This is a genomic window from Caulobacter sp. AVps18 (assembly GCF_058681425.1).
The window spans coordinates 2,892,404-2,949,450 of record NZ_CM178737.1; the positions used below are offsets into that span (position 1 = coordinate 2,892,404).

Below are 57,047 nucleotides of genomic sequence, written 5' to 3' on the forward strand. Positions count from 1 at the left end.
TCCACAGCCCTGCCGGCCCTGACCATCATCGTCGGCATTGTGGTGACCTATAATCTGGCGGGCCTGTTCGGTATCGCCATCGCCACGACCACCATGCTGTCCCTGGCCGGCTTCATCGTCGCCCTGGACGCCTTTGGCCCGGTCACCGACAACGCCGGCGGCATCGCGGAAATGGCCGGCCTTCCGCCGGAAGTTCGCGTCACCACAGACGCTCTGGACGCCGTGGGCAACACCACCAAGGCCGTCACCAAGGGCTACGCCATCGGTTCGGCCGGCCTGGGCGCACTGGTGCTGTTCGCCGCCTATACCGAAGACCTGAAGTTCTTCTCGGCCAATGCGGCGCCGGGGAGCTTCTTCGAAGGCATGGGGCCAGTCACCTTCGACCTGTCCAATCCCTATGTGGTGGTCGGCCTGCTGTTTGGGGGGCTGCTGCCCTTCCTGTTCAGCGGCATGTCGATGACGGCCGTGGGGCGCGCCGCCGAGTCGGTGGTAGCCGAGGTGCGTCGCCAGTTCCGTGAGAACCCGGGGATCATGACCTATGAGGTCAAGCCGGAATACGGCAAAGCGGTCGACATCCTGACCAAGGCGGCGATCCGCGAAATGATCGTGCCGAGCCTCTTGCCGGTGGTTTCGCCGATTGTGCTGTTCTTCGTGATCAACGCCATTGCCGGCAAGGTGGATGCCTTCGCTTCGCTGGGCGCCATGCTGATGGGCGTGATCGTCACGGGTCTGTTTGTCGCCATCTCGATGACCAGCGGCGGCGGTGCCTGGGACAACGCCAAGAAGGTGATCGAGGAAGGCTTCACCGACAAGGACGGCGTCCTGCACAAGAAGGGTTCGGAGGCCCACAAGGCCGCTGTCACCGGCGACACCGTCGGGGACCCCTATAAGGACACCTCGGGTCCTGCCGTGAACCCGATGATCAAGATCACCAACATCGTGGCCCTGCTGCTTCTGGCGGTTCTGGCCCACGGCGGCTGATGATCGCCGGACGCTAATGCATGAAGCGCCCCGCAGAGCGATCTGCGGGGCGCTTTTCATTCAGAGCGGCTGGAGCGGATCTGCAAAGACGGCTTGCCCTGATGGCCCGCCTGGGACACCCGGTATGCTTCCGACTTGGATCGTGTTGATCTCGCGCTGCCTACGGCTCCGGTCTGGGCGTTGGCAGGACGGTGAAGGTCAGTAGACGTCTTCCGGATCGAAATCGTCGGATGTTGGAAATTTGCCGCGCCGTTCCAGGCCGGTGAACTCGTGATCGATACGACGACGGCGGCACGGTCCGAAATAGTCACCGACGCGCACGAACGGGCGGGGGTTGTTGATGACTTCGTTGATACGATGCATCACACCGCGCGCCGTAAGCGGTTTGGCCAGGAATTCGGTGACTCCCGCCATTCGGGCCTCGTTCAGCGAGCGCTGAGTTGCGTGGCCGGTGAGCATGATGATGGGCGTGAACGGCGCAGAGCTGGCGGACGACGTGCGGATCCAGCGGATGAACGCCAGTCCATCGACCGGTTGCATCATCAGGTCGGTGAAGATGATATCGATCTCGGTATTGGACATAACCTTCAGCGCGGTCAGTCCGTCTCCGGCCTCGTGAATCTTGCGCATACCGAACGACTTGAGCATCGCGCCAATGATCTTGCGCATGTTGTCGTTGTCATCGACGATGAGTACGGACAGCGCATTGAGATCCATGCCGTTCAAGAGTTGCCCCTAGCCTTGTAACGCGCACGCGGCCGTTGCGCCGGCCACCTTTAGTTGGGGCCAGTCTGCCGGATAGGTGGTTGATTAAGTGTTGCAAACCTTCGGGTCTGCCAAGTGATCAGGTGATCACTAAGCTTGGCTATCAGTGAACTCAGCGCGTCAAAATCATCGTGGGGTGGAGTCGAGCGGGTGCGGCCACGCGGGACGTGAAAAAGGGCCGCATCGATATTTGCGGCCCCTTAGCTTTCTATTACGAAACTTGTAACCGCTAGCGACGGTCGCCCGGGCGGGTGCCGGGCACGCCTTGGTCGTCCTGAGGCAGCATGCCGCCGCGGCCGACATTGCCCAGAAGCTGTTCCAGAATGGTCATCTCGCGGCCGCGCGTCGGCGTTTCGCGGCCGTTATAGGCGATGACCTTGCCGTCCTTCAGTGTGAAGGTGTTGACCGAAGCGACCTTTTCGTCGGCCGGATTGAACTTGATAGCCACGACATCGCGCTTGATCACGCGCGGCTTGTAGAAGGCCACCCGGTCGGTCGTCTGCGAGACATAGTACCAGGTGTTGGGGTCAAAGGTCGAAATAGTCGAGGGCGAGCCGAGCTTTTCCATCAGTGTGGACTTGCTGTCCTCACCAATCTTCATATCGGCCGGCTTGGCCTCAATGGCCTGAAAGCCGGAATAGCTCGTCAACGGCGTGCAGCCGGACACCACGGCGGACAGGCCGAGGGCGGCTGCGACGAAAACGGCAGGACGAAACATGCGGGCTCCGGGACCGGAAAAATGCTGGACTTTGACCTATCGTCCGCGGGGGCTTAGTTCAATGGCCCGCGTCGACCGGTTGCTCATCTACTTCCGGGTCGCGGCGAAATAGAGGCGTTGAATGATACTGGATCGGCTGCTGAAACCCAGGCCTGCCAAGGCGGCGGGAGGCAAGCTCTATGCGGGAGCCGTCGCCCAGGCGCGATCGGCGCCGCTTTACGTGACCATGGGCGTGCGCGACTCGCTTGAGGGGCGCTTCGAGCTCTTCACCTTGCACGTCGTCATCGTGCTCGAGCGTCTGAAGGGGCAGGGCGGCGTGGCCGAGGAAACCTCGCAGGCGGTTTTCGACGCCTATGTGCGCGGTCTGGACGACGCTTTCCGCGAAATCGGCGTCTCGGACAACGCTGTCGGCAAGAAGATGAAGAAGCTGGCCGGCGCCTTCTATGGTCGCTTGAAGGCCTTCGACGAGGCGGTTGCGTCGCTGCCTGATACGGCGGCCTTGTCGGACATGATCGCGCGCACGGCCCTCGAAGAGCGCGGCGAGGGCGACATCGACGGTCTGACGGCCTATGTGGTCGCCGCCCGGGAAAGCTTGGCCAGCCAGTCGCTGGACGCCCTGTTGCAAGGAGAGGCGCAATGGCCGAACCCGTAGAAACACCCTGGCCCTGCCAGGTCAGCCTGGGCCGCGTGGATCGGGGCGGCGTCAGCGTCCGGCTTGAGCCCGATGCGACGCAGCGCAAGGCGCTGGCGCGCCAGCTGGGCCTGGTTGCCATCGAAATGCTCGAAGCTGAGGTCTATCTGACATCTTGGCTGGATGGCGCGGAAGTGTCGGGCCTGATCCGGGCCCGTGTGGTGCAGACCTGCAGCGCGACGGCTGACGACTTCGAAGAGAAGATCGACGCGCGGTTCAAGATCCATGTGATTTCCGCTGACAGTCAGCAGGCTCCACAGGACGATGGCGGCGAATTGGCCCTGGACCCGGAGGCCGATGATCCGCCGGATGTGCTGGAAAGCGACATGATCGACGTGTCGGGTTATGTGGTCGAACACCTGGCGCTTGAGCTGGATCCGTTCCCGCGCAAGCCGGGCGCTGTGTTCGAGCCGCCGCAACCGACCGCCGAGATTTCGCCCTTTGCGGCGTTGAAGGCGTTGAAAACCAAGGGCGACGAGGACTGATCAGGTCCGACTCGCCACGCTAGCGTGATAGACACGCGGATGTATCGTCCGCCGCCTCTCTGGGGCGGTCGGATCGCCCAGGAGCTGACGGCGCCAAAGTGTCCCAATCCATAGTCATTTCCATCGACGCCATGGGCGGCGATCACGGCCCGTCCATCGTGGTTCCGGGCATTGCCCGGGCTGCGGCTGCCCAGCCAGGTGTCAGGTTCCTGCTGCACGGCGACGAGACACGGCTGAATGCAGAACTGGCAAAGGCACCGGCGGCGCGCGCCGTCTGCGAAGTCCGCCATACTGACAAGTTCATCGCCATGGACGAAAAGCCGGCCCAGGCCATGCGCCGGGGCAAGGGCTCAAGTCTGTGGAACGCGGTCGAATCGTTGCGCGCCGGCGAAGCCCAGGCCTGCGTCTCGGCCGGCAACACCGGCGCCCTGATGGCGATCTCCAAGCTGATCCTGCGGATGGGCGCCGATCTTGAGCGCCCCGCCATTGTCGCCAGCTGGCCCACGATGAAGGGCATTACGGCGGTGCTGGACGTCGGGGCCAATGTCGAAAGCGACGCGGCGCAACTGGTCGAGTTTGCGATCATGGGCGCGGCCTTCCACCACGCGGTACATGGCTCCAAGCGCCCCACGGTGGGCCTGCTGAATGTGGGTTCGGAAGACCAGAAGGGCCATGAGGAGGTACGCGAGGCGCACGCGATCCTGAAAGAGACCCAACTGGACTTCGACTATCGCGGATTCGTCGAAGGCACCGACATCGCCTATGGCACTGTCGATGTGGTGGTCACTGACGGCTTCACGGGCAATGTCGCGCTCAAGACGGCCGAGGGCTTGGCACGGTTTTTCTCCAACGAGATCAAGTCCACCCTGACCTCGGGGCCGCTGGCCATGTTGGGTGCCGTGATTGCCTCGGGAGCCCTGAAGAAGATGCGGGCACGGCTGGATCCGGGCCGGGTGAACGGCGGGCCGCTGCTTGGCCTCAATGGCATTGTGGTCAAGAGCCATGGCGGCGCCGACGCGAACGGCTTTGCTTCGGCGATCCGTGTGGCCGCCGACCTGGCGCGCAGCGACTTCACAGCCGAGATCGATCGAAACCTCAACCGCCTGACCGCCACGGCGGCCAGCACGGAAGACGCCGCGTCCGGCGTCGAGAGCCAGGGAGCCAGTGAGTGAGCGTCATCCGTAGCGCGGTCACCGGGGTCGGCGCCTATCTGCCGCCGAGGATCGTCACCAACACCGACCTGGCCGAGTTCGTCGACACCAGCGACGCGTGGATCGTCGAGCGCACCGGCATCCGGCAGCGCCATCAGGCCGCCGAAGACCAGGCAGTTTCCGACCTCGCCTTCGAGGCTGCCAAGTCGGCGCTGGAGGCGGCCGGCAAGACCGCCGCTGACGTTGACCTGATCATCGTGGCTACCACCACGCCTGACCTGACCTTTCCGGCAACCGCCACCATTGTTCAGCGCAAGCTGGGCGCTCCGGTCGGGATCGCCTTCGATATCCAGGCCGTCTGTTCAGGCTTTGTCTATGCGCTGAGCGTCGCTGACGGCTTTGTGGCGCGGGGGCACGCCAAGTGCGCCCTGGTGATCGGCGCGGAGACCATGACGCGCCTGATGGACTGGACTGACCGCGGTACCTGCGTCCTGTTCGGCGACGGTGCCGGCGCCGTGGTGGTCGAACCGCGTGAAGGGCAGGGCACCACCGCCGATCAGGGCCTGCTGAGCTTCGCCCTGCGCGCCGACGGCACCAAGCAGGAGCTGCTGTTCGTCGATGGCGGGCCTTCGACGACCGGTACCGTCGGCAAGCTTCGGATGCTGGGCAACCAGGTCTTCAAGCACGCGGTAATCAACATTTCCGAGGCGATCTGGGCCGCCGCCGCAAACGCCGGTGTCGAAATCGCCGACGTTGACTGGTTCATTCCTCACCAGGCCAACCAGCGGATCCTGCAAGGCGTGGCCAATCGCGTGGGGCTGGATGAGGACAAGGTCATCTCGACGGTGGCGATCCACGCCAATACCTCGGCGGCCTCGATTCCCCTGGCCTTTGCACACGGGGTGGCCGATGGCCGCATAAAGCCGGGACAACTGCTTTTGCTGGAGGCCATGGGGGGCGGACTGACCTGGGGCGCCTGCCTTCTGCGCCTCTAGCGAGCCTTGGCGCCTTGCCGGTGAGCGGGCGTGAAGTCTTGGCCTTGAGTCTTTGACTTCATGCGGTAATCGCGGCATGCAAGCGGGGCTAAACGTGAGCGTTCGCGAGGCGGGGGGCGACGACCTTCGCTTGAGTGAGACGAGTGTGTTCAATCTGGCGCGGTCCCTGGTGGCCCGGCCAAAGCGCGTGGGGGGCGTCATGAAGGGCGCGACATTGACCCGAGCCGACCTCTGCGAGGCGGTTCATGAAGAGGTTGGCCTGACCCGTCAGGACTGCGCAGGCCTTGTCGAGCGCACGCTCGACCTGGTGGCGGAGGCTCTGGAGACCGGCGAGACGGTCAAGCTCTCGGGCTTCGGCGTGTTTCAGGTTCGCGACAAGCGCGCCCGCATGGGGCGCAACCCCAAGACCGGCGAGCCGGCCGAGATCGAGCCCCGTCGCGTGATCGGTTTCCGCGCTTCGCAGGTCATGAAGGCGCGGATTGACCGCGCCCTGGGCGGCTAGGGCTCAAAGCGCGGTGGCGAAGGGACCCAACGCCTTCCGCACGATCTCCGAAGCCGCCGATGCGCTGGGCGTGCCGCAGCATGTGCTGCGCTTCTGGGAAACCAAATTCTCGTTCATTCGTCCGATGAAGCGGGCCGGAGGGCGGCGGTTCTATCGTCCGCAGGACGTCGCCGTGCTGAGCGGCGTCCGCGCCCTGCTGCATGGCGACGGCCTGAGTATCAAGGACGTGCAGCAATTGCATCGCGAGCAGGGCCTGGCCCCAGTGATCGCTGCAGGGGCGCCGGCGAGCGGGCAGGCCTGCGCAGTCCTTTCCAGCGATTCGCTTCCTGCGGCCGATCTGGGCGAGGCGCAGCGCCATCGTCTGGCTGACGCGCTCAATGAACTCCATGCCGTGAAGTCCCGTCTGGACGGGCTTTTGAACCGTCTTTGATGCCTAGTGAAATTCGCCCGGAATTCGGGTTGCGGAGCCCCGGAGCGGCGCCTATAAGAGCGCCTCTTCCGTCGGAGCGTGGCGCAGCCTGGTAGCGCACTTGACTGGGGGTCAAGGGGTCGCAGGTTCAAATCCTGTCGCTCCGACCATTTCCGCGAGGGAATAAACGGAAGAACGGAAAGGCCGCCCTACGGGGCGGCCTTTTTCGATTCTGGCCCGCTTGTCAGCGAATGACCGGCTTGTCGGCCTTGCCCATCCACGACATCAGCGGCATCAGCGGCAAACCCCAGCCCATGCCGACAACGACAAAATAGATCAGGTGGATGGCGCGGTTGTCGGGCAGGAAGTCGAAGAGGCTGGTTCCCGCCCAGATGTAGAGGGCCAGGAACACCATGATGCCGACGCCGCCGATCAGCTTGCGCAGTCTTGCTGGAATCATGGGGCGGGCGGGAATGAGGGGATCGCTCATGCAGGTCTCCGAACAAGGCCGAGCACGGCCAGGAACAGGACGGCGCCGACACTCGACACCAGTAGGCCGCCCCAGAAGCCGCTGAACGGCAATTGCAGGCGTTGGGCGATAAAGGTTCCGATGAACGAGCCGATCACGCCGATCAGCAGCTTGACGAAAAGGGAGTGACGGCGGGCCAGAGCGATATCCGCGATCCAGCCGGCCAGTATGCCGATGATCGCCGCCGCAAATACGCCCACTCCACTCATCAGAACCTCCTTCTGCCAAGGCCGGGCCTTGTCTCCAACCATCGCATGAACCCTTACGTACGTCATGGGGCATGGACGAGAAGCGCTGTCGGGAGTACCGCTTCGCCGCCCAACTTCGGCCCAGAACAGGCGCTCTTTCCGTCGTCATGACGTCATTCCTGCGTTCAGATCGCTCTCGCCCCGTCGCCATCTGGCTGTTTGCCGTGGCGTCGCTGGTTTTCGCCATGGTTGTGGTCGGAGGTGCGACGCGCCTGACCGACTCGGGCCTCTCCATTACCGAGTGGAAGCCGATCATGGGGGCCTTGCCGCCCCTGTCGGAGGCCGCCTGGCAGGCTAATTTCGAGCTCTACAAGCAGATACCGCAGTATCAACTGGTCAATGCCGGCATGACGCTGGAGGCTTACAAGACCATCTTCTGGTGGGAGTGGGGGCATAGGCTGCTAGGCCGCGTGGTCGGCGCAGCCTTCGCGATTCCCTTTGTCTTCTTCCTGATTCGGCGAATGATTCCCCGCCGGCTGATCTGGCGCTGCGCCGTGATGCTGGCCCTCGGCGGCCTACAGGGCGTTATCGGCTGGTGGATGGTGTCCAGCGGTCTCTCAGAGCGCGTGTCGGTCGCGCCTGAACGCCTGATGACCCATCTGGGTCTGGCTCTGGCCCTGTTCGTCGTGCTGATCTGGACCGCGCTGGACGCCTGGGCCGGCTCGCCCCGGATCGAAGAGCGCTCGCCTTGGCGCGGCTGGGCCTTGGGCTTTCTCGCTGCCGTGTTCTTTCAGAGCCTGTTGGGCGCCCTGGTGGCCGGCAACGATGCTGGGCTGGTCTATAACGACTGGCCCCTGATGAACGGAGCCTTTTTACCCGACGCCTATGTCGGCAATGGCTTTTGGGGCACGCTGGCCCACAGCCAGGGGGCTGTGCAACTGCATCACCGTCTGGTGGCCTATGCGCTCTTTGCGGCCGGGATCGCCGTGGGGGTGCTGACCCAGCGCGCGCGCCGCCTGCCGAGCGAGGCGCGGGCCCTGGGCCTGGGTGTGGCGATCGTGGTGACTCTGCAGGCGGCGTCCGGCATCTGGACTCTTATGGCGCACGTGCCGGTGTCGCTGGGCGTGCTGCACCAGGCTGGCGCCGCCGTGTTGCTGGCAGTCGCGACGGCCTTCGCCTGGCGCGTGCGGCGCCCTTAAAGCCTTGCTGTCGCCCACGGCCCCGTGATGGCCAGGGTGATGCCGGGCCACTGCACATTGACGAATAGCGTCTGGCCGTCTGGCGAGAAGCAGGCACCGGCGAACTCGGCGTTCCCCCGGAAGATGTTACGCGCCAGGGTGAAGACCTTGCCCTGTGGGGTGACCACCTTGATGTGGTTGGGCTTGGTCTCCGAATAGCGATCTTCGCACACCACGATATGGCCCAGGGGCGAGACGGTGATGTTGTCGGCATAGTCCAGAACGTTCTCGTTCTTGCTCTCGACGAACAGTTGAAGCCGCCCGGGCGCATCGGCCTCACCGGCCTGGCCCTCTTGGGCACTGGGAACGTAGCGGAAGATCTGGCCGGCACCGGCCGCGCCGCCTGAGGTCGCCGTGAAATAGAGTTCGTTCTGACCCCACCACAGGCCTTCGCCGCGCGCGAAGAAGGCGGCGCCCTTGGCGTGGCCGCGCAGGCGCAGATCGTCATAGGGGTTGTCGACGCCATCGACGTCGATCCAGCGCGCAGTCTTCCAGGTGCCCTGGGCAAACAGCTCAGCGCTTTCCTGATTGCGTGTGTCGGCGTCTGTCTCCTGGCCAACGAAGCCCAGCACCTGGAGCCGCCCGCCGGCCCCCAGGTTGCGACGGTCATTGGGCAGATAGCGGTAGAAGAGGCCGTCCTGGAGGTCTTCGGTCATGTAGACCACGCCCGTGCGTGGATCGATGCACGCCGCCTCATGCTTGAAGCGGCCCATGGCCTTCAGCGGATTGGGATCGACCAGGCCCTTGGCGGCGCTGGGCACTTCGAAGACGTAGCCGTGGTCCTTGCCGATCTCTAGGCCGGCGGTGAGGGTGGTTTCCTCGCAGGTCAGCCAAGAGCCCCAGGGCGTGATTCCGCCGGCGCAGTTCACCGCTGTGCCCACCAGGCTCAGATGCTGGCTGATCGTCTGACCGCTCCTGAGGTCATAGACCATCGTGGTCGTACCGCCGGGCAGGGGGAGACCCGTGTCGCTGAAGTCGTAGGCGCGGTCGCGAGGCAGGCGATCGGCCAGCCGTCCACCCAGGCCGAACGGCCCGTAGTCGAAGGCGCGCGGGCCAAGCTCGTGGTTGCGGACCAGGGCCACGCGGCCTTCGCCGAGATCGAAGCAGCCCATGCCGTCAAAGGCACCCGGAACCAGGAACCCGTCCCCCATGGTCTCGCCGGCCTGGCTGATCACCCGATAGGAAAAGCCTTGCGGCAATTCCAGCATGCCCTTGGGGTCGGGCTGCAGTGCGCCATAGCCCTCGACCTCGTTGAGGTAGGCGTCCACGACGCCGTCGTTGTCTTGGGCACGGGCATGGAGGCCCGTAAAGGCCAGAGTGGTGGCGGCCGAGGCGATGAAAGCGCGGCGTGAGACGGTCATGACGGGCACTCCAGACAATGCTCGCCCTATGCCTGCCTTCCGTGACGCTGCGATGACGATTGCTTTTGGGGTATTATGATACCGCATACCGGAAACCCTTGTACCATAAGGGTTTGTCGAGTTTTGTGCGGGCTCATTGTTGACAGGGGGGCAACCCTCGCGTATCAGCCGCCCCTCACGCGAACGGAGCCGCTTCTTTGGCTCTCGACGCACAAGGAATACGGATCAATCCCATGCAAAAGACCACGGCTTCTTTGAAGCCCGCCGAGGTCGAGAAGAAGTGGATCGTGGTCGACGCTCAAGACGCCGTTGTCGGTCGTCTGGCGACGTTCATCGCCATGCGTCTTCGCGGCAAGCATCGTCCCGACTACACCCCCAACGTTGACTGCGGCGACTTCGTCGTCGTGATCAACGCCGACAAGGTGAAGTTCACCGGCAAGAAGATGGACGACAAGATCTACTATCGCCACACCGGTCACCCGGGCGGCGTGAAGTCGACCACCCCGCGCAAGCTGCTGGAAGGCCGCTTCCCGGAACGCGTCCTCGAAAAGGCCGTCGAGCGCATGCTGCCCAAGGAGAGCCCGCTGGCTCGCAAGCAGCTGACGCATCTGCTCATCTACAACAACGGTGAGCACCCGCACCAAGCGCAGAGCCCGGAAGCGATCGATTTCGCTGCGCGCAACGCCAAAAACACCCGGAGCGCCTAAGTCATGTCCGAAGCTCAAGGCTTTGACGCGCTGGCCAGCCTGTCCAGCAACCCCGAAGCGGCCGCTCCGGCCGTCCAGAAGATCGACGCTCAAGGCCGCGCCTACGCGACCGGCAAGCGCAAGAACGCGATCGCTCGCGTCTGGATCAAGCCCGGCAAGGGCACCATCACCATCAACGGCCGCGACCAGGCGATCTACTTCGCTCGCCCGGTTCTGCGCATGATGATTGCTCAGCCTCTGCAGGTCACCGACCGCGAAGGCCAGTTCGACATCGTCGTCACCGTTGAAGGTTCGGGCCTGTCGGGCCAGGCCGGCGCCGTGCGCCACGGTCTGTCCAAGGCTCTGACCTACTATGAACCCGCGCTGCGTCCCGTCCTGAAGCCGCACGGCTTCCTGACGCGCGACAGCCGCGTGGTCGAGCGTAAGAAGTACGGCAAGGCCAAGGCCCGTCGTAGCTTCCAGTTCTCGAAGCGCTAAACGCGGTTCACCGTGTTTGGAAAAGGGCGCTTCGGGAAACCGAAGCGCCCTTTTTCTTGGTCTCTTGTCTGGTTGGGAGGTCGCGATGACCCCGAAGGTCTTCATCGATGGCGAAGTCGGCACCACGGGTCTGCAGATCCGCGAGCGCCTGATCGGCCGCAGCGATCTGCAATTGATCTCGATCGATCCCGACAAGCGCAAGGACCCCGTTGCGCGGGCAGCCATGCTCAACAGCGCCGACGCTGTGATCCTGTGCCTGCCCGACGAGGCTTCGAAGGAGGCCGTCAGTCTCATCGAGAACCCGAGCGTCAAGGTGATCGACGCCTCGACCGCCTATCGCACCGCGCCGGACTGGGCCTATGGCTTTGCCGAGCTGGACGGCGAGCAGCGCGGCAAGATTGTCGCTGCGACCCGCATTTCCAACCCCGGCTGCTACGCCACCGGCGCCATCGCCCTGGCGCGGCCTCTGGTCTCGGCGGGCATCCTGCCGCCCGATCTGCCGCTCTCGTTCAACGCCGTGTCGGGCTATACCGGCGGCGGCAAGGCAATGATCGCCGAGTTCGAGGACGAGGCTGCAGCCAACTTCACCAAGGTCCCTTACCGGATCTACGCCATGGGTCTTTCGCACAAGCATGTGCCCGAGATTCAGAAGCATGGCGGCCTGCTGACCCGGCCAATCTTCACCCCCGCCGTCGGCCGCTACGCCCAGGGCATGCTGGTGGAGTTGCCGTTGCATCTGGCCTCACTGAGTGACGGGCGGACGCTTCACGATATCCAGGCCGCCTTCGCCGCCCACTACGAGGGCGAGGCCTTTGTCGAAGTCGCCTCGCTGGACGAATGCCAGTCCATGACCACGCTGGACCCCGAGGGGCTGAACGGCACCAACCGCCTGAAGATCTTCGTGTTTGGTTCAGATGCAGGCGGTCAGGCGCGCCTGGTGGCTCTGCTCGACAACCTGGGCAAGGGTGCCTCGGGCGCGGCGGTTCAGAACCTGAATCTGGCGCTTGGTCTAGAGGAAGCGGCGGGTCTCTGATCCGTCGCCGGGCTCAAGGAAGCCCGGCGCGGCCGCGGCTGAGTGCAATGAGGGCGGTATCGAACGTCGCCAGGCGATCACACTTGGCGCGCTCCGCCTCGAACAGGATGCAGCCGTCAGCGAAGTCGCCGCCGTTTTCAAGCATGGTGACGCCAGCCTCAAAGGCGGGGCGGTCCACTTCGACTCCCTGAAGATCGACCAATCGCCTCAACGCTTGGGCCATGGCTGATGGTGGGTAGCGATAGGAGCGAGAAAGGACCCAAGCCGTTTCGCACAGGACGGGGATCGACAGGACGATCTGGTCTGCGGCTTCGATCAGATTGCGGGCGGCCACGGCCTGTCGTTCGTCATCGACGACCAGGAACCGCACCACAACATTGGTGTCGAGTGCGACCCTCATTCGCCGCAGGCGCCCGCCTCAATAGCCTCCTGCATTTCTTCAAGGGTGACGGTGCGTTGGCCGTCGCGCTTGAGAATCCCATAGACGCTGGAAAGGTCGCGCTTGCCTTCCACGGGGCGCAGTTCCACCCGTCCGTTGGGCAGCAGGCTGACATCCACCTTCTGGCCCGGACGCACGCCCAGATGATCCAGAAGTGACTTCTTCAGGGTGACTTGTCCCTTGGCGGTGATCAGAAGCTCGGTGGCCATGGCATCCTCGCTGGAAGCTCGCTGGCGTAAAGTAAGGCAATGGGTGCCTTACTGCAAGCTCACCCGGCCCAGCGGTGATGTCCCACCGCGCCATCCATGGCGCGCGATCATGTGTCCGAGCGCACCCGCACATAGCTGCCCGGCGCACTCTCTATCGGCTTAAGCGGTCCCTTTTCCGGGTCGCGCGCCGGAATGAGCTTGCCTGAGCGTTCCTTCAGCCAACCCGCCCAGTGCGGCCACCATGAGCCGGCATGCTCGGTGGCATCGGCCATCCAGCCCTCGACCGTGTCGGGCAAGTCGGCATTGGTCCAGTGCTGGTACTTTTTGGCGTCAGGGTGGTTGATCACACCGGCGATGTGCCCTGAGCCCGCCATGGTGAAGGTGACCGGACCGCCAAACGCCTTGGCACCGCGATAGACGCTGCGGAACGGTGCGATGTGGTCGTCCCTCGACGACTGCACATAGATCGGCGTCTTGACCTTTTTCAGATCCAGCGTCTCGCCGCCCAGCGACAGCAGGCCCTGGGTCAGGGCGTTGTCCTTGTAGAAATTACGCAGATAGAACATGTGCAGCGACTTGGGCATGCGGGTCTGGTCGGCGTTCCAGAACAGCAGGTCGAAGGGGCGCGGCTCCTTGCCCATCAGGTAGTTGCTGACGAAAAACGACCAGATCAGGTCGTTGCCGCGCAGGGCGTTGAAGGTGTCGGCCATCGACTGGCTGGGCAGGAAGCCGCCGGTCTGGTCCATCTGCTGCTCGATCGACTGCAGCCATTCCTCGTTGGTGAATAGCAGCAAGTCGCCGGCCTCGGCGAAATCCTGCTGGGCGGCAAAGAAGGTGGTCGAGTTGATCCGCTTGTCGCCGCGCGCCGCCATGTGGGCCAGGGCGCAGGACAGCAGGGTGCCGCCGATGCAGTAGCCGACGGTATTGACCTTATCGACGCCGGTTTGGGTCATCACCTGCTGGGTCGCGTCGTAAACGCCTTCCAGCATGTAGTCCTCGAAGGTCTTGGCGGCGAGGGCGGCGTCGGGATTGACCCAGGAAGCCACGAAAACCGTGAAACCCTGGCTGCTGAGCCAGCGGATCATCGAGTTTTCGGGCCGCAGGTCCATGATGTAGAACTTGTTGATCCACGGCGGGAAGATCAGTAGCGGGATCTCGTGAACCTGCTCGGTCGTCGCATCGAATTGCAGCAGTTGCAGGATGTCGTTCTGGTAGACGACCTTGCCCGGCGCCGTGGCGACGTTTTCGCCGACCTTGAACTTCTCCAGGTCGGTCTGGCTGATCGCCAGCTGGCCGCCGCCGCGTTCCAGGTCGGCGGCGAAGTTCTGCATGCCGCGCACCAGGCTCTCGCCATTGGTCTGCATCACCTCACGCAGCGCTGCCGGGTTGGAGATCAGGAAGTTCGACGGCGAGAAGGCGTCGGTGAGCATCTTGGTGAAGAACTCGACCCGGCGTTTGGTCGAGGGATCAACGCCTTCAACGCCAGAGACCAGGCTGTTGAGCCAGTTCGACGACAGCAGATAGGACTGCTTCATCATGTCGAACATCGGGTTTGAGACCCAGTCGGGGTCGTTGAAGCGTTTGTCGCCGCTGGCCGGGGCGACCACGGGGGTGGTCTCCTCTCCCGCTGCGCGACGTGCCGCCGACTGCCAGAGATCCATATAGCGGCCAAAGAGGTCCGCCTGGGCGCGCATCAGCTTGTCGGGCTGCGCTGCCAGGCGCGACATCACCTCGTTCATCGCCGGAGCCACGTGGAAGGGGTCCGGTGTCAGGGCGGCCGGCCTGTCGGCCTGGCGCAGCGCCGCTTCGGCGATGGCACCCTGAGCGGTGACCGCGGCTCGGGCCAGATTGGCCGACAGTGTTTCCAGCATGTGTCGCTGGTCGGGCGACACCATGGCCTCGAAATTGGGGATCTGGGACGGCGCTGGGGCGGCCTCGGGCTTGCCGACTGATTCGCGCAGCGGCTTGGGCGCAATTTCCGCGACCGGCGGGGCAGGGGACTTCTTGGGCTTGGCGGAGGCGGGTTTTGCCTTGGTGGCCGCCGGTTTACGCGGCTTCGAGGGTGTTTTCGCCGTCGCCATGCTGGTTCCTCCCGCGTGTTTATTCCGGTTCGGCTCGCAACCTGCCGCTCACGGCCTTTCGCTTGCCGTGATCATCGCATAAGACCAGAGACAAGATGAACGGCGAAACAGGCAAAATCGTACGCCTCGGCGTGCTTATCGGTCTCACGGCCATGAGCGTGACCGGCTGCGCCTTGCCGTTCTCGAGTGCGACGGTCGATCCGGCCTCGCCAGTGGCCGATGCGACCCGGGCCGCAGCCCAGCGTCGCGGCGTTCGCCCGACCTTTGCCGACATCCCCGCCGTGCCCACCGACGTACGCGCTGCTGAAGGCTTCAAGGCCGCCGTGACCACCGAACAGGCCGCCGGTGATGCGGTTCGCCGCAAGGCCGCCTCGGGCCTGTTCACGCTGTCAGACACCGAAGCCTTTGCCGCCCGCGCCCGCGCGGCCGCCAAGGCACCAGACTTCGGCGCGCCCACCGCAGCGGACCGCGCGGACACCGAAGCCTTTGCAAAGGCCGCGCGCGGCCGAGCTACCGCGCCTCCGTCCCAGCCCCAATAGGGCGACGGAGGCATAATCATCCTTGAACTGGCTTGGCGTGGCCCCGCTTGGGGTCTATCCATGCCCGACTTTTGCTCCCGACGCGCCGGAGCGGCGCATAGAGCCCCAAAATGACCACCGACTTTCATCGTATCCGTCGCCTGCCGCCCTACGTCTTTGAAGAGGTCAACAAGATCAAGGCGCGCCTGCGCGCCGAGGGGACCGATATCATCGACTTCGGCATGGGCAATCCTGACATGCCGACGCCCCCGCACATCGTCGACAAGCTGATCGAGACGGCCCGCGACCCCAAGGCTGGCCGCTATTCGGCGTCCAAGGGTATCCCGGGTCTGCGCAAGGCCATGGCCAGCTACTACGACCGTCGCTTCGGCGTGAAGCTGAACCCCGATACCGAGGTAATCGCCACCCTCGGCTCCAAGGAAGGCTTCGCCAATCTCGCCCAGGCCCTGACAGCGCCTGGCGATGTGATCATCTGCCCCAATCCCGCCTATCCGATCCACGCCTTCGGTTTCATCATGGCCGGCGGCGTGATCCGCCACGTGCCGGCCCTCTCGCCAGAGGACTATCTGTCCAACATCAGTCGTGCGGTGAAGCACTCGGCGCCGCCGCCCACGGTACTGATCCTGTCCTACCCGTCGAACCCGACCGCCCAGTGGGTGGACCTGGAGTTCTACAAGGACGCCATTGCGCTTGCGAAAAAGCACGACCTGCTGGTCATCAGCGACGTGGCCTATGGCGAGATCTATTTCGACAACAACCCGCCGCCGTCGGTGCTGCAGGTCGAGGGTGCCAAGGATATCGCCGTCGAGGTCAATTCGCTGTCCAAGACCTATGCCATGGCCGGCTGGCGCGTCGGCATGGTGGTCGGCAACGCCCGCATCTGCGCCGCCCTGGCCCGTGTGAAGTCCTATCTGGACTACGGTGCCTATACGCCTGTTCAGGTGGCGGCGGCGGCCGCGCTGAACGGTCCGCAGGACTGCGTCGACGAAATCCGCGCCATCTACAAGGGCCGGCGCGACACTCTCGTGTCGTCGATGAAGCGCGCGGGGTGGGACATTCCCAGTCCGCCGGCTTCGATGTTCGCCTGGGCAAAGATTCCGCCGGCTTTCGAGTCGGCCGGTTCGATGCAGTTCTCGCGCCTGTTGATCGAAGAGGCCGGGGTCGCCGTAGCCCCCGGCATCGGCTTTGGCGAGTATGGTGAGGGCTATGTCCGCATCGGCCTGGTGGAAAACGAGCACCGCATCAAGCAGGCGGCCCGCAACGTGAAAAAGTTCATCGCCAACGCCGACTCCATCCTGGCCAAGGCCCACAATACGGTCGAACGCGCCTGACCCGGCGGCCCGGCTGATCTCCAAAATCGGGGCGGCACCGTAGTCGGGCCGTCCCGATCCCGCGATAGGACGTGAAGATGACGAAGAAAACCTGGCGAGTCGGCGTCGCGGGACTTGGCACGGTCGGTGGCGGGCTTTTGCAGTTCCTGGCCGAGCGCCCCAATTTCGCGCCTGCCGGTGACAGCGCCGTGGTCACGGCAGTTTCGGCCCGTTCACGCTCACGGCCTCGCACGATCGACATCTCGGGCCTGGCCTGGTTCGATGATCCGGTCGCCCTGGCGGGTTCTCCCGATATCGACCTCTTCGTCGAACTGGTCGGCGGTAGTGATGGTCCGGCCAAGGCCGCTGTCGAAACTGCCCTGAAGGCCGGCAAGCCCGTCGTTACCGCCAACAAGGCCCTGATCGCCGAGCACGGTGCCGAACTTGCCGCCCTGGCTGAGTCGCAGGGCGTGCCGCTGCTGTTCGAAGCGGCTGTCATGGGCGGCGTGCCCGCCGTGAAGCTGATGCGCGAAGCCATGGTCGGTGACGACATCGACTCGGTGGCCGGCATCCTGAACGGCACTTGCAACTTTATCCTCAGCGAGATGGAGAAGACCGGCCGCTCGTTCGCCGATGTGCTGCGCGAGGCCCAGGCCCTGGGCTATGCCGAGGCCGACCCGACGATGGATGTCGGCGGCTTCGACGCCGGTCACAAGATCACCATCCTCGCCGCCCTGGCCTTTGGCTGCGCGCCCAATTTTGCCGCCGCCGAGATCGAAGGCATCGAGGCGGTTGAACTGCTGGACATCAAGCTGGCCAAGGATCTGGGCTACCGGATCAAGCTGGTCGCCTCGGCCTCACGTACCGCCGACGGCGTCGCGGTGAAGGTGCATCCCTCGCTGGCTCCGCTGGAGCATCCGCTGGCCCAGGCCGGTGGCGCGCTCAATGCGCTGTTCATCGAAGGCCGGCGGGTGGGCCGCATTTTCCTGCAAGGCCCTGGAGCGGGCGCGGGCCCCACTGCCGCCGCCGTCGCCGCAGATATCGCCGATGTGATGACCATGGCAGTGCGTCCGGTGTTCCAGGCCCCGGCTGGAGATCTGAAACCGTTCGTAGCCGTCGATCCCACCCGCACCGTCGGTAAGGCCTATCTGCGGATCATGGTCCGCGATGAGCCGGGAGCCATCGCTGCCATCTCCGAAACCCTGGCCGAATGTGGCGTGTCGATTGACAGTTTCCTGCAAAAGCCTGTCGAGGGCGCGGGCGGGGTGCCCATTGTGCTCGTCACGCATGCGACTCCTGAATCCAATCTCCTGGACGCAATTGCGCGCATCGAAAAGCTTCGGGCCGTGCTAGAGCGTCCGCGTCTGTTGCGCGTTGCGCGCATCTAAAAAGCCGTCGGCAAGGCGGTCCAAGACGCCATAGGGAACAAGCCTCGTCACGGGCTGGGAGAGACTGATGAGTTCGAAGACCCTGGACCGTTCGCTGGTCCTGGATGCTGTCCGCGTGACAGAGGCCGCCGCCATTGCATCCTGGACGATGGTGGGACGTGGCGACGAGATGGCCGCCGACCAGGCCGCCGTTGACGCCATGCGCAACACCCTCAACGAACTGAACATCGATGGCGAGATCGTCATCGGCGAGGGCGAGCGCGATGAAGCGCCGATGCTCTATATCGGCGAAAAGGTCGGCAAGGGCGGCCCGGCGATCGATATCGCCCTGGATCCGCTGGAAGGCACCACCCTGGCGGCCAAGGCCATGCCCAATGCGCTGGCCGTCATGGCCTGGGCGCCCAAGGGCACTCTGCTGAACGCGCCGGACACCTATATGGACAAGATCGCCTGCGGCCCCGGCTATTCGCCCGGCCTGATCGACCTGGACAAGACCCCGGCCGAGAACGTTCAGGCCCTGGCCACCGCCAAGGGCGTAGCGGCCTCAGAAATCACGGTTTGCGTTCTTGACCGCCCGCGACATGCCGAGATCATCGCCTCCGTGCGCTCCGCCGGCGCTCGCGTTCACCTGATCACCGACGGCGATGTGGCGGGCGTGATCAACACCACCGACCCATCGACAGGCATCGACCTCTATGTCGGCTCCGGCGGGGCGCCCGAGGGCGTGCTGGCCTGCGCAGCCCTCAAGTGCGTCGGCGGGCAGTTCCAGGGCCGCCTGCTGTTCCGCAACGCCGACGAGCGCGCGCGCGCCGCCAAGTGGGGCATAACCGAGCTCGACAAGAAGTATGACCTGCACGACATCGTTCGGGCCGATGCGATCTTCGCCGCGACAGGCGTGACATGGGGCGCGCTGCTGGAGGGCGTCACCTACAAGGACGGCTTCGTCCACACCCATACGCTGGTGATGAACTCTTCGACCGGCACGGTGCGCGAAGTGCGCATGAAGCGCCGTGTTCGTAGCGAGACCCGTCCTACCTGAGGCGCTTGCTGATGATGGGCGCGCGCCGCATGGAGCGAATCCGTCAGGCGCGATAAGCTTTCGCGATGTCTGACCACCTCAACTCACGCGTCGCTGGCCGTTCCCTTGTCTGGAAAGGCTGAGCGATGGCGGCTGATGGTCATGCAGAGCTGATTTCCGAAGCCTTTCTGGGCGTTTCCCGCTCGCTCAGTGGCCGGGCCTGGCGGGCTCGTGCGGCCGATCCGGCCGTGGTTAGGGGGCATCAGCAGTCCCATGGACTGTCCGAGCCCCTGGCCCGGGCGCTGGCCGCGCGGGGTGTCGGACTGGACGGCGCCGACAACTATCTGACGCCGACGCTCAAGGCGCTGTTTCCCGATCCCTCCAGCTTTACCGATATGGACCGGGCGGCCGAGATCCTGATCGATGCGCTGGAAGCCGGCCGTTCGACCATGGTCTTCGCCGACTATGATGTGGACGGTGCCACCAGCGCCGCGCAACTGGTTCGCTGGTTCCGGCATATGGGCGTCGAACTGCCCATCTACATCCCGGATCGCTTGACCGAGGGCTATGGCCCCAGCCCGGCGGCCTTCAAGACCATCCGCGACACAGGGGCCGAACTGGTCGTGACGCTGGACTGCGGCGCGGCGGCCTACGACGCCATCGCCAGCGCGGCCACTATCGGGCTGGAGGTCGTGGTCATTGACCACCACCTGATGCGTGAGGATCCGCCGGCCGCCGCCGCCGTGGTCAACCCCAACCGCCCTGGCTGTCAGAGCGGGCAGGGCGTGCTGGCGGCCGCCGGCGTGACCTTCGTGCTGCTGACGGCCCTTAATCGAGAAGCCCGAAAGCGTGGGCTGTTTACCGAGGAACGCCCACAGCCCGATCCGCGCCAATGGCTGGACCTGGTGGCCATGGGCGAGGTTTGCGACGTCACGCAACTGGTCGGTTTTAACCGTGCCCTGACGACCCTGGGCCTGCGCACCATGTCCAACTGGGGCAATCCTGGCCTCAAGGCGCTGTTCGAGGTGGGCAAGGGTTCGGGGCCGGCTTCGGTGTTTCATGCCGGCTTTATCCTGGGGCCGCGTATCAATGCCGGGGGGCGCATCGGCCGTTCCGATCTCGGCGCGCGCCTGCTGTCTACGGACGATCCTGAGGAGGCCAGGATGCTGGCCGAGGAACTCGACGCCCTCAACACCGAACGCAAGGCCGTTGAGGCGGCCGTGGTCGAGGAAGCCGCAGCGGTTCTAGAGCATGGCAGCAACTTCGACCCCAACGCCTCGGTGATCGTGGTGGCCGGGGAGGGATGGCACCCCGGGGTCATCGGCATCGTCGCGGGGCGACTGCGCGAGCGCTATCGAAAGCCTGTCGTAGTGATCGGCATCGACCGGGCGGCCAATGTCGGCAAGGGCTCGGGGCGGTCGCAGCCCGGGGTCAATCTGGGCGCTGCGATCCAGGCGGCGTTCGAGGCGGGGCTGCTGATGTCTGGCGGCGGCCACGCCATGGCGGCGGGCCTCAGCATCCGTCCCGAATCGATTCCCGAGCTGCGCGCCTTTCTTGAGGAGCGCCTGGCGGGCGAAATGGAGGCCGTGGGGCCCGAGGCGGTCGAGATAGACGCCCTGGTTCATCCGCGCGGTGCCGACCGTGCCCTTTATGAGGATTTTCAGCGCCTGGCCCCCTTCGGTCCCGGCAATCCCGAGCCGATGTTCGCCCTGACTGATGTGCGTCCCGACAGGGTGATGGCGCTGAAGGGGGGCCATGTTCGCATGGACCTCGTCGGACCTACCGGTGAGCGATTGAAGGCGATCTCCTGGCGCAGTGCCGAAACGGATCTGGGGCGCAGGCTGCTGATGGGCGGCGGCTCGCTGCACGTGGCCGGACGACTCAAGCCTGACGACTATATGGGCCGCAACGGGGTCCAGTTGGAGATCGAGGACGCCGCTGACCCCCGGGCGCGGCAGGCCGAGGACTAAGCCGAATTTCACCTAAGGCTCTGATCTGATTGGTGGTTCCCGCCAAGGGCGCGTTGACTGGGGAATGGCTGCGGCATGCCGTTGGGACACTGCTGAAAAAATGCTCCCGAGCGGGTTGCGTGTCCACAAGTGCGCGGCTATACACCCGCTTCCTCGCGGGGCCGTGGTCCCTTCGTCTATCGGTTAGGACGCCAGATTTTCATTCTGGAGAGAGGGGTTCGACTCCCCTAGGGACTACCACCCGCGAGGTCTAGATTTTGACTACCTGACGATGTCTTCGTCCACGGACGCTGATGTGGTCCCTTCGTCTATCGGTTAGGACGCCAGATTTTCATTCTGGAGAGAGGGGTTCGACTCCCCTAGGGACTACCACCGCCACCTGCATTTCAAAATTGTTGCAACCTTGTTTCCGCGACGAAATGTCGCGGAGGTCGCTGTCGCATGCGTTTGAGGCGAATTCGCCATTGACGGCTCTCCTTACGCGAGAACACTGTTCTTCCTGTGGTGCTCGCTCCGATGGGCTGATTGGGCGAGCCAGAGGGGCGGAATGTCTGGTTACGATTTCGACGCGGTGGCCGCGCACGAGGATCTCGTGCGGATTAGCGGTCGCATTAAATGGTTCGACGCCGGCAAGGGGTATGGGTTCATCGTTCCAGATGATCCCGGCCAGACCGGTCTCAAGGACGTGCTTCTTCATGTGACCTCGCTGCGCAACTGCGGACGCGAGACGGCGCTGGAAGGGGCGGTGATCGTTTGCGACGTGGTGCGTCGCCCCAAGGGCTGGCAGGTCAGCGAGGTCGTCGATCTCGACGAGACCTCTGCGCCCAGTCCTTTGGATCGGCCTCGCCGCACCTTCGCCGACGCGCCGCCGCGTCGCGAGCGTGATGGCATGGGTGGTGGTTGCCGCACGGGTATCGACAGCAGCGGCGGTCGCCAGGCCTTGACCCCGGAGGGGCCGGCCGAGCACGCCAAGGTCAAGTGGTTCAATCGCACCAAGGGATATGGCTTTGTCGTGCGCGACGCCGAGCCGGGCGATATCTTTGTGCATATCGAAACCCTGCGTCGCGGCGGTCTGGAAGACCTGCAGCCTGGCGACGATGTGCTGGTGCGCTTCGCCAAGGGTCCCAAGGGCCTTGTGGTCGCGGAGATCACGCCCGGCGAGGCCTGACCGCGCCAAGGGCCTTTCCGACGCCGTGATCGTCAGGCTAGGCTGTCTGGTCAGCGCCTGAGTGCGGGCGCGTTTGAGGCGAGGCTTGCGTGGCGTTGAGCGATCCGATCCAGAGGCGCACACTTGTCGCCGGACTGTTGGCGTCCCTGGCCAGCAGCAGGGCCTTGGCCAAGCCGTCCGGGGCCAAGCCGTCCGGGGCGCTGGAAACGCTTGAAATCGTCACCAGCAAGGGCCGGGCCCGCTTCCAGGTCGAGATTGCGGCTACACCGGCCCAGCAACGTCAGGGCCTGATGTTCCGCAAGAGCCTGGCGCCGGATCGGGGCATGCTCTTCACCTATATGAAGCCGCAGGCGGCGGCGTTCTGGATGAAGAACACGCTGATCGCGCTGGATATCCTGTACATCGCGCCCAGCGGCAAGGTGCTGTCCATCGTTCGCAACGCCCGTCCTCATGACGAGACCCCGATGCCGTCCGGCGGCCTGGTGCTGGGTGTTCTGGAGATCGCCGGGGGGAGGGCGGGGCAGTTGGGTGTCTTGCCGGGCGACCGCGTGCTGCACCGGATCTTTCCCAAGGGATGATCGTTGTCGATTTGACGCGTTCCTGTTTGCTCCCGGCGACGAACCCCTGTAGAGCACGCGCCTGCCGATGTTTCGGAGCGTAGCGCAGCCTGGTAGCGCATCTGGTTTGGGACCAGAGGGTCGCAGGTTCAAATCCTGCCGCTCCGACCATCGACAGGACTTTCGGCCTTTGGAGAGATTCATGCTGGCTCGCATCTATCGCCCCGCCAAGACCGCCATGCAGTCGGGCAAGGCCAAGACCAAGGATTGGCTGCTCGAGTTCGAACCGGCCTCGGCGCGCAACTCTGACCCGCTGATGGGCTGGACTCAATCCAGCGACATGAACGGTCAGGTTCGCTTGACCTTCGAAACCCGCGAAGAGGCCGTGGCCTACGCCCAGAAGCACGGCCTGGCCTTCCAGCTGTTCGAGCCCAAGACGCCCAAGCGTATCATCAAAGCCTATGCCGACAACTTCGCCGCCGGCCGCCGGCAGCCCTGGACCCACTGATCTTCCGGTCCAGGCTCGCGCCAGGTCCGCGCCCTTAGCTCAGCTGGATAGAGCACTCGCCTTCTAAGCGAGCGGTCGCTGGTTCGAATCCAGCAGGGCGCGCCACTCCGGTACACGAGAAGGAATTGCGAGCGCCGCAGCCTTCACGCCGTTCCAAGCCGCCAGGGATCGAAACAGTTCGACCTGGCAGCCGGCGACTTCCAACTCCACCTTCGACTTGATCTCGACGCGCTGCGCGATGGCGCGCAGGATTTCACGGCGGAACGTGCCGTCCTCATTCCGCAGCGCCTTTCGTGTCGCGTCGGCGAATTGCGTCAGCAGTTGAGGCGTGATGATCGGGCCGAGGCGGTCGATGGCGCGCTCGGCGCGGTCGGCGTCCGCGCTGGCGGTGTCGCGTTGTTTTTTGGGAACTGACAAGTTAACCGCCGTCGGCCGCGATAGGTGCGGGGGAGGGGATAGCTAGGCCGCGGCGGTGGCCGCCGCCCAGGCAAGCTCCGCCTTGGCTCGGAGCGTTCGGAGCCCGGGCCGGGAGATGAGGTGAGGCTGGAGGTTAAAGGCGTTGTAGATTGGTCCGTGGCTGGCGAGGAAGCGTTGGGCTGAGCCCTGGGATTTGAACTTCTGCTGCTTTCGTTCTCGTCGTCGGATGACCAGATGGGAGTTTTCGGCGCGATTGTTCTGGCGCATCCCGCCGGGATGATGACGGTCTTGCAGCCCGAGCATCTTCATCGCCGCGCGGTACGACGCCAGCTTATCGGTGACGATCACCCCGGGCGAGACGCCGGTGTTGCGCAGGAGCCGATACAGCAGCTTCAGGGCGGCCTTCTTGTTGCGTCGCTTTTGGACCAGGACATCGAGGACTTCGCCTTCGTCGTCGACCGCGCGCCAGATGAACATCCGCCGCCCGCCGATCTTGGCCACGACCTCGTCCAGGTGCCATCGACCGGTTGGCGTAGAACGGCCGCGCCGCAGATTTGAGGCGATCGACGAGCCGAACTTGTTGACCCAGCATCGAATGGCCTCGCGGCTGACCTCGACGCCGCGTTCGGCCATCAATTCCTCGACGTCGCGGATGCTTAGGGTGAAGCGGAAATAGAGCCGAACCGCCTGGAGGATCACCGACGAAGGTCGTGTCCCATCGCGTGGTGTAACTGCGTCGGCGTGATCACCGCGCTCTCCGGCTGAGCCGGATTGGTCAGGCCGCCATGATGGGCAGGCTGACGATGGGATCATCGCTCAAGGGAGCGACACTTTCCAGGGTCATGTAGCGGCATCGTTGGACGGCCCATTCGTCGTTCTGCTCGAGCAGAATGGCGCCGACGAGCCGGATGATGGCGGCCTCGTTGGGGAAGATGCCTACGACCTCTGTCCGGCGTTTGATCTCGCCATTGAGCCGCTCCAGGGAGTTTGTGGAGTGCAACTTGGTGCGGTGGGCGGCGGGGAAGGTCATGTAGGCCAGGACATCGGTCTCGGCCTGGTCGAGGAAGCCGGCCAGCTTGGGGAGTTTGGGCCGCAGTTGGTCGGCGACGCCGCGCCATTGGGTCTTGGCGGCCTGGGCGTCGTCCTGGGCGAAGGCCGTGCCGATGAAGGCCGAGACCATGGCGCGACCGCTCTTGCCGGCGTGAGCCATGACATTGCGCATGAAGTGGACGCGGCAACGCTGCCAAGTGCAGTTCATGATTTTGGAGACCGACGCCTTGATACCCTCGTGGGCGTCGGAGGTCACCAGCTTGACGCCCCGCAGGCCGCGCCGGGCCAGGCTTCTGAGGAAGTCCGTCCAGAACGTCTCGGCCTCGGAAGGGCCCACCGCCAGGCCCAGCACCTCGCGCCGGCCATCGGCGTTGACGCCCACGGCGACGATGACGGCCTTGGACACGATACGCCCGGCGGTGCGGTCTTTCACATAGGTGGCGTCGATCCACAGGTAGGGCCAGTCGCCCTCGATCGGCCGGGTCAGGAAGGCCTGGACGCGCTCGTCGATCTCCTCGCAGAGCCGCGAGACCTGGCTCTTGGAGATGCCGCTCATGCCCATCGCCTTGACCAGGTCATCCACCGAGCGGGTCGAGATCCCCTGGATGTAGGCCTCCTGGATCACCGCGGTCAGTGCCTTCTCGGCCAGCCGCCGCGGCTCCAAGAAGCCCGGAAAGTAGGAGCCCTTGCGAAGCTTTGGGATCCGCAGTTCCACCGTGCCCGCCCGCGTCTCCCAGTCGCGATCGCGGTAGCCGTTGCGCTGCGCCAGCCGCTCGGGGCTCTTCTCGCCGTGCGCAGCCCCAGTCAGGCCGCCCACCTCCAGCTCCATAAGGCGTTGGGCGGCGAACCCGATCATCTCGCGTAGAAAATCGCTGTCGCCGCTCTTCTCCATCAGCCCGCGAAGGGCGATTGTGTCTTCGGTCATCTTCGGTCCTTGGTTCAGGTTGAGCTTCGCAACCCAACCCTACCGAAGATCGTGGATGACCACCGCTACGCCGCTCGCTCGCTACGGCGCCATGGGGAAGGCGCGCGTCGCGAGCGGCTACGCTATCGCCAACGAGCTACACCACGTCCCGGGACACGACCCCGACGAAGGGAAACGGTGGCGCTTGAACGAGATGGGTTTCACGTCGTCTCCACTCTGATCGGCGCGTTTCGCCCGTAGTGGAGATAAGTTAGCGTTAGACTGCCAGCACCCGTGTGCTCGTGGGCATAGTGAATTCCGCTTGTGTGTAATCGTCACTATTACGTTTATGGGAGCCGGTCAAGGGATCTTTCGGCGCTAATCGCAAGAAGTGTCCTAGGCGACGATTTCAGGATTTCCCCGCAATCACGCCACCGCCGTAGCGTGAAGGTGCGACACTAGGGGGCCAGGCGCAGGTCCAGTCGGCTCGGCGCATGCCTTTCTGCGGTTAACTCCTGATCCGGATAGCCCACCTGACCACGAACGCCGCTTCCCCAAGGATGCAACGGAGTGTCGGGGCTAAGGCCTCGCACGGCGTTATCGCCGTCGGCGGCATGGGCGCAGATCTGGTCGAGGCGGCGGATCAAAGCGCGAAAGCGCCAGCGCATGCGCGTCAAAGGGCTATTCTTGGTAGTGTTGGGACGGAACATGATCCGACTTTCCAGCTAGGCCCCGGTGGTTGTCTCCAGGCACTGCCACTATTGCGCTGCCGTTATCGCCTGAAAAGCCGAATAAAATCGATGCTTTTGCGCTATAAAATCGAATTATTTCGGTGCCGGTAGCAGAGCCCGCCAGGCTCGCGTCCTACCGCATCAACCATCTATGGCTCACCAACACAGACCGGCCCGTCAGGGCGTTAGTCGGGAAGCCGGCGTGGAGCACTGAGGTGCAGGCAACGTCTTCCACAGTGGTGAACTCGCCGTCGACAGCTTCCTTAAGCATCACGCTCCTTATGACTTCATCCTCGCTGATGCCCAAAGCCTTGGCCTGCTATGGGATCTGCTGGTCGATCAGGGGTATGCGGATAAAGCTGGGCCAGATGATGTTGGTGCGCACGCCGTGTTTTGCACCCTCCATGGCCACCACCTTGGTCAGGCCTTCCAGCCCGTGTTTGGCGGATACATCGGGCACCTTGAGCTATGAGGCACGCCTTGGCGTGGGCCGAGCCCATACCGACTACACGTGGACAGAACCTCCCCGGGGGCACCCAGCCAGCGCTACGATCATCGCCTGGCTTGGTTCATCCTCCCGGCGCCTCGATGTCGATTCCATCGGCGGCGGTCTGTAGCTCGTCAGCGCACGCGGCGAGTTGAGCCAAGAGCTGTGTTACCAGAAGAGGTGGCTCCTGAATGTTGCCGTGATCTATAAGGTTTAGGTGCCCGTATTCAAGCTGAAGAGCCTTTGTGAAGGCCTCCGGTCGCTCCCGCAGCAGGATCGAGGCCAAGATCAGGGTCAGGCTGGTCAAGGCGCTCAGATCATAATCGACCATGCGATAATCATTACATGAACAGCAGGCATGACCCGCTGCCGGGCTCTGGGCAAACGCTTGATCAGTTTCCATAGCGCCCTCACGCCGCGTGTCGCGCGGCGGGCAGGAGCGCGCCCACCACCAGCCGGCTGAGCATCCGGCCGTTCAGGGGAATGATCGCGTCGACGAAGAGATCGTCGGCGAGAGAGCCCATGGGCGGCGGAGTTTGCAGCAAGCTCGCCTCGACCCGGAAAGTCTCTTGCACCGCATCGACGACCAAGCCCGCCATCCGATCGTCGTGCTGGACCACGACGATCACGTGCCGGGAAGACGGATCGGTTTGGCCAAGCCCGAGCCGATTGCCGAGGTCAAGCACCGGCATGACCACGCCGCGCAGGTTGATTACCCCCTGCATGTAGCCCGGCGTCTGCGGCATGGCGGTCGCCGCCGTCCAGCCCCTGATTTCGCAAACCGCGCGGATATCGATACAGAACTCCTGACCCCCGATCTCAAAGGAAATCAGTTCCAGTTGCCCTTCCAGCGCTAAGTCGCTCATCAGAAATCCTCCCATTGCGTAGCGGTCGCTTGGGCGGCCGCCGAGCCAGGACGGGCGGCGAAGGCGCTCAACTTCGCCCGCGCCTGCGCCACGGGATTGGGTGCAGGCGCATCCCGCCCTGGCTGAGCCAGCTGGGGGCGCGTGGCTGGCCGCGCCGCCTGGCCGGTCTGGAACCGCGCCACAAGGCGGGCCAATTCACCTGCTTCGCTCTTGAGATTCCTGGCCGCAGCGGTGGCTTGCTCGACCATGGCGGCGTTCTGCTGGGTGACCTGGTCCATCTGGTTGACGGCGACGTTGACCTGATTGAGCCCCGTGGATTGCTCCTGGGAAGACTGCGCGATTTCCAAGATCAAGGCGTCGATTGTTCCGACCTTGTCGACGATGCCGGTCAGGGCTTGACGCGTGTCGCCCACCAGTTTCACGCCCCGCTCGACCTGAGAAGAGGAGCTCGCGATCAACGCCTTGATCTCTTTGGCGGCCTCGGCCGAACGTTGAGCCAGGGCCCTTACTTCCTGGGCGACAACCGCGAAACCCTTGCCGGCGTCGCCGGCTCTGGCGGCTTCCACCCCGGCGTTCAGGGCCAGGAGGTTGGTCTGGAAGGCGATCTCGTCGATCACCCCGATGATGTTGGTGATTTGGCCGGAGCTCTGCTCGATCTCGTTCATGGCCAAGACGGCTTCGCGCATCACCGCCCCGGATCTTTCGGCATCGATCCTGGCTCCTGAGGCTGCGCTCGAGGCTTGCTTGGCGCCCTCGGCGCTACGCCTGACCGTGGCAGTGATCTGATCCAGAGCGGCGGCGGTTTCTTCTAGGCTGGCCGCCTGCTGCTCGGTGCGGCGGGACAGATCGTCCGAGGCCACACTTATCTCATCGGCCCCAGCTCCGACGCTCTGGGTGGCGTTGGCGACTCCCCCCATGGCCTCGTCGAGGGCGCTGATAGCGGCATTGAAGTCGTTGCGCACCTTCTGGAACTGAGGATCGACTGGCTGGGTCATTCGGTAGGCCAAGTCGTTGGCCGCCAATCTTTCAAGCGAATTGGCAAGTTGTTCTACAGCCTCCACACGACCGGTGATCACGGTGGCGAACTTGACCACCTTGGCCACGCGGCCCCTGGCGTCGAAGACCGGGTTGTAGGAAGCCTGAATCCAGACTATCCGCCCACCCTTGCCAATTCGCTTGAATTCGGCAGCGACGAATTCGCCGGCATTCAGCTTTTTCCAGAAGGTCTCGTAGTCGGCCGAGCGGGCGTCTTCCGAGCCTACAAACATCCGGTGATGTTGGCCCTTGATCTCGGGCAGGCTATAGCCGAGGGCTTGCAGGAAGTTATCATTGGCGTCGAGGATCACGCCTTGGGGCGTGAAAGCGATGACAGCCTGAACGCGGTCGATGGCCGCGATCTTGGCTTCGTTTTCAGCGGCGCGCTGCTTCTGTTCGGTGATCACCGAAGCGACTTTGACAACCCGCGTGACCTTTCCAGCTGCATTGCGCACGGGGTTGTAGGAAGCCTGGATCCAGACCTCGGCCCCGCTCTTGCCGATCCGCAAATATTCGCGCTGGTCGAATTCGCCCCGAGCCAGCTTTGCCCAGAAGTCTCTATAGTCCTGACTCTGACGATATTCGACATCTACGAATAGACTGTGGTGTTTTCCGATGATCTCCGATCTCTCGTAGCCAAGCGCCTGGCAGAAATTGGCATTGGCATCAAGGATCGTGCCCTTGACGTCGAACTCGATGGTGGCAAGGGAGCGATCCAGCGCGGCCAGGTTCTCCGCTGCTTTTCCGCCAAGGAGATTTCCGAAGTCGATCATCGCATATGCCCTTTTCAAAAGAGTTGGACCGCAACCGATTGCGTCGAGGTTAGATTGCTCAATATTTGAGGTTGAACTGATAGTTGCTACGTAGGGGGCTTTGGGCTTGGCGGAGTTCAGGTGTTGCCCCTGGACCCGGCTGAGGTACCCACCCTTCTATGCGCTCGGCTTGGCCGACCACGCGGTTTGGCCAGGGGGGATCGCTAGGGATCATTCGTAGCCTTGGTCTGATCGCGACCGCCGACGATCAGCGCGAGCCGGGTGCTCTGGGGTGGGGGAGAGCGGTCTGGCGTCTCCGCCTTGGTGCGCATGGTCAGGGCCTCGGCGATGGCAAGGACGATATGGGTCCACGGGTCGGCATCGGCAGCGCGAACCTGTCCCCTAAGAATGGCCGCCATCTCTTGGTTGCTGACGAGGCCCTTCTCGTGAAGCACGCCACAGATCGACATGGTCACGGCGGCATGCAGCTTGATGATGTCGATATTCGACAGTTCCACGCCGATCGCGTCGGGTTCGTGGTTCAATTTGTCGGGCATTAAAAGACCCCTCCTCGATCCTGCCCCACGGCCGAGCCCCGGGCGTCAGCTGAGGGAAAAAGGCGAGGCGGCTTGAACCCCTCGACGCGATCCAAGATCCGCTCGAGCATCTCGATCGCGATGAGCCCGAACGGCGCTCGGGCCTTCATCGCTTCAGTTGCGGCCTCTGGGGCGGATAATGTCATCTTGACGAGCCTCAGTTGATCGGTTGATCGCAGGCCAAGCTTTGCGCAAGATGGTGGTTAACGAGGTTTAACGGCGTGGGAGTTTTTCGCCTGCGGCTACTGATCTTCGCGAAATGTCTTTACTATTGGACCTGGCGACGGCGACGACACGATCAGTACAGCCGTTGACCAGCGAATGCTGCCTTGCGAAAACAGTCATAGTCGCCGGTGTGAGAGGCACCTGGCGATCGGCATCATGCCGCGCGGACCTAGAGGTTCATGGCGCGGCTGTCCCGCCTGTTTGTCTCGGATGGGTTGTTTGTCAATTCAAGCCTAGCCCGCCCCTAAAACTTAATGGCCACGCTCTTGGGCGTCGCGCGTCTGCCTGGGCGTTTCGCCAAACGACTCAAGGTACTGCTTGGAAAAGCGCGCATAGTTGCTGAAGCCCAATGACTGGGCGATCTGCAACAGGGACAGTGCGCTGCCGGCCACGATCAGTTTTCGGGCTCTCTGCAGACGCAGTCCGCGCAGGTGCAGGATAGGGCTGACACGCTGATACTCCGAAAAGCCATACTGCAGCTTTCTGACGCTAACCCCACAGGCGTTGGCCACGCCCTCGATCGTTAGGACCGAAAGATCGGTCGCTGTGTTCATGAGGTGGACTGCGCGCGCCACATAGCCCGGCAAAGCGACGTTGCTGGCTTGATCGAGTTCAAGTGAGTAGTTGTTGGGAACGTGGTCGAGCAGCAGATCTATGACGCTGGTCGAGATCGCCTTGGCCGTGTCGTTGGAATGAAACAGGGCCCCAGCGCTGGAAGAGTCCAAGATCGTATTGAGCATTTGCGTCACGCCCAGCAGTTCGGCCGTGTCCCCCCGAAACTGAGGTTCGAACGTGATCGGCCCATGAAGGGCTCCGCCCAGTCGGCTGGACAGGCGGTGTGTGAGGGCTCGACGGCTCACAGTCAGGCCAAGACCAAGCCGCTCCTCGTCGATGCGGATTTTCTGGACGGCTTGAATATCGGCCGCCAGGCCAGTGGCCCCGTCACAGACCAGGGTTCCCTCGCGCGTTTCAAGCGTCACGCTCCCTTGCCCAGGGAGGTAGAAAATCTGCCGATCGGCCTTCGATGGCAATTCGATATTCAGCGGCCCAACCGTATGGCTCCGCCATAGATGGATATGGGGAATATAGATGTGTGTAATGGTCACATTAATGAACCCGTCGGCATTGGCGGGAATTATTTTCGCAAACGCACGACGAACATTCGTCAAGTTTTCGGCGCTCGCCGCCTCACAAAGGTGCTGATGACTGGCGTAGAGTTTGAACTGTGTTGCCGATTTCTGATGTGCCGGCATGCTCAACCTCGTTTTGCAAACGATTGCATGGCGAGCTTGGGGCGTGCCGCTGTTGTGGTCAATGGCTGATCGATGATCTGGTCGAGGCGGCGGACTATCGCGTGAACACGCCAGTATGTACGCGCCAAAGGGCTGTTTTTGGTGGTGTTGTGACGCAACATGATCCGAATTTCCAGCTAGGCCTTGGTGGTCGTCGCCAAGCATTGAGACTATCGCGCTGGGGCCATCGCCAGAAAAGTCCAATAAAATAGACCATTTCGCACTATAAAATCGAAAGGAGGTGGGCGGCCGGAAGCAGAGCCCGCCAGGCTCGCGTCCTATTGCATGAACCATCCGTGGCTCACCACGACAGACTGGCCCGTCAAGGCATTGGTCGGGAAGCCGGCGAGGAACACCGCCGTGCGGGCGACGTCGTCCACGGTGGTGAACTCGCCGTCGACGGTTTCTTTCAGCATCACGGTCTTGATGACCTCGTCCTCGCTGATGCCCAACGCCTTGGCCTGCTCAGGGATCTGCTTGTCGACCAGGGGCGTGCGAACAAAGCCGGGGCAAATGATGTTGGCGCGCACGCCGTGCTTGGCGCCTTCCTTGGCCACCACCTTGGCCAGGCCTTCCAGCCCGTGCTTGGCGGTGACATAGGGCGCCTTGAGCACCGAGGCCTCCTTGGAGTGGACCGAGCCCATATAGATCACGCTGCCGCCGCGCCCTTGGGCGTACATGTGCTGCAGGCAGGCCCGGGTGGTCAGGAAGGCGCCGTCCAGGTGGATCGCCAAGAGCTTCTTCCAGTCGGAGAACTTGTAGGTCTCGATCGGGCCGACGATCTGGATGCCGGCGTTGGAGACCAGGATGTCGATGCCGCCGAACTTGGTGGCGACAGCGGCGATGCCGGCGTCGACCTGGGCTTCGTCGGTGACATCCATGCCCACGCCGAAGGCGCGCTCGCCGGTGGAGTCGAACGCGGCGGCCGTGGCGGTTGCCGCGTTGATATCGAGGTCGGCGATGGCCACCTTGGCACCGTTGGTCAGGAATTCCTTGGCGATGTCCTTGCCGATGCCGCTGGCGGCGCCGGTGATGACGGCGACCTTGTCTTGCAAACTATTGAGCAGGCTCATGCGGTCAGTCCTTTGCAGAAGAGGAGGCAGGTCTGGGCGTGATGAAGTCGAAGGTCTGCACCGAGTGGGCCGCTGCGGGCGGAACCAGCACCTCGGGGTGGGACAGGGTGATCAAGGCGTCGCGACGCCCCGCCTCCCAGTGCTCCTCCATCGTCCGGCGTGAGAACTCATAGTCCTTCGACTGACCCTCATAGGTGGCTGAGCGGTAGACCAGTTGGACGATGTTGTAGACGGCCGGGTCGGACGCTTCGGCTAGGAGGCGGGCTTGGGGCGTGGCCGCCAGCTCGGGCGGCAATTGGGCGTGAAGTTCGTTGAAGGCTGCGCGCAGCGCCTGCAGTTTCTTGAAGCTGTCGGTGGCCGAGCGCGTCCGACTGGAGAACTGCACCTCCTTCATCCGCACCGCCACTTCGGACAGGTCGCGCGGCAGCACGCCCCGAGCGCTCCAGAGATCTACCTGGAAGATCAGGGTGTCCAGATCCGACCTGGCCGACAAAATCCAGTCCAGCGGCGTGTTGGAGATCAGGCCGCCGTCCCAGTAGAACTCGCCATCGATCTCCACAGCGTCGAACGCCGGCGGCAGGGCACCGCTGGCCATGATGTGCTGGGGACCGATCACGTCGGTCTCGTTGTCGAAATAGGCGAAGTTGCCGGTGCGGACGTTCACCGCCCCGACGCTGAACCGCATGGTCTTGGCGTTGATGCGATCGAAGTCGATCAGCCGCTCCAGGGTGGGGCGCAGGGCTGCGGTGTCGTACCAGCTGGTCGCGCCGGGCAGGCCGGGGGGCGTCAGGATCGGCGATGGCACGCGGGGCTTGAAGAAGCTGGGCACGCCCTTGGCCATGATCTGGCCAGCTGCCAGTTGGTTGACCCAAGAGCGCGCTATGTCGCCATTGAGCAGGTCGGTCCACAGATTGCCCCAGCCGCCATCGTGTGGCTGACTGACTCCTTCCCAGAACTCGCGCAAGCGGACCACGCGTGTCTCGCGCGGGTTGCCGGCGATGATGGCGCTGTTGATCGCGCCGATCGAGATGCCGGCGATCCAGGTCGGCTCGACTTTGGCGTCGAGCAGGGCCTCATAGACCCCTGCCTGATAGGCGCCCAGCGCGCCGCCGCCTTGCAACAGCAGGGCGACGCTCTCGAAAGCGGTGGTGTTGGGCTTGGGCTGTTCGGGCGGGGCGACTCCCCTCCGGCGCTTGGGGCTGGGGCGGCTATTCACGTTCGGGAACCGGAACGTTGAAGCCGTTCAGCGTCACTGAGACCAGGGCGTAGAGGCCGACCAGATAGATCAGCTCGTTGGCACCGTGCTGGCCGAAAGTCTTGATCGCCAAGGCGTAGAGCGGTTCGGGCAGGACGCCGCCGCGGCTCAAGGCGAAGGCCACATCGTAAGCGACGCTTTCGTCCTTGCCCAGGTCATTGGGCTTGAGGTCGGCGACCAGGGTGGCCAGGCGCTCGGCCGGCATGCCCTCGCGCTCGGCGACGGCGATGTGGGCGTAGATCTCGTAGGCAGCGTCATAGCGCGCCCCGACCACCAGGATGGCGATCTGCCGGACGTTGTCGGGTAGGACGGCGCTGGCGGTCATGGCCAGGGTCAGATCCCAGATCGCCTTGCCGATCGCCGGCTCGTGCAGCCAGGGGTTCCAGGGGCCCATCAGGGCACCATCCTCGCGCTCGACCTTAAAGGCGTTGAAGTGGCCGGCGATGCCCTGGCGCATATCGTCGTAGAGGCGTCGTTGTTCGGGACTGAGGTCGGCGGGGGGGATCAGGGGCAGGCGCATCTGAAGTCCTTGGACGAGCGGGGGGAGGCCAAGAGTCGGGCAGGCGACGAAGGCATGTCCAGCTCATGGTGCGGTGCAGCATCTATGAGGCCGGATCATGTCGATTCAGGCCTTGGCGGCGCGTTTTCCTCAGATGCCGGCCCTGGCGACCTTGGTCCACTCAAGGCAGGCGCTTCCTAAGCAATCGGTGTCCGGAGCGATTCTCGTGATCGGACACCGATGGCATCGACTATCGGCGACGAAGCGCGTCCAAGCTGAAGCGACCAGCGCCAAAGGCTGCGACCTGCAACAGGCCGCCGGTGATGGACACGTTCTTGAAGAAATGGATGAACTGGTTCTGGTCGCCCAGCTTGTTGTGAAAGGTCAAGGCGGTAACGAGCGAAAAACCCGCCATGGCCAGGGCCACCAGGCGCGTCTGGAAGCCGAAGATCAGCGCCAGGGAGCCGCCGATCTCGATGAAGACGGCCGCAGCGTAGGAGAGTTGCGGAAAGGGCAGGCCGACCGACTGGATGTAGCCGATGGTCATGGCCGGAGCGGCGACCTTGCCCAGCCCCGAGATCAGGAAAAGGCTGGCCAGCAGAAACCGTCCGGCGACCGAAGTCGTGGCGGCCAGTAGCGGGGAGACGCCAAGCTTGGCGAACGGACGAGACGGATTTACGGTGTTGGACATGGTCCTCAGATCCTTTGGTTTCGCGTGGCGGACCAGATGAGGTCGTCGTCCACGCCTCGAAATTGCCGCTGAAACTGAATTCGGAAAAGCCGAATAAGTTAGAGCATTATGATCAAATTTTTTGAACGATTGGGGCGCGACCTCCATGGTCGCCGGCTGAGTAAACGGCCGCGGCGCGCTGGTCGCCTAGTCGACTGGCGTCCTCAATTCAGCAGGCCAGCGGCATCCGCGCGCTGGGCCCAGACGCGTCAACGGAATGGGAAAGGCGCATGGTGCCAAGGTGCTGACGCAGTCCGCCGCCGGCGCGCCAGACCAAGATGAGCGCCGCGACGCCGACCGCTGCCGCCAGCAGGACGAGGATCGACGATCCAAGGTGAGCCGGGCTGACAGCCGAAATACCGCGTCCCGCCAGATAGCCTGGCGTCACAAAGGCCAGGACCCAAACGATTGCCGAACCGGTATTGGCCACGTGAAAGCGCTTGGCCGGCATCCGTGCGACCCCGGCCATGACCGGGATGAAGGCACGAAGCGGGCCGGCGAAACGGCCGATGAACAGGGATGCGGCACCAAATCGCGCGGTCATCAGCCGGGTCCGAGCCACTAGACGATGGTGGCGAACCGCCAGGGGATGGCGCAGTGCGCGAACGCCGAGCCGCCGTCCCAAATCATAGGAAACCGCGTCGCCGAGGATCGCGCCGATGAGTGCCCAGGTCAGCACAGGTGCCGGATCCAGCACCCCGGCGGCGATCATGCCGCCGGCCGCGACCAGGAGCACGGTGGCTGGAAGAAAGGCCCCGACCACGACCATGGATTCGCCGAAGGTCATCAGGCCCAGACAGAAGCCAGCCCAGGCCGCGTGATGGGCGACGAAGTCGGCGACGGTTTGCGTAAAGCCGGTCATGGCGGGCCATCCTGGTTGATCCAGCAGCCCCATCGCCGCCGTGGTGCAGGATGTCTCACGCTCCATGGCGTCAAAACAGCCGAATAAAATATGCCATTTTGCTCGAAAATTTCGAACATTGCGAACGCGGGGTCGCCAAGACGGACCTTACGGACCTTACGGACCTTACGGACCTTACGGACCTTACGGACCTTACGGACCTTACGGACCTTACGGACCTTACGGACCTTGACGCGCATGCCCGCGCGGCGATCCGGGACATCGCCGCCCCCGGCTTGCTCCAACAGGCGTTCCAACAACTGCCGAAGGCACCGGGGCGCGTCCGCGCCCGGGTCGAGCGCGCCGAACGATCGCGCGCCCTCGAGGGCTTAGACGAGTTCTTAGGCCAGGTCGGCGGGAGCGGGCCGGTCGAGACTGACGTAGGGGGTTTCTAGGTGGCCAAGACGGTTGCGGCATGCCGCCTGAATCAGCATCGGACCCGTTGGGTCCAGCGTTGTCTATGTGGAGGCCTGTTGAGGCCGGCAGGCGCGCGGCCCGAATGCGGGCACCGTCCTGCCCCGCGAAACTCTCTGCCAATCCCAGGATTTCATCCTGCGGATCGTCGGCGTGGCGGCGGTGATGTTCCGACAGGTCGGGCTCATGTTCGGCCGCCAGCGCCGAAGGCCAGTCAGACACCAGGGCAGCCTTGGAGGGAAAGTTGCGATAGATCGACATCTTCTGGCTGCCGGGTGCCTGGGCGATGGCGTCCACGGAGGCCTGCGCAACACCCTGCGCTAGAAACAGCGTGCCGGCGGCAGCCGCAATGCGCGCACTCATCGCAGCGCTCTGCGGGGTATCGGGGGTGGGATTGGCCATAGTTTGGGGTCCGTCACGCCGCAGCCAGATGGGCGCGCGCCTAGGCCTGTGGGGCCGCGTTCTCTGCGATCTTCGCAGCCAGTTGCGAGTTGATGATGTCGCCGAGACTGACGATCCCGACAATCATACCGTGGTCGATCACCGGGAGATGGCGCACGCGGGACTCGGTTATGATCCGCATGGCGTCGGCTACAGGCGCCGAACTGGTGATCGACGGGCCGCCGATGTTCATGATAGGGCGCGCGGTGCGGTCCAAGAAGCCGGGGCCGGCATCGGCCAGCCCCACCACGATATCGCGTTCGCAAACCGAGCCCAGATAGCGGTCGCGATGGTCCAGGATCATGATCGCGCCGACGCCTCGCGCCGCCATCAGCGCTAAAACTGCAGAGACGGGGGCATCGGCCGAAAGGCTGACCAGAGGGCCAGCCTTGCCTCGGAGAACATCGGATATGAGCATGACGAGACGCCTCGAACTGTGCGGGCAAGCAGGGGCACCGGCGGTGGAAAGCGAAGGGCGTGCTTGAGGGGCGAGAGCCTTTGGGTGTTCGGGGAAGTCGATCAGGCCGCGCGGGCGGTGTCTGGCAGGGGGGTAAACTCGGTCTCGTCCGGCACGCCGGCGAAGCGCCGCTCGCGCCAGTCCTCGACGGCCTGCTCGATCCGGTCGCGCCGCGAGGAGACGAAATTCCAGTACACATGACGCCGCTCGGACAGGGGCTCGCCGCCCAATACCATCAGCCGCGCCGGACCGCTGGCCTTCAGGACGATCTCCGCCCCCGGCTTGAACACGACCAGTTGGTCCTTGCCGAAGAGACCGCTCTGGCCTTGCACCTGGATCTTGCCCGACAGGACATAGAGCGCGCGTTCGATATGCTCGGCGTCGATGCGGAATCTTGCCCCGTCGATCAGGGAGACATCGGCGTTGAAGAGGTCCGAATGCGTCAGCGTCGGTGCCCGTCGACCCAGCAGGCTGCCGGCCAGCAAGCGCAGGTCGATGCCTTCGCCCTCAAGCCGGGGCAAGGTTTGGGCAGGTACATTTTGAAAGCCGGGCGCGGTTTCCTCGTGTTGGGCGGGCAGGGCGATCCAGCTCTGGACGCCGAAGAGGTGTGCGCTATTACTGGCCCGCTCTCGCTCGGTGGTACGCTCGGAATGGACGATGCCTCGCCCTGCCGTCATCAGGTTCACGTCGCCAGCTTGCAGCGTTTAAATATGGCCCTCGCTGTCGCGATGGAGCACCTCGCCTTGGATCAGATAGCTCAGGGTCGAAAGGCCGATGTGGGGGTGGGGCCGCGAGTCGATGCCTTGGCCGGCGGTCAGGGTGATGGGACCGAAGGCGTCGAAGAAGATGAAAGGACCGACCATTTGGCGCTGGGCCGAGGGCAGGGCGCGGCGCACCTCGAAGCCGCCCAGATCACGGGCCGGCGGCAGGACGATCTGGTCAATCTCGGCGGTGGCGGAAAGCAGCGTCACGATAGCCTCCAAGGGCGAGTGCGTGGAGCGCCCACAGCGCCGCGAGCTTGTCTCGCGCGACCGACCCAGGGTGCTTGGAAAGTTGGTAAGGGTGACGGTAAGGCGACTGACGCGTCGATGAAACCGGGATAACATCGCGCAAAATCATCGAGGAATTCGAATGTCGGAACCCGGTTCCCCCACCCTGGACCAACTGAAGGTTTTGCTGACGATCGTCGATTGCGGGAGCTTCGCAGCAGCGGCCAAGCGATTGGGGCGGGCGACCTCGGTGATCAGCTACACCGTTGCCAACCTGGAAAATCAGCTTGGCGTTCTGCTGTTCGACCGCAACATCACCAAGAAGCCGCAACTGACCGACGCGGGCCGCACCGTGCTGGCCGAGGCGCGGACGGTTATCAATGGCGTTGATGGCCTGCGCGCTAAGGTCAAGGGGTTGCTGCAGGGGTTGGAACCCGAAGTCCATTTGGCGATCGATGTCATGCTGCCGGCCGATCGGATCACCGACGCCCTGAGAGCCTTCAACGCGGTTTTTCCCACCGTCACCTTGCGGCTTTATGTCGAGGCGCTCGGCGCGGTGACCCAGATGGTGCTCAGCCGCGCCGCCGGCCTTGGAATCAGCGGCCCGCTCGACCTGGGCGTCAGCGGTCTTGAACGCGTCGGCGTTGGGCAAGTGGAATTGATCCCGGTGGCCGCGCCGTCCCATCCGCTGGCGATGGCGGGACGCAACGAACCGGGGGCAGGGCGCGAGCATATTCAACTGGTTCTGACCGATCGATCCGCCCTGACCCAAGGTCAGGAATTCGCCGTCATGGGGACGCGCTCGTGGCGCCTAGCCGATCTGGGGTCCAAGCACATGCTGCTGAAGGAAGGCATCGGCTGGGGCAACATGCCCGAGCCGATGATCCGCGAAGACCTGGCGTCAGGCAGGTTGGTCCGCCTGGACATGCCCGACTTCGAGGGGGGGCTCTATGGGCTGCAGGCCGTCTATCGCAGCGACAGTCCGCCAGGCCCAGCGACCCGCTTTCTGATCCAGCGCTTCGAAAGCCAGGCGACGGGGTGAGCGGCGGTGCGGCGGCGGGTCTCGAGCGCGCGGGCTGACAGGCCACCGCTCAGCCAGGGCTCCCAGCGGTGGCAAAGATCCGCCTATGCCTCCCCGGCGAGGGCGGAAACGGGAACTCTCCCGTAGACCCAGATCGGGGCGTTCAGCGCACCCCCGATACCCCCGCGCGGGAGGGCTCATTACATTGCGATGTATGGAGCGGGAGGGCCGCGACGGGCGCGGAGGCGATTGGTGGGGTCGTGCCCCTCGGCGACGGGCGCTCGCGAACCAGCCCGAGCGCCTGCCGGTAGTCTGTCCTGAACCTGGACCGTCACCACGGGCGCAGGCTGACAAGGCCGCCGCTTAGGCAGGGCTCCCAGCGGCGGCGAAAACCCGAACTCTCCCACGCCAAGATCCGGGCGCTCATCCCCCGAATACCCCCGCGCGGGAGAGCGCCATACATTTCGATGTATGGAAACTGGGGTGAGGGGGCATTTGGTGGGGAGGCAACCGGTGGGGCGCTCCTCCCCTCGCCCATGAAACTACTTGCAACCCCCCAGCCTTCCATAACGTCGGTGCCGAGGCCGGCAAAGATGAAGGCCGGAATGGGGAACCCGACGCTTCTTCAAGAGAGTCGCCGGGCTTGGGACTTGTGCCCTGGAACCGCTAGTCGACGCTGCCCCTACCGAGCTCGAAGATCATTTCGCATAACACTGTCGTATAGCGAGAATGCATCTAGGATGCATGGTTGGATTGAGCTACGTTTCGGCGTCGTTGCGGGGGTTAGTTCGTGATTGGTCGAGTTGATGTAGATCAGAGCCTCTCTGAGCATGACGTTGCTAGGCTTGATGAGCAAGCTCTGCCGAACCGCTCCAGACTTGGGACCCGGCGTGTATTCGCGTCGCAGCTTGGAGCGGCGGTCACGCTCAAACGCGCCAAGTTTGACGTTACGGATGAAGCAATCGCCCGAGGGATAGGAAAGCTTCTTCCTTGGGCGGCAACCGGAAGACGAAATCTCTCCGGCGCGGGAATCCCTAAGTCGACCGCCGGCAAGTTCACTTCAAACACGCCCTTTTTCTCAAGGTGATGACCATGAACGACGATGGCCTCCTGGCGAGGGCTGCGCTCCAACCTCCGCCGAGAGGAGCGTTTGGATCTTCCAAGCTCAGCCGACGTTGCGCGGTTCTGGGCATTTTGGCCCTGAGTGGCTGCACGAGCACGCAAAAGCACCGCTTCAGGCTCACGGTCGAAATCGCCGACGGTGGCTCAGTTAGGCGCGCCTCGGCCATGCGAGAGGCCATTCATCGTGACCGCATCGATGGTCTCGGCGCCATGTCGAACACGACCGACATTTGTGTCGGCAGCGCCATTGTCGTGGATTTCGGGCGGCGCGGCGCGCTGATCGTCACCATGATGGGGCGTAGTCGGAGCTCGACCTCCGGGCGCTTCGGCGGCAACGGAGATTTGTGGACGCCCGGTTTCGCGACCGGCTCCGTGGATGGCCGCCGCGATATGCAGGATGTTTCCCGCGACGCCCTCGAAGCTCTTGGCCACCACGGCCGCGTGGACATCGCGCCGGACGCCCTGCCGATGATGCTCAAGCTCAAAGCGATAGACGACCCCTCCGACGTGCGGCTCGTTGATCCTGCGGATCTGGCGGCTTCGTTCGGAGCAGGCGTCAGACTCTTGGCGGCCTATATCGAGCCATCGACAGATCCGCTCGACACCGGAGCGGTCCTGAAGGCCTTGCCGTGGGCGGAAGCGCAGATCACCGCCCGTAAACCATTAGCGAATTCAGGCCTTGGCACGCCAGTCGAAGGCGAAAACATCGCCTGGGCCATAGACACGCGCTCAGCGCTCATCGGGTGGAAGTGATGAACCAGGATCTCATGCTGGCGGTTTTCGCCATGGACGCCTACAGCCGCGGCCCCTTGAAGGGCTTCGACCTACCCGACGAGGGATCGCTGGGCGACTATGAAATCCTGAAGATTGACAGGAGCCACTCTGCGCAGGGCTTCGTCGCTGTCGCCTACAAGAAGGGCGATCAGATCCTCATCTCCTATCGCGGCACGGACAACCTCAACCCTGCGGACGTTCGAGACACCGACATCTTTTCCGGATGGGTCGTGGGCGGCGGCCTGACCGGAGACAATCAAGGCAAGTGGGCCATCGACTTTTATGAGCAGGTTCTCAACAGTCGGATTTCCCCGGATTCCAAGCTCAGCATTTGGGAGCTAAGTAACGCGAATGTCACGCTAACGGGACACTCCCTCGGTGGGGGCTTGGCTGGGCTGGTCGGGTCCTTGAGCGGTGCTCGATCAGTGTTGTTCGACCACATGCCCTTTGCGCTGGCGTCGATGACCATCTACGCCGAAAAGCTCGTCAAAACCTTCAGCGAATCCGTGGAGGCCTCCGCCCTTCTGGGCGTGACTGCGGTAACGGCCGCCGCGCGCTTTGACCTGCTCTTGGCCGCCACGGCTTCGGCCTCGGCGGCGCAGATTGCTGCGGCTATGGCTGAGGTCAATGTGCCGTCTCCGCCCTCAATGGCAGGCATCACCGCCTACCATGTCGATGGCGAAGTCATGGAGTTTTTGCGCGACGGTACTCTCCCAGCCCTCGCGGGCGCTTTGCTCGGAACGATCCCGTGGCTTGGCCCGGTGCTTTCCGGGATCGGGGTCTTCTATGCGATCGTCAATCCGGCGACCGACGTTCCGGCTGCTCAGCAACATGAGCTGACGGTATCAGGATGGGACAAAGCCGACGTTCCGCTGCTGAATTCCATCATGCTCCACAGCCAGGCACTCGAAGTGCTTCTGATGTATTCAGAGCAAGGTGGGCTTAGCCGTAACCTGTGGCGGGGTGACGAGCGCGTCGTTAACAGCGTTTTGGACTCGTTCTTCGACGACGATATCGCCAACGCCGTCATGGCGGGCCTGATCGGCGGGTCAGCTGATCCGAACGTCAAAATGCTCAACGCCATCGCCTATTCGGTGCTGGAGAGCGGGGAGCGCCCCTTCGGCGACCTAGCCGCCAAGGTCTTGTTTGACGATGTCAACGAGATCGGGGCCGCATTCGCTGTGGCCAACAGCGCTCCGCTCCTGGACTCCAGCAAAGCTCTCGCGCAGATCGCCACGCAGTTCGCTGCAGGCCTAGCTTTGGCCAAGGCCACGCAGACTTCGCGCCCGGATGCGTTGGGGGGCGTCCTGGCCTTGTCTGACGACCTTTCTTCCCTGACGGTCGATCTGTCCGATCATCTTTGGCAGGGCCGAGTGGGCCCGATCATCGGCCAGGCAGGCTTTCAGCTTGCGTTCCAACAGTCTGCGGATGATCCGGCGTCGGCGCAACGAGCCATCGCTGACGCCACCGAACAATCACTGTGGCTTTGGGGCGCCCCAGCCGACAATGCCATTGATCGCTATGTGGTGGCGACGCGAGACGGGCCGCTTTCGCTTCAGATCTCAGACCGCGCCTATGACGCCAGGAACCATGTGACGCTAGCGATAGGCGGGGTCGGTGACGACCAAATGCAGGGGAGTTCGTCCAATGATCTGATCATAGGCGGCAAGGGCGAGGATAGCCTATCCGGCGGCGACGGCAACGATATGTTGATCGGCGGCGACCACAACGATGAACTGCGCGGTGGTGGCGGTATTGACGTCCTCATCGGTGGGAGTGGAGACGATCAGGCGATCTACGATGGCGGCGAGCAGTGGCTCTACGTCGCCGGCGCTAAGCAAGATGGTGAGAATTTCGTCTCCATCGTGGACGGCTCTTCAGATTTTGACCGTGCTTATGAAATCGAGATCCTGCGCTCGTCGGCGCTCGACGATGTTGTGCATGTCTCCTCACTACTGGATTTCGGACGCGACAACCTTACGATTGACGGCGGGGCTGGCTACGACCGACTCGATTTCTCTGAATCTGCAAACGGCCTTTATTTCGGGTCCGCTGGTGTGCGCAATGCGATGTCGCTCGACCGAGGTCTTGGCTCGCAGGTTATCAGCGCCCTGTGGGTCGGAGACCGAATAGATTACCAAAATTTCCAGCAAATCACTGCGACAAGACACACTGACGTATTCAACGACTCAACCTTTGGCGGCGAAGTATTCCTCGGCGACGGTGACGATGTCCTGAAAAGCGCCGCCGCAGGCGCGCTCGTACATCTTGGCACAGGCGGTAATGATAAAGTTTGGTTTTCTGCAGGCGTAGGAGTCACAGATCTAGACTTCAACGATCAGGTGAGCGTGGGCGGAATGCTCAGGTTGTTCGGCGGGCTGCGCTCAACCACTTCAGAACACAATTACGCATCTGGCTGGGCAAATATGGTCAAGTACGGCCTGAACAGCGATGGCGAACTAGTCATTCATATTGGAGAGGGGGCGCCTGACGATAACCCCCTTCACAATATGTATTTCCTGGGGTGGGCAGACACGCAACGGCCGCAGGGCGTGGGACACGCAAAGATAGGCGCAGGGAATATTTTCCTGGCTGATTACACTATTGAAGCTCATGGTATCATGGAGGATTATGCTGGCCAGGGGACGTATTTCGGTACTTGGGAATTGTTTGGGCTGATCGTCAAATCGATGGGCGGTTGGGATGCCTGGAGCGGGCAAGACCCCCTCGTTCTTGACTTGGATGGTGACGGTTTCGACCTCACCGCGCTCAATTCTTTTTCGCCGATGTTCGATGTCGATGCTGATCTATACGCCGAGCGCTCGGGCTGGGTTGGCATGGACGATGGCATGCTGGCGCGTGACATCGATGGCGACGGTCAGATTGTCGACTCGCGGGAGCTTTTTGGCGGGCGAACCTCCGGATTTGCCATCCTTGAGACCCTGGATGGCAACGGCGACAGGATCGTCAATGCAGCCGATAACGGCCTCGCGGATTTCGACGGCAACGGGGTCGTGGATACGGCTGACGCGTTTGACGACCTGAAGATTTGGCGTGACCTGGATCAAAACGGTAAGGTCGGCGTCGGCGAACTACAGGCTTTGTCGACCTATGATATTGTCGGGCTTGACCTGGCTCACACGGTCAGCAGCGAAACGATCTCGGGAAACCAGATCGTCGCGACCTCGACCTTCATTCGAGGCAACGGATCCACGGGAGCGCTCGGCGAAGCAATCCTCAAGCTCAACAATGCCAACACCGTCTATCTCGGCGAACCGATTGCGATTTCTGCCGCTGCCAACGGTATGCCCGACCTCAAAGGGTTCGGCACGCTCGTCAGTCTTCGGCAGGCGCTAACTGTGGAAGCGGGCGGCCTCGCGCTTGTTGAGAGCACGCTGGCCTCGCTTGATGCTGCGCTGGGTCATGATCTTGGTTCGATCCGAGCAGCCATCCGCCCCTTGCTCAAGGCATGGGCAGAGGGCTCTCCAATCCGCGCTGCAGATGGCTCCATCATTCATGGTGCAGCGGCGGTCGCCGCTTACAGCGACATTCCCATCATCCGCACCGATGGCGCGGTGAGCGACTACGCCTGGGATTTTGAAGTCACGACTTCCACCGACGGACTGCATCAGATCGCTACGTGGAAATTCGTGTCAGGCATGAGCCTGACGCTGACATCAGCAGCAGGCGAGCCGCTGCCTTCCCTCGCCCAAATCCAAGATATGGGTGCACAAACCTATGCCCTCTCCCAGCTTATCGTGAATGGCGAGACGCTTGTTCAGTACAGCTATGGCCTTCCGGATGGGGCGACACTTGTTGGTGTGGGCGGCGATGTCGCCACCTTCGAGTCGATCCTTTTCGGCGACCATGCCGCCAACGGGCATGACTACGTGTTGGACGAAGTTCTGGGATCGGATTTGGCGTTTTTTGAACGCTATATCGGCGAACTCTTCCAGTTCCGCGAAATGCCGGAGGATGTGTCGTTAGCCTTGCAGGCCATCTCCGCTGTGATCGCGAATATGGAGGAAGGTCTGAACCTCATTGGTGCGCGCGTCGCTGTTCAATCCGAAGCCTTCTCGGCCATCTTTGAAGGCCTCCAATACAACGCTACGGACAACAGTTTCTCCGCGACCACGTCGCAACAATTGATCCCGACCTATGCCAACTTGCTGGAACAAGCCGGCCAGGAAGCCGATCCCGTGGCCTGGCTGCTAGAATGGCAGCCCTTGATCAATGTTCTGATAGCCGACTTCAACCGTGGCGGCGGATTGCTGACGACCAACGGCTGGTTGGCCCAGAACATCATTGGAGCCTTCGAGGCGACGCAACCCACCTTCAGTTTCCTTCAAGCTGTTCAGGGATTAGGTCTGGATCCATCCCTCTTCGCCCTGGGGGACGGTGAGGTCGTCGGTACGGACGAGGCCGACATCTTCTATATCGATACCGCAGATCAGGTCCTCAAGGGCGATCTCGGACTAGATAACTACATCGCGGGCGAGACCTTTGGTCATGTCGTGATTGACGATGTGGAGGGCGCGCTCCGTCCGCATCACGAGGACGTACTTCGGTTCACTAAACATCTCGCTTCGGATTTTACTGTGGAGCGGGACGGTATTGATCTGGTGATGACCCTCAATTCTACGGGGGAAACTATCCGCATCACGGGGCAGTTCTATGGCGAATGGGCCGGCCCGATGGGCGCGGGATATTGGCCGGACCACGGTGTGGATGCGATCACATTCGCCGATGGTACGAGCTGGGATCAGCTCGATATGGCCAAAGCAGCAGTTCGGATCGATGCTGGCGCGACTACCGTGCTTGGCACTGCGGACAATGATGTTCTGGACGGCGGCGCAGGCGATGATCGCCTCGAGGGAGCCGGTGATAGCGATATCTACGAATTCGGCCGAGGATACGGCAACGATGTAATCTTCGACGAAGAGGACAACGCATTTCGTGGCTCGATGGACCTGGTCCGTTTCGGAGAAGGCATTACACAGGACGATCTGATATTCGTTCGTGATGGCGCAGACGAAGACCTGCTCATCCAATTTTTCGGTAGCTCAGACAGCCTAAAGATCGAGGGGCAGTTTTCAGCCACCTACACGGGCACACTGGGCATCTGGTGGATTAACCAGATCGAGCTTTTCAGCTTCGCCAACGGATCCTACCTATCATACGATCAGATCTTCGACTTGGTGCTGAGCGAGCATCAGACCGATGGCGATGACGTCATCTACGGCTTTGACCGTGAAGACGTGTTGGACGGCGGTGCTGGTGACGATCTCCTATATGGCGGGAATGAGAACGACACCTACGTCTTTGGTCGCGACTACGGCCACGATGTTATTCAAGATAGAACGGACATTCTTCTCGGCGGGATGACTGACACTCTGTCATTCGAAAGCGGCGTGGCTGTGGCCGACGTGGTGTTCACTCGGGACGGCGACGATCTACTCGCAACCATCGCGGATACCGGAGAGTCCATCCGCATCATCAATCAGTATGTGATTACTGAAACTGGTCCGTTTGGGGCGCTGGCTTGGGACGCAGTCGAAAACTTCGTCTGGGCAGACGGGACCAGTAAGAGCTGGAGCCAAATCGAGATTGCCGTGCTTCAGGCCGAACAGACGGCTGGCGACGACATCGTCCATGGCCGTCACTGGGATGACCAGTTTGATGCCGGTGCTGGCGATGACCAGATATTTGGCGGCAATGGCGCGGACACCTACGCATTCGGCGCGGGGGACGGTCATGACACCGTCAACGACCTTCTGGATAACTGGTTGGCCAATGATGGCGACACCATCGCTTTCAAGGCCGGCGTATCGGCCAGCGATATCGCCATCGAACGCTACGGCCAGGATCTCAAAAGCGCCAAGTTGACCATCAGCTCAACCGGCGACTCCATAAGCATCGTCAATCAATTCGAGTACACCTCGATCAACTCGCGGGCCAACGAAGTCGAAAGCTTCACCTTCGCCGATGGCTCCGTTTGGAGCGCTGCGGATCTCAGGCTGCACTATATCGCCCAGCATCAAACTGCTGGGGATGACACGGTTGACGGGTTCTGGACCAACGACACGCTGACCGGCGGCGCGGGCAATGACGTGCTTCGCGGGGGCGACGGCTCGGATACCTACAGGTTCGAACTTGGCTTCGGCCAGGATCAGATCGAAGAGACGGTCGAGATCGTCGCTTACGACGACAACGACACCATCATCTTCGGCGGGGGACTTGCCTCCACAGACGCTCAGCTGACACGCGCGGGCGACGACATCACCATCGCCTTTGGGGTGGGCGGTAGCGTCACGATCAAAGGTCAGTTCGGGCACCAAGCCTTCTTCGACGGCTGGCAGGATATCGAGTCGATCCAATTCGCCGACGGCGTGACGTGGAACCAAAGCCAACTGCGTACTGAGTTGCTCGCTCGCAGCAAAACTGCAGGGGATGATGTCATCACCGGGTTCAGCGGCGCAGACAGCCTCGACGGTGGCGCCGGGGCGGATACGCTGCAGGGCCTGGGTGGAGCGGACAGCTACGTCTTCGGCCATGGCTATGGCCATGACGTGATCCAGGAAAGCATCGACACGGTCTACGAGGACCAACCCGACACGATCTCGTTCCTGAGCGATGTCTCCCCGGGCGACGTGCAGTTCCTGAAGGTCGGCGCGGACCTGAAGATCGAGATTTCAGGTGGCGCTGACAGCCTGTTGATCGTCGGCCACTTCAACAGCACTGGCTACAACGCCGTCGAGCGGTTTGCGTTTAGCAACGGCACGGTGCTGACGGCGGCCCAGGTGGAGCCATTAGCTATTGCTGGAGCGAAGACCGTCGGCAATGACACCATCATCGGCACCGCGCGGGCCAATCTGTTGGATGGCGGTGCAGGCAATGACTGGCTGGAAGGCGGCAATGGGCAGGACGTCTATGTGTTCGATGTCGGTTACGGCCAAGACACCGTCTATGACTTCGACGATAGCTCGCCCGCGCTCGACACTGTTCAGTTTGGCCCCGGCATTGCGCCAGCCTCGCTGAGCGCCGTGCGCGCGGGCAATAATCTCATCATCAGCGTTGGCGGTCACAGTGACCGGCTGACCATCAAGGACTATTTCGGGATCCAGTTTGCTTTTGTGGAGCAGTTTACGTTTAGCGATGGGACCGTTTGGACCCGGCCGGACGTGCTGAACCTACTCTATGGCAGCGCGTCTCCAATCATGGGGTCGCCCTACAACGACACCCTGGCCGGCACCGCCGAGAACGATGTCCTGGTGACGCTGGACGGCATGGATGCTGTCTCCGGTGGAGAAGGCTCCGATAGCTACATCCTGGGCGCTGGTGCCAAGACTATCACCGACGCCTCTGGCGCAGCCGATAGCCTTCGCCTCGATGCTGCGGCTTCAGGAGCGGTCTCGGTCGCGCGTTCGGGTAACGATGCTCTACTTTCCTACGCGCTTGGGTCGGTCCGACTGGTGGGTCAGTTCGCCGCTCCTGCGTTGGAGAGCATCCGCTTCAACGACGGTGTGACCTGGTCGTTCGACGATTTGCAGGGCCAATATCTAGCAAGCGTCGGGACGTCGGCTGCTGACAGCATCATCGGATTCGATGGCCGCAATGACATCCTGAACGGAGGGTTGGGCAACGACACTTTGTCGGGTGGAACCGGGAGCGATAGCTATCAAATTGCGCTCCAGGGCGGCATCGACGTCATCTCGGATTTGGGCGACGCCAGCGCCATTGACCGCTTGGTCTTTGCGACCGGCATCGCCCCCGCTGACATTGTCCTGATTAAAGGCCAACCTTCTGCCAACGATCTCAAACTGAAGATCGGCGCGGCGGAAGTCATTCTCGTCGGTGAATTGCTGGGCAATGGTTCTGGCGTCGAAGAGATCGTCTTCGCCAATGGGGTCATTTGGGACCGCGCGACGCTCATTGCCATGGCCGATGCAGGCAGTGCGATGGCGCAAACCATCTACGGCAACGGCGGGTCGAACACCCTGGCTGGTGCCGCCGGCAATGACTCGCTTTACGGCGGAGGCAGTGACGACACCTACCTCTACAATCTCGGTGGCGGGAACGACTTCATCTACGAAGGATCGTGGGAAGGTCGCGATACACTAGTGTTCGGCTCCGGCATCACCACAAGCAATCTACGCGTGGCCCGCAGCGGCCCCGACAGCGCGATCCTGACGTTCGAAGGCGCGGCGGGTTCGATCTATATCGACAAGATCTTCAACGACCAGTGGGGCGGCGTCGAAGTCTTCAGCTTCGCCAATGGCGCGGTGCTAGGCGATTACGACATCCGGGCGCTCTACCTCGCTCAGAAGGCCACCACCGGCAATGATCTGATTGAGGCATTCAACAATGCCAATACGCTGAACGGCGGCCTCGGCAACGACACGCTCGCCGGAGCCGGCGGTGACGATACCTACCAATACAATGCTGGGTCAGGGCACGACGTCATCAACGATGGCGACTACGCGGGATACAGTGACCTGTTGGTTTTCGGGGCGGGCTTGACCTACGACAAGCTGCTCTTGGCGAGAAATGGCACTACTGCCATCTTGAGCTTCCTGGGTTACGAGGGCTCGATCACCGTCACGGGCGACTGGCAGGGTTTCTATCGTGGTGTCGAGCAATTCGTCTTCGCCGACGGCGTCCAAAAGGACGCCGTCCAGCTCTCGGCACTTTGGCTACAGCGGCAGGCTACCACCGGCGCCGATACGATCTCGGGCTTCAGCTTCAACGATGTTTTGGCGGGTGGCCAAGGAGACGACGTGCTGGCCGGCGCGTCCGGGGACGACACCTACATCTTCAACTCGGGCGATGGACAGGATCTCATCCAGGAGGGTGAGTTCGGTGGCTACAATGATCGCCTCACCTTCGGCGCGGGCCTCACCTCAGACCTGTTGAGTGTGAGCCGCACCGGCACCAGCGTCACGCTGTCCTTCACGGGTCACACCGGAGCCGTGACCATCGCCAACGAAGACAACGGCTTCTATGCCGGCATCGAGACGTTCGTGTTCGGCAACGGACAGACCTGGAATCGCTCGCAGGTTCTGGATGCCGCCTGGTTCCAGGGCACAAGCGGCAACGACACGTTGAATGGCACGGCGAGCGCTGACCGGTTCAATGGTGCCGCAGGCAACGACGTTGTGTCCGGGGCGGGTGGCGGCGATTTCATCATCGGCGGCATCGGTAACGATATCCTCACCGGCGGCGGCGGCGCTGACGTATTCATGTTCGGCGCAAACTTTGGGTCGGATGCGATTAACGACTTCGGAGCCAATGGCGATGCGGATCTCATTGAGATACGCGACGGCGTGTTCGATGACTTCGCCGACGTCTTCTCGCGCAGTCAGCAGATCGGCAGCGATGTCGTCATCACCGACGAGATCGGCGACATGATCACGCTAAAGAACTTCCAACTGTCCAACCTCGCGAGCGACGATTTCCGGTTCATCGCGTAGGCAGTGCGCCAGTACTGTCAAATTTATGCCGTCGGCGGAAGCCATCTCTGTCCGAGTTTTCGTCAGGCGGCGACTGTCACCTCGCGCCAGGCGTCGTTAGCTGCGGCGCGGAAGGTGCGCAGGGTGGATCGGCTGATCAGGTGACGTTGGGTGTAAACGGTGTTGTCGACGCTCGCGTGGGTGGTGAGAAAACGTTGGGCTGAAGGCTGAGACTTGAAGAGCTGCATCTTCCGCTCCCGTCGGCGGATCGGCAGATGTGAGTTCTATGCTCTGTTGTTTTCTCGAAGTCAGCCTGGCCGGTGAAGACCCTCCAGGCCCAGTTCCTTGAGCGCCGCGCCGTAGGACCTCAGCCCGTCCGTGGTGATCGCTTCTGGCTCCACGGGCTGGTTGCGCATCAGGCGTCTTAGAAGTTCCAGCACGGCCTCGGTGTCGCGCCGCTTCTGAACGACCACGTCGAGCACCTCGCCCCCGTCATCGACGGCGCGCCAGATGAACATCCACCGCCCGCCGATCTTGGCCACGACCTCGTCCAGATGCCATCGGCCGGTTGGCGCAGAACGGCTGCGCCGCAGATTTGAGGCGATCAACGGGCTTAACTTCTTGACCCAGCATCGAAGGGCCTCTCGGCTGATCTCGACGCCGCGTTCGGCCATCAATTCCTCGACGTCGCGCATGCTCAGGGAGAAGCGGAAAATAGAGCCGAACCGCCTGGAGGATCACCGCCGAAGGGAAACGGTGGCGCTTGAACGATATCGGATTCACGTCGTCTCCGCTCTAATCGGCGCGTTCCGCCCAAAGTGGAGATAAGTGGCGTTAGACTGCCAGCTCCTTGAGGTCTGTAGCTCACCCGCATGGAGCTGTTTATAAAGGTCGCGCGGGCTCGATTGTGCGAGCATCGTACCGGTTTCCATTCGGGGACCGCCCTGGCTTCGCTATCGTAAGCGTCGCTCGATAATTCCCACCCGGGTTCGACACAGCGCGCCACTCCGGTACACGAGAAGGAATTGCGAGCGCCGCAGCCTTCACGCCGTTCCAAGCCGCCAGGGATCGAAACAGTTCGACCTGGCAGCCGGCGACTTCCAACTCCACCTTCGACTTGATCTCGACGCGCTGCGCGATGGCGCGCAGGATTTCACGGCGGAACGTGCCGTCTTCATTCCGCAGCGCCTTTCGTGTCGCCTCCGCGAATTGCGTCAGCAGCTGAGGCGTGATGATCGGGCCGAGGCGATCGATGGCGCGCTCGGCGCGGTCTGCGTCCGCGCTGGCGGTGTCGCGTTGTTTTTTGAGTTCCTGCATCTGATCCTTGAGGTCGGGATCAGAGGCTTCGATGGCGCCCATCGCGATCGCGTCCAGCAACCGCTTCAGACGGGCCTGGGCCTCCGTTGCGCGCTTGCGCAGCTCACCGACATGCTTGTGGCGGCGCTCGACCCATTCGTGACGGCGGTCGATGATGTTCGCCATCAGGCCCTTGAGGTGCTTGGGGTCGAGCAGGCGATTTTCGAGATAGTGGACGACCGCGGCGTCGACCAGGTCCATGCGCACCGTCAGGAACTGACAAGTTAACCGCCTTCGGCCGCGGGAAGTGCGGAGGAGGGGATAGCTAGGCCGCGGCGGTGGCCGCCGCCCAGGCACGCTCCGCCTTGGCTCGGAGCGTTCGAAGCCCCGGCCGGGAGTGAGGTGAGGCTGGAGGTTGAAGGCGTTGTAGATCGGTCCGTGGGTTCCGAGGAAGCGTTGGGCTGAGCCCTGGGATTTGAACTTTTGCTGCTTTCGTTCTCGTCGTCGGATGACCAGATGGGAGTTTTCGGCGCGATTGTTTTGGCGCATCCCGCCGGGGTGATGACGCTCTTGCAGTCCGAGCATCTTCATCGCCGCGCGGTACGACGCCAGTTTGTCGCTGACGATCGTCTCGGGCGAGACGCCGGTGTTGCGCAGGAGCCGACACAGCAGCTTCAGAGCGGCCTTCTTGTTGCGGCGTTTCTGGACCAGGACATCGAGCACCTCGCCCTCGTCATCGACGGCGCGCCAGATGAACATCCGGCGCCCGCCGATCTTGGCCACGACCTCGTCCAGATGCCAGCGGCCGGTTGGCGCAGAACGGCCGCGCCGCAGATTTGAGGCGATCGACGGACCGAACTTGTTGACCCAGCATCGAATGGCCTCGCGGCTGACCTCGACGCCGCGTTCGGCCATCAATTCCTCGACGTCCCTTATACTCAGGGTGAAGCGGAAATAGAGCCGGACCGCCTGCAGGATCACCGCCGAAGGGAAGCGATGGCGCTTAAACGATATCGGTTTCACGTCGTCTCCGCTCTGATCGGCGCGTTTCGCCCGTAGTGGAGACAAGTTAGCGTTAGACTGCCAGCACCCTCCCGGGGCCAGCGCCATTTTTATGTCTGCGAGCTTCACTCTGGAGTGCTGTGCTGATGCACCAAGTCCCTTGTCAGATGCGGTCGGTCATGGGTTTCCGGTTCGATGAAGGCCTGGAATCTGGGGATCAGCCAAGGGCAGCTGTTGGCACCAACCGGCTTATCCGGGACGGGCTTTGACGTGACCCCCAAGCCGTTCTAGTGGGGCTTGCCCGGCGCGGTAGAGTGCCAGCCCGCGCCTCTGACGGTGGTCCAGGTCAGGAGGGCGTTGCAGGTATGTCTACAGCCCGAAAACAATGAGTGCCCGCGTCAGCAAGCATGACCAATTGCTTCATCGCAGCCCGAACAGTCGTTGACGAACAGACTGCAGGTGTTGGCGCATCAGTTCTTCGGACCGATGCGGATTGTGCTGCCGGATCGATTCAACAAATGCGTGATGCTCTTCTCCAGTAGCGCGTCTGGGCCCACCTTCTGAACCGAATATCTCTTCCATGCGGCTATTGAGGCTTAGCTGCGCCTGCGATCGCAGCGTGTCATAAAGCATGAGCAACAGCGCATTGTGCGTCGCCTTGGCGATGGTTCGGTGCAGTCGCTCGTCGAGCCGCCTCCATTGGGCAAATGAAGTGGCTGTGCTCATATCCAGTAGGCACTGGTTGAGCTCGGAGATGTCTGCCGGCGTCGCATGGATCGCGGCTTGCGCCGCCAGCTGAGGCTCCAGCAGAATTCGCGCGCCCATAAGGTCATCTGCGCTGATGGACGCTGACCAATCTTGGTCATCGACGGTCAGCTGACGTTCACCGACGAACGTGCCCTTACCAACGTGTCGCCAGATTAGTCCCTCGTCCTCGAGACGTTTGAGCATGGTCCGCAGCCGGCCGCGCGATATCCCCAGGGCGTCGCTAAGCTTTGGCTCCGGAGGCAATTTTGCCTCACCGGCCTCACCCGCCTGCTCAACGAATTCGCGCAGTCGCTGAAGCTCGTCGTCCATCGTCGTCATCGATACCGGCCTCCCGGCGTCGTCATAGCCTGTGGTTGGGCGTGCGACAAATACCGACTTTGCGTAATGGCAAGCCGTGGTTATCTCAATTTGCAAATTGATATGCATCAATCTTGACTCATTGAGAGCAATGACGGAAGGGTTGCGTATGCCGCTCGCTTCGACTGACCAAACCCTGTTGCTGTCCGATGACGATGTCCGGAGGGCCTTCGACTGGGGCCAAGCCGTTGCCGCGCTGGAGCAAGCCTATCGGGGGCCGCCCGATGAAGCCCGCTTTCCGCCGCGCACGATGGCGCGGGGCGATGGCGTGTGGCTGCGCACGCTCTCGGGCATCCTGCCTGAACAGGGCGTCATGGGCGCGAAGCTGATTGCAGCCTCGCCCGCAGCGCAGGCGGCGTCCTATCTGATGCCGGTTTTCGACATCGCGACGATGGCGCTTGTCGCCTTGCTCGACGCGAACCGGATAACCGGATTTCGCACAGCGGCGACCTCGGCTCTGGCGGCAAAGCGCCTTGTCGCGGGTGAACGCCCGCGTGTCGCCGTGATCGGCTCTGGCTTTGAGGCCAAGACCCATCTCGAAGCGCTCGCCGGCGCTATGCCCTTGGGCGCGATCACCGTGTTCAGCCCTCGCGAGACAAGCCGCGCGGCGTTCTGCGAGGCCATGGCTGTCAAGGGCATAGCGGTGCGTCCAGCCGACAGCGCGCAGGCGGCGGTTGCCACAAGTGATCTCGTCATCTGCGCCGCACGGTCGCGCGACGAGTCGCCGACCTTGCTCGGAGCATGGCTGCGTCCTGGCATGACGGTGATATCGATCGGCTCCACCCTCCCTGAGCAGCGCGAACTTGATGCCGAGGCCATTGCCCGCTCCGATGTGATCGTGGCCGACATGGTCGAGGAAGTCGCCCATGACACGGGCGACATGCTGATTGCGGCGCAACAGGGCGTGGACTTCTCGGCCAAGCTGGTCAGCCTCGCCGATGTGGTCTCGGGCCGTCACCCCGGACGGACCTCGCCGCAACAGATCATGACCTACAAGTCGGTTGGGGCCGCCGTGCAAGACCTCGCTGTTGCCGCCATGTGCGTGGCGCGGGCGCGCAGCATGGGCATCGGCACGGCCATTGCCGCACCGATCAGCCCGGTCAGCAAGGGCAAATAACCCGACCACTTCCAGTTGACGAAAACGTCCCCACCCGGAGAAGCGAATGCCTGGCTACACCAAATCCGAAGCCCGCGCCTGGGCCCGTGAACGGCTGCTCGGCGTCGCCAACGTCGTCATCCCGACGATGACGTCCGACTTCAGCAGGGTCAACGAACAGGCGGCGCGACACGATGTCGAAACGACGATCCAGCATGGCTTCGTCGGTGCCCTGGCCTGCTCGGAAGTCGCGATGTCGCTCGCCGAATATCAGGGCTTCGTCCAGACGATGGTCGAGCAGGCGGCGGGACGGCTCTTTGTCGTCCACCACGCCGTGTTCAACACGCTGCAGGACAATATCGAAGCGGCCCGGCTTGCCTCGGAAGCGGGCGCGGAACTCGTGCTGCTGGGCTATCCGCCCTATTTCTATCCGGGCTCGCTAGAGGAGGTTTACGCCTACTCCAAGGCGTTCTGCGACGCGACTGACCTGGCCGTCATGCTGTTTCCAATCCCGACCTGGGGGTTTGGCCGGTTCAGCCCGATCGACATGCCGGTCGAGCTGTTGCGGCGGCTGGTCGATGACTGTCCGAACGTGGTGGCGATCAAGGCCGAAGGCGGGATGCCGCACATCATGGGGCCAATCGAGGTTCATCGCGCCTTCCACAACGAGGTCGTGATCTCCTTTCCGATGGAGCACGAGTTTATTCCGCTGGCGCAGCTGATCGATGTGCCGTTCTGCGGCACCAATTTCTCGGCGTTCTTTGGCCCGATCCTGCCCAGCATCTTCACGATGATCCGCGAGGGCCGGTTCGATGAGGCGACCGCAGAGTTCCATCGCATCGATCCGGCGCGCAAGGCCTTCGCCAGTGTGCCGCAGGCCGGCGGCGGGCTGATCAACCGCATGCTCTGGAAATATGAGGGCTGGCTGCAGGGCTATAACGGCGGCCCGCTTCGCCACCCCACCGCGCGCGTCTATCAGCGCGACATGGTGGCCTTGCGGCGTGGCCAGCAAGCCGCCGGCATGAACCCGACCACCGACCCGGACGAAGCCTTCTTCGTGGGCCGGAACCCGGCTTGAGGACCGATCATGGAAAAGCTTTGCGATCTCCCCCTCAAGGATCCCAGCCTGCTGCGGCAGGCGATGCTGATCGGTGGCGAATGGGTTCAGGCCGATAGCGGCGCCACGATCGAAGTCCGCAACCCCGCCACCGGCGCGTTGATCGCGCGCGTGCCAAAGGCGGGCGCGATCGAAACCCGCCGCGCGATCAAGGCGGCGGAGCTGGCCATGCGGTCCTGGCAAAAGACCCTGGCCAAGGAACGTTCAGCGATCCTGCGGCGGCTGTTCGAGCTGATGCTGGAAAACATCGACGATATCGGCCTGCTGATCACCTCGGAACAGGGCAAGCCGCTGGCCGAGGGGCGGGGCGAGGTGCTCTACGCCGCCAGCTTCATGGAATGGTTTTCCGAAGAGGCCAAGCGGGCCTATGGCGACATCATTCCGGAGAACCTGCCGGGGCGGCGTATTCTGGTTCAGAAGGTGCCGGTGGGGGTATTTGCGGCGATCACGCCTTGGAACTTCCCTGCCGCGATGATTACGCGCAAAGCCGGGCCAGGCTGGGCCGCCGGATGCG

Annotated in this window: 51 protein-coding genes, 5 tRNA genes and 3 pseudogenes (2 of these 59 running past the window's edge); 30 read left to right on the top strand and 29 right to left on the bottom strand. The window is 63.0% G+C overall.

Annotated elements, in window-relative coordinates; all coding sequences use genetic code 11:
- On the top strand, positions 1-981 hold the final stretch of the coding sequence (locus tag ACW179_RS13255) for a sodium-translocating pyrophosphatase (RefSeq protein WP_492059959.1). Its footprint begins 1,158 nt before the window's first position; only the last 981 of its 2,139 coding nucleotides appear in the window; its start codon lies off the left edge, out of view; it ends in the stop codon at positions 979-981.
- Positions 982-1,179: 198 nt separating this feature from the next.
- Here ACW179_RS13255 and ACW179_RS13260 read toward each other — a convergent pair whose 3' ends face one another.
- Both ACW179_RS13260 and ACW179_RS13265 read right to left on the bottom strand, forming a co-directional pair.
- Entirely contained in the window at positions 1,180-1,707 is a 528-nt protein-coding gene (locus ACW179_RS13260) for a response regulator (protein ID WP_492059960.1), read from the bottom strand.
- A gap of 268 nt (positions 1,708-1,975) precedes the next feature.
- The gene (locus ACW179_RS13265) at positions 1,976-2,464 is read right to left on the bottom strand and encodes an outer membrane protein assembly factor BamE (RefSeq protein WP_492059961.1); all 489 of its coding nucleotides are present in this window, start codon (positions 2,462-2,464) and stop codon (positions 1,976-1,978) included.
- Positions 2,465-2,585: 121 nt separating this feature from the next.
- Between ACW179_RS13265 and ACW179_RS13270 the strand changes: the two genes are divergently transcribed.
- The 7 genes from ACW179_RS13270 to ACW179_RS13300 all read left to right on the top strand — a co-directional run bounded on the left by ACW179_RS13270 (position 2,586) and on the right by ACW179_RS13300 (position 6,867).
- Positions 2,586-3,116, top strand: coding sequence for a ubiquinol-cytochrome C chaperone family protein (locus tag ACW179_RS13270; RefSeq protein ID WP_492059962.1), 531 nt, complete (start codon positions 2,586-2,588; stop codon positions 3,114-3,116).
- A complete protein-coding gene (locus tag ACW179_RS13275; protein ID WP_492059963.1) occupies positions 3,101-3,640 on the top strand; it encodes a YceD family protein in 540 nt (179 codons plus the stop codon). The genes ACW179_RS13270 and ACW179_RS13275 overlap by 16 nt, the downstream gene beginning before the upstream one ends.
- Before the next feature lie 98 nt (positions 3,641-3,738).
- Positions 3,739-4,812 carry a phosphate acyltransferase PlsX gene (gene plsX, locus ACW179_RS13280; RefSeq protein WP_492059964.1) on the top strand — a complete coding sequence of 358 codons (1,074 nt, stop codon included), beginning with the start codon at positions 3,739-3,741 and terminating at the stop codon, positions 4,810-4,812.
- The gene (locus ACW179_RS13285; protein ID WP_492059965.1) at positions 4,809-5,786 is read left to right on the top strand and encodes a beta-ketoacyl-ACP synthase III; all 978 of its coding nucleotides are present in this window, start codon (positions 4,809-4,811) and stop codon (positions 5,784-5,786) included. The genes plsX and ACW179_RS13285 overlap by 4 nt, the downstream gene beginning before the upstream one ends.
- Before the next feature lie 199 nt (positions 5,787-5,985).
- Entirely contained in the window at positions 5,986-6,288 is a 303-nt protein-coding gene (locus tag ACW179_RS13290) for an integration host factor subunit alpha (protein ID WP_035047822.1), read from the top strand.
- 13 nt (positions 6,289-6,301) lie between these two features.
- Positions 6,302-6,718 (top strand): MerR family transcriptional regulator, encoded by a 417-nt coding sequence (locus tag ACW179_RS13295; RefSeq protein ID WP_492064312.1) that lies wholly within the window; start codon positions 6,302-6,304, stop codon positions 6,716-6,718.
- Between the two features lie 72 nt (positions 6,719-6,790).
- Positions 6,791-6,867: transfer RNA gene (locus tag ACW179_RS13300), tRNA-Pro, on the top strand.
- A gap of 74 nt (positions 6,868-6,941) precedes the next feature.
- On the opposite strand, the gene ACW179_RS13305 is transcribed toward ACW179_RS13300, so the two are convergent.
- Both ACW179_RS13305 and ACW179_RS13310 read right to left on the bottom strand, forming a co-directional pair.
- Positions 6,942-7,187, bottom strand: a complete 246-nt coding sequence (locus tag ACW179_RS13305) for a DUF2842 domain-containing protein (protein ID WP_492059966.1) — start codon at positions 7,185-7,187, stop codon at positions 6,942-6,944.
- On the bottom strand, positions 7,184-7,435 hold the full coding sequence (locus tag ACW179_RS13310) for a GlsB/YeaQ/YmgE family stress response membrane protein (RefSeq protein WP_492059967.1): 252 nt from the start codon (positions 7,433-7,435) through the stop codon (positions 7,184-7,186). The genes ACW179_RS13305 and ACW179_RS13310 overlap by 4 nt, the downstream gene beginning before the upstream one ends.
- Positions 7,436-7,581: 146 nt before the next feature.
- On the opposite strand from ACW179_RS13310, the gene ACW179_RS13315 reads away from it, so the two are divergent.
- Complete coding sequence (locus ACW179_RS13315; protein WP_492059968.1) at positions 7,582-8,613, top strand: COX15/CtaA family protein; 1,032 nt, start codon at positions 7,582-7,584, stop codon at positions 8,611-8,613.
- Here the strand turns inward: ACW179_RS13315 and ACW179_RS13320 are convergent.
- A complete protein-coding gene (locus tag ACW179_RS13320) occupies positions 8,610-10,013 on the bottom strand; it encodes an alkaline phosphatase PhoX (protein ID WP_492059969.1) in 1,404 nt (467 codons plus the stop codon). The two genes, ACW179_RS13315 and ACW179_RS13320, sit on opposite strands and share 4 nt — an antisense overlap.
- 233 nt (positions 10,014-10,246) lie before the next feature.
- Here ACW179_RS13320 and rplM point away from each other — a divergent pair, with 233 nt between their 5' ends.
- The 3 genes from rplM to argC all read left to right on the top strand — a co-directional run bounded on the left by rplM (position 10,247) and on the right by argC (position 12,230).
- A complete protein-coding gene (gene rplM, locus ACW179_RS13325; RefSeq protein WP_035047832.1) occupies positions 10,247-10,720 on the top strand; it encodes a 50S ribosomal protein L13 in 474 nt (157 codons plus the stop codon).
- Between the two features lie 3 nt (positions 10,721-10,723).
- Entirely contained in the window at positions 10,724-11,197 is a 474-nt protein-coding gene (gene rpsI, locus ACW179_RS13330; RefSeq protein ID WP_062146811.1) for a 30S ribosomal protein S9, read from the top strand.
- A gap of 85 nt (positions 11,198-11,282) precedes the next feature.
- Positions 11,283-12,230, top strand: coding sequence for an N-acetyl-gamma-glutamyl-phosphate reductase (gene argC / locus ACW179_RS13335; protein WP_492059970.1), 948 nt, complete (start codon positions 11,283-11,285; stop codon positions 12,228-12,230).
- 13 nt (positions 12,231-12,243) lie between these two features.
- Here the strand turns inward: argC and ACW179_RS13340 are convergent, their stop codons facing one another.
- The 3 genes from ACW179_RS13340 to ACW179_RS13350 form a co-directional block, all read right to left on the bottom strand.
- On the bottom strand, positions 12,244-12,630 hold the full coding sequence (locus ACW179_RS13340) for a type II toxin-antitoxin system VapC family toxin (RefSeq protein WP_492059971.1): 387 nt from the start codon (positions 12,628-12,630) through the stop codon (positions 12,244-12,246).
- Positions 12,627-12,878 carry an AbrB/MazE/SpoVT family DNA-binding domain-containing protein gene (locus ACW179_RS13345; RefSeq protein WP_492059972.1) on the bottom strand — a complete coding sequence of 84 codons (252 nt, stop codon included), beginning with the start codon at positions 12,876-12,878 and terminating at the stop codon, positions 12,627-12,629. Before ACW179_RS13345 ends, ACW179_RS13340 begins: the two co-directional genes overlap by 4 nt.
- A gap of 107 nt (positions 12,879-12,985) precedes the next feature.
- A complete protein-coding gene (locus ACW179_RS13350) occupies positions 12,986-14,773 on the bottom strand; it encodes a class I poly(R)-hydroxyalkanoic acid synthase (RefSeq protein ID WP_492064313.1) in 1,788 nt (595 codons plus the stop codon).
- Between the two features lie 281 nt (positions 14,774-15,054).
- On the opposite strand from ACW179_RS13350, the gene ACW179_RS13355 reads away from it, so the two are divergent.
- The 12 genes from ACW179_RS13355 to ACW179_RS13410 all read left to right on the top strand — a co-directional run bounded on the left by ACW179_RS13355 (position 15,055) and on the right by ACW179_RS13410 (position 23,522).
- Positions 15,055-15,498, top strand: coding sequence for a hypothetical protein (locus tag ACW179_RS13355; RefSeq protein WP_492059973.1), 444 nt, complete (start codon positions 15,055-15,057; stop codon positions 15,496-15,498).
- Between the two features lie 110 nt (positions 15,499-15,608).
- Positions 15,609-16,829, top strand: a complete 1,221-nt coding sequence (locus ACW179_RS13360; RefSeq protein WP_492059974.1) for an LL-diaminopimelate aminotransferase — start codon at positions 15,609-15,611, stop codon at positions 16,827-16,829.
- A gap of 77 nt (positions 16,830-16,906) precedes the next feature.
- The gene (locus tag ACW179_RS13365; protein ID WP_492059975.1) at positions 16,907-18,196 is read left to right on the top strand and encodes a homoserine dehydrogenase; all 1,290 of its coding nucleotides are present in this window, start codon (positions 16,907-16,909) and stop codon (positions 18,194-18,196) included.
- Positions 18,197-18,263: 67 nt separating this feature from the next.
- Positions 18,264-19,235: a class II fructose-bisphosphatase gene (glpX, locus tag ACW179_RS13370; protein WP_492059976.1), complete on the top strand. Its 972-nt coding sequence runs from the start codon at positions 18,264-18,266 to the stop codon at positions 19,233-19,235.
- A gap of 125 nt (positions 19,236-19,360) precedes the next feature.
- Entirely contained in the window at positions 19,361-21,184 is a 1,824-nt protein-coding gene (gene recJ, locus ACW179_RS13375; RefSeq protein ID WP_492059977.1) for a single-stranded-DNA-specific exonuclease RecJ, read from the top strand.
- A 165-nt stretch (positions 21,185-21,349) separates the two neighbouring features.
- A tRNA-Glu gene (locus ACW179_RS13380) sits at positions 21,350-21,424 on the top strand.
- A gap of 57 nt (positions 21,425-21,481) precedes the next feature.
- Positions 21,482-21,556 (top strand) — tRNA-Glu (locus ACW179_RS13385).
- Between the two features lie 175 nt (positions 21,557-21,731).
- On the top strand, positions 21,732-22,352 hold the full coding sequence (gene cspD / locus ACW179_RS13390; RefSeq protein WP_492059978.1) for a stationary phase survival cold shock domain protein CspD: 621 nt from the start codon (positions 21,732-21,734) through the stop codon (positions 22,350-22,352).
- A gap of 89 nt (positions 22,353-22,441) precedes the next feature.
- Entirely contained in the window at positions 22,442-22,930 is a 489-nt protein-coding gene (locus ACW179_RS13395) for a DUF192 domain-containing protein (protein WP_492059979.1), read from the top strand.
- Positions 22,931-23,003: 73 nt separating this feature from the next.
- A tRNA-Pro gene (locus ACW179_RS13400) sits at positions 23,004-23,080 on the top strand.
- 31 nt (positions 23,081-23,111) lie between these two features.
- Entirely contained in the window at positions 23,112-23,417 is a 306-nt protein-coding gene (locus tag ACW179_RS13405) for an ETC complex I subunit (protein ID WP_492059980.1), read from the top strand.
- A gap of 28 nt (positions 23,418-23,445) precedes the next feature.
- Positions 23,446-23,522, top strand: a tRNA-Arg gene (locus ACW179_RS13410).
- Between the two features lie 354 nt (positions 23,523-23,876).
- On the opposite strand, the gene ACW179_RS13415 is transcribed toward ACW179_RS13410, so the two are convergent.
- The 17 genes and pseudogenes from ACW179_RS13415 to ACW179_RS13495 all read right to left on the bottom strand — a co-directional run.
- Positions 23,877-24,533, bottom strand: a complete 657-nt coding sequence (locus tag ACW179_RS13415; protein ID WP_492059981.1) for an IS6 family transposase — start codon at positions 24,531-24,533, stop codon at positions 23,877-23,879.
- A 76-nt stretch (positions 24,534-24,609) separates the two neighbouring features.
- Positions 24,610-25,809 (bottom strand): IS256 family transposase, encoded by a 1,200-nt coding sequence (locus ACW179_RS13420; protein ID WP_492059584.1) that lies wholly within the window; start codon positions 25,807-25,809, stop codon positions 24,610-24,612.
- A gap of 1,029 nt (positions 25,810-26,838) precedes the next feature.
- Entirely contained in the window at positions 26,839-26,979 is a 141-nt protein-coding gene (locus tag ACW179_RS13425) for an SDR family oxidoreductase (protein WP_492059982.1), read from the bottom strand.
- Between the two features lie 109 nt (positions 26,980-27,088).
- A complete protein-coding gene (locus ACW179_RS13430) occupies positions 27,089-27,409 on the bottom strand; it encodes a hypothetical protein (protein ID WP_492059983.1) in 321 nt (106 codons plus the stop codon).
- Between the two features lie 7 nt (positions 27,410-27,416).
- Positions 27,417-27,872, bottom strand: coding sequence for a chemotaxis protein CheW (locus ACW179_RS13435; protein ID WP_492059984.1), 456 nt, complete (start codon positions 27,870-27,872; stop codon positions 27,417-27,419).
- A complete protein-coding gene (locus ACW179_RS13440; RefSeq protein WP_492059985.1) occupies positions 27,872-29,680 on the bottom strand; it encodes a methyl-accepting chemotaxis protein in 1,809 nt (602 codons plus the stop codon). Before ACW179_RS13440 ends, ACW179_RS13435 begins: the two co-directional genes overlap by 1 nt.
- A gap of 203 nt (positions 29,681-29,883) precedes the next feature.
- Positions 29,884-30,216, bottom strand: a complete 333-nt coding sequence (locus ACW179_RS13445; protein ID WP_492059986.1) for a hypothetical protein — start codon at positions 30,214-30,216, stop codon at positions 29,884-29,886.
- 515 nt (positions 30,217-30,731) lie between these two features.
- Positions 30,732-31,733, bottom strand: a complete 1,002-nt coding sequence (locus ACW179_RS13450) for an AraC family transcriptional regulator (RefSeq protein WP_492059987.1) — start codon at positions 31,731-31,733, stop codon at positions 30,732-30,734.
- Positions 31,734-32,050: 317 nt separating this feature from the next.
- Positions 32,051-32,845, bottom strand: coding sequence for a 3-hydroxybutyrate dehydrogenase (locus tag ACW179_RS13455; RefSeq protein ID WP_492059988.1), 795 nt, complete (start codon positions 32,843-32,845; stop codon positions 32,051-32,053).
- A gap of 4 nt (positions 32,846-32,849) precedes the next feature.
- Positions 32,850-34,061, bottom strand: a complete 1,212-nt coding sequence (locus tag ACW179_RS13460; RefSeq protein ID WP_492059989.1) for a patatin-like phospholipase family protein — start codon at positions 34,059-34,061, stop codon at positions 32,850-32,852.
- A complete protein-coding gene (locus ACW179_RS13465) occupies positions 34,054-34,620 on the bottom strand; it encodes a carboxymuconolactone decarboxylase family protein (RefSeq protein ID WP_492059990.1) in 567 nt (188 codons plus the stop codon). Before ACW179_RS13465 ends, ACW179_RS13460 begins: the two co-directional genes overlap by 8 nt.
- Before the next feature lie 229 nt (positions 34,621-34,849).
- Positions 34,850-35,290, bottom strand: a complete 441-nt coding sequence (locus tag ACW179_RS13470) for a DoxX family protein (RefSeq protein ID WP_492059991.1) — start codon at positions 35,288-35,290, stop codon at positions 34,850-34,852.
- Positions 35,291-35,498: 208 nt separating this feature from the next.
- A complete protein-coding gene (locus ACW179_RS13475) occupies positions 35,499-36,191 on the bottom strand; it encodes a DedA family protein (RefSeq protein ID WP_492059992.1) in 693 nt (230 codons plus the stop codon).
- A 219-nt stretch (positions 36,192-36,410) separates the two neighbouring features.
- Positions 36,411-37,046 carry a TetR/AcrR family transcriptional regulator gene (locus tag ACW179_RS13480; protein WP_492059993.1) on the bottom strand — a complete coding sequence of 212 codons (636 nt, stop codon included), beginning with the start codon at positions 37,044-37,046 and terminating at the stop codon, positions 36,411-36,413.
- Positions 37,047-37,086: 40 nt separating this feature from the next.
- Complete coding sequence (locus tag ACW179_RS13485; RefSeq protein ID WP_492059994.1) at positions 37,087-37,503, bottom strand: CBS domain-containing protein; 417 nt, start codon at positions 37,501-37,503, stop codon at positions 37,087-37,089.
- A gap of 101 nt (positions 37,504-37,604) precedes the next feature.
- Positions 37,605-38,063 carry a pirin family protein gene (locus ACW179_RS13490; protein ID WP_492064314.1) on the bottom strand — a complete coding sequence of 153 codons (459 nt, stop codon included), beginning with the start codon at positions 38,061-38,063 and terminating at the stop codon, positions 37,605-37,607.
- Between the two features lie 72 nt (positions 38,064-38,135).
- Positions 38,136-38,648 (bottom strand): annotated as a pseudogene (locus ACW179_RS13495) (pirin family protein); the annotation flags it as partial.
- A 25-nt stretch (positions 38,649-38,673) separates the two neighbouring features.
- Between ACW179_RS13495 and ACW179_RS13500 the strand changes: the two are divergent.
- From ACW179_RS13500 to ACW179_RS13510, 3 genes are all read left to right on the top strand, one after another.
- The gene (locus tag ACW179_RS13500) at positions 38,674-39,573 is read left to right on the top strand and encodes a LysR family transcriptional regulator (protein ID WP_492059995.1); all 900 of its coding nucleotides are present in this window, start codon (positions 38,674-38,676) and stop codon (positions 39,571-39,573) included.
- A 1,071-nt stretch (positions 39,574-40,644) separates the two neighbouring features.
- Positions 40,645-41,427 carry a hypothetical protein gene (locus ACW179_RS13505; protein ID WP_492059996.1) on the top strand — a complete coding sequence of 261 codons (783 nt, stop codon included), beginning with the start codon at positions 40,645-40,647 and terminating at the stop codon, positions 41,425-41,427.
- Positions 41,427-50,918, top strand: a complete 9,492-nt coding sequence (locus ACW179_RS13510) for a calcium-binding protein (RefSeq protein WP_492059997.1) — start codon at positions 41,427-41,429, stop codon at positions 50,916-50,918. Before ACW179_RS13505 ends, ACW179_RS13510 begins: the two co-directional genes overlap by 1 nt.
- A gap of 62 nt (positions 50,919-50,980) precedes the next feature.
- On the opposite strand, the pseudogene ACW179_RS13515 reads toward ACW179_RS13510, so the two are convergent.
- The 4 genes and pseudogenes from ACW179_RS13515 to ACW179_RS13530 form a co-directional block, all read right to left on the bottom strand.
- Positions 50,981-51,680 (bottom strand): annotated as a pseudogene (locus ACW179_RS13515) (IS6 family transposase).
- Between the two features lie 99 nt (positions 51,681-51,779).
- Positions 51,780-52,454, bottom strand: a complete 675-nt coding sequence (locus ACW179_RS13520) for a hypothetical protein (RefSeq protein WP_492059998.1) — start codon at positions 52,452-52,454, stop codon at positions 51,780-51,782.
- A 64-nt stretch (positions 52,455-52,518) separates the two neighbouring features.
- Positions 52,519-53,216 (bottom strand): annotated as a pseudogene (locus ACW179_RS13525) (IS6 family transposase).
- Positions 53,217-53,615: 399 nt separating this feature from the next.
- Complete coding sequence (locus tag ACW179_RS13530) at positions 53,616-54,389, bottom strand: FadR/GntR family transcriptional regulator (RefSeq protein WP_492059999.1); 774 nt, start codon at positions 54,387-54,389, stop codon at positions 53,616-53,618.
- 22 nt (positions 54,390-54,411) lie between these two features.
- On the opposite strand from ACW179_RS13530, the gene ACW179_RS13535 reads away from it, so the two are divergent.
- The 3 genes in view from ACW179_RS13535 to ACW179_RS13545 are tightly spaced (at most 46 nt apart) and all read left to right on the top strand, a layout consistent with a single transcriptional unit that may run on beyond the window.
- Entirely contained in the window at positions 54,412-55,437 is a 1,026-nt protein-coding gene (locus ACW179_RS13535; protein ID WP_492060000.1) for an ornithine cyclodeaminase family protein, read from the top strand.
- 46 nt (positions 55,438-55,483) lie between these two features.
- Positions 55,484-56,494, top strand: a complete 1,011-nt coding sequence (locus tag ACW179_RS13540; protein WP_492060001.1) for a dihydrodipicolinate synthase family protein — start codon at positions 55,484-55,486, stop codon at positions 56,492-56,494.
- A gap of 9 nt (positions 56,495-56,503) precedes the next feature.
- Positions 56,504-57,047, top strand: partial view of an NAD-dependent succinate-semialdehyde dehydrogenase gene (locus ACW179_RS13545; protein WP_492060002.1) — the 5' portion only. 926 nt of this gene lie beyond the right edge of the window; only the first 544 of its 1,470 coding nucleotides appear in the window; its start codon is at positions 56,504-56,506; its stop codon lies beyond the right edge, outside the window.

What these genes read in the sequence shown, in the direction of transcription:
- ACW179_RS13430 (WP_492059983.1), bottom strand. Translation starts at nt 27,409, where the DNA reads ATGGAAACTGATCAAGCGTTTGCCCAGAGCCCGGCAGCGGGTCATGCC.
- ACW179_RS13265 (WP_492059961.1), bottom strand. Translation starts at nt 2,464, where the DNA reads ATGTTTCGTCCTGCCGTTTTCGTCGCAGCCGCCCTCGGCCTGTCCGCC.
- ACW179_RS13405 (WP_492059980.1), top strand. Translation starts at nt 23,112, where the DNA reads ATGCTGGCTCGCATCTATCGCCCCGCCAAGACCGCCATGCAGTCGGGC.
- ACW179_RS13530 (WP_492059999.1), bottom strand. Translation starts at nt 54,389, where the DNA reads ATGCATATCAATTTGCAAATTGAGATAACCACGGCTTGCCATTACGCA.
- ACW179_RS13480 (WP_492059993.1), bottom strand. Translation starts at nt 37,046, where the DNA reads ATGGCCAATCCCACCCCCGATACCCCGCAGAGCGCTGCGATGAGTGCG.
- ACW179_RS13275 (WP_492059963.1), top strand. Translation starts at nt 3,101, where the DNA reads ATGGCCGAACCCGTAGAAACACCCTGGCCCTGCCAGGTCAGCCTGGGC.
- ACW179_RS13455 (WP_492059988.1), bottom strand. Translation starts at nt 32,845, where the DNA reads ATGAGCCTGCTCAATAGTTTGCAAGACAAGGTCGCCGTCATCACCGGC.
- ACW179_RS13505 (WP_492059996.1), top strand. Translation starts at nt 40,645, where the DNA reads ATGAACGACGATGGCCTCCTGGCGAGGGCTGCGCTCCAACCTCCGCCG.
- ACW179_RS13365 (WP_492059975.1), top strand. Translation starts at nt 16,907, where the DNA reads ATGACGAAGAAAACCTGGCGAGTCGGCGTCGCGGGACTTGGCACGGTC.
- recJ (WP_492059977.1), top strand. Translation starts at nt 19,361, where the DNA reads ATGGCGGCTGATGGTCATGCAGAGCTGATTTCCGAAGCCTTTCTGGGC.
- ACW179_RS13310 (WP_492059967.1), bottom strand. Translation starts at nt 7,435, where the DNA reads ATGAGTGGAGTGGGCGTATTTGCGGCGGCGATCATCGGCATACTGGCC.
- ACW179_RS13350 (WP_492064313.1), bottom strand. Translation starts at nt 14,773, where the DNA reads ATGGTGTCGCCCGACCAGCGACACATGCTGGAAACACTGTCGGCCAAT.
- ACW179_RS13290 (WP_035047822.1), top strand. Translation starts at nt 5,986, where the DNA reads ATGAAGGGCGCGACATTGACCCGAGCCGACCTCTGCGAGGCGGTTCAT.
- ACW179_RS13500 (WP_492059995.1), top strand. Translation starts at nt 38,674, where the DNA reads ATGTCGGAACCCGGTTCCCCCACCCTGGACCAACTGAAGGTTTTGCTG.
- ACW179_RS13315 (WP_492059968.1), top strand. Translation starts at nt 7,582, where the DNA reads ATGACGTCATTCCTGCGTTCAGATCGCTCTCGCCCCGTCGCCATCTGG.
- ACW179_RS13450 (WP_492059987.1), bottom strand. Translation starts at nt 31,733, where the DNA reads ATGCCGGCACATCAGAAATCGGCAACACAGTTCAAACTCTACGCCAGT.
- ACW179_RS13270 (WP_492059962.1), top strand. Translation starts at nt 2,586, where the DNA reads ATGATACTGGATCGGCTGCTGAAACCCAGGCCTGCCAAGGCGGCGGGA.
- ACW179_RS13345 (WP_492059972.1), bottom strand. Translation starts at nt 12,878, where the DNA reads ATGGCCACCGAGCTTCTGATCACCGCCAAGGGACAAGTCACCCTGAAG.
- ACW179_RS13420 (WP_492059584.1), bottom strand. Translation starts at nt 25,809, where the DNA reads ATGACCGAAGACACAATCGCCCTTCGCGGGCTGATGGAGAAGAGCGGC.
- ACW179_RS13440 (WP_492059985.1), bottom strand. Translation starts at nt 29,680, where the DNA reads ATGATCGACTTCGGAAATCTCCTTGGCGGAAAAGCAGCGGAGAACCTG.
- ACW179_RS13485 (WP_492059994.1), bottom strand. Translation starts at nt 37,503, where the DNA reads ATGCTCATATCCGATGTTCTCCGAGGCAAGGCTGGCCCTCTGGTCAGC.
- ACW179_RS13305 (WP_492059966.1), bottom strand. Translation starts at nt 7,187, where the DNA reads ATGAGCGATCCCCTCATTCCCGCCCGCCCCATGATTCCAGCAAGACTG.
- cspD (WP_492059978.1), top strand. Translation starts at nt 21,732, where the DNA reads ATGTCTGGTTACGATTTCGACGCGGTGGCCGCGCACGAGGATCTCGTG.
- ACW179_RS13445 (WP_492059986.1), bottom strand. Translation starts at nt 30,216, where the DNA reads ATGCCCGACAAATTGAACCACGAACCCGACGCGATCGGCGTGGAACTG.
- ACW179_RS13470 (WP_492059991.1), bottom strand. Translation starts at nt 35,290, where the DNA reads ATGTCCAACACCGTAAATCCGTCTCGTCCGTTCGCCAAGCTTGGCGTC.
- rpsI (WP_062146811.1), top strand. Translation starts at nt 10,724, where the DNA reads ATGTCCGAAGCTCAAGGCTTTGACGCGCTGGCCAGCCTGTCCAGCAAC.
- ACW179_RS13435 (WP_492059984.1), bottom strand. Translation starts at nt 27,872, where the DNA reads ATGAGCGACTTAGCGCTGGAAGGGCAACTGGAACTGATTTCCTTTGAG.
- argC (WP_492059970.1), top strand. Translation starts at nt 11,283, where the DNA reads ATGACCCCGAAGGTCTTCATCGATGGCGAAGTCGGCACCACGGGTCTG.
- ACW179_RS13320 (WP_492059969.1), bottom strand. Translation starts at nt 10,013, where the DNA reads ATGACCGTCTCACGCCGCGCTTTCATCGCCTCGGCCGCCACCACTCTG.
- ACW179_RS13510 (WP_492059997.1), top strand. Translation starts at nt 41,427, where the DNA reads ATGAACCAGGATCTCATGCTGGCGGTTTTCGCCATGGACGCCTACAGC.
- ACW179_RS13520 (WP_492059998.1), bottom strand. Translation starts at nt 52,454, where the DNA reads ATGGACCTGGTCGACGCCGCGGTCGTCCACTATCTCGAAAATCGCCTG.
- ACW179_RS13475 (WP_492059992.1), bottom strand. Translation starts at nt 36,191, where the DNA reads ATGACCGGCTTTACGCAAACCGTCGCCGACTTCGTCGCCCATCACGCG.
- ACW179_RS13535 (WP_492060000.1), top strand. Translation starts at nt 54,412, where the DNA reads ATGACGGAAGGGTTGCGTATGCCGCTCGCTTCGACTGACCAAACCCTG.
- ACW179_RS13355 (WP_492059973.1), top strand. Translation starts at nt 15,055, where the DNA reads ATGAACGGCGAAACAGGCAAAATCGTACGCCTCGGCGTGCTTATCGGT.
- ACW179_RS13340 (WP_492059971.1), bottom strand. Translation starts at nt 12,630, where the DNA reads ATGAGGGTCGCACTCGACACCAATGTTGTGGTGCGGTTCCTGGTCGTC.
- ACW179_RS13465 (WP_492059990.1), bottom strand. Translation starts at nt 34,620, where the DNA reads ATGCGCCTGCCCCTGATCCCCCCCGCCGACCTCAGTCCCGAACAACGA.
- ACW179_RS13540 (WP_492060001.1), top strand. Translation starts at nt 55,484, where the DNA reads ATGCCTGGCTACACCAAATCCGAAGCCCGCGCCTGGGCCCGTGAACGG.
- ACW179_RS13360 (WP_492059974.1), top strand. Translation starts at nt 15,609, where the DNA reads ATGACCACCGACTTTCATCGTATCCGTCGCCTGCCGCCCTACGTCTTT.
- rplM (WP_035047832.1), top strand. Translation starts at nt 10,247, where the DNA reads ATGCAAAAGACCACGGCTTCTTTGAAGCCCGCCGAGGTCGAGAAGAAG.
- glpX (WP_492059976.1), top strand. Translation starts at nt 18,264, where the DNA reads ATGAGTTCGAAGACCCTGGACCGTTCGCTGGTCCTGGATGCTGTCCGC.